This is a genomic window from uncultured Draconibacterium sp. (assembly GCF_913063105.1).
Taxonomy (GTDB): Bacteria; Bacteroidota; Bacteroidia; order Bacteroidales; family Prolixibacteraceae; genus Draconibacterium.
The window spans coordinates 1-57,671 of record NZ_CAJXYQ010000021.1; the positions used below are offsets into that span (position 1 = coordinate 1).

A 57,671-nucleotide genomic window follows, 5' to 3' on the forward strand; every position below is an offset into this window, starting at 1 on the left:
AATTGGAGCGCAGCGGAAATCAGCCTTAGCTAAATGAAGGCCTGCCCGGCGAGGGTTTAAGCTTATTAATTGATTCGACTTTCATATTATAGCAAGCTAATTAAATAAGTTGCTCCACCTGAAATTCTAACTGATCCAAAAACTGTTGATTACAAAATGGGATTTTTGAACAAGGACTCACCTAAGTGCATAAAAAAACAGAGATAACTTCCATCATCTCTGTTTCCTAACCTAACCAAATCTATTCTCTATGAAAAAACACTTAAACTATTCAAATTCTATAATTCAAAAATACGGTGGATTTTAGTTAACTCGTATCAATGGAAGTTAAAGAATGTTAACATCTACGCCAAACAACCATTACATTGAAATCTCAATATTGTTAAGTACACCTTCAGAAATTAAAATATACTAAAATTTAACAATTATTTTTTAATGCATTTCAGCCACCAGCCAACAAGCAAAATGCTACTAAACAATAGCATAAACATACAAATAGCGAAATAACTGAATACCAAATCGTACGAGCCTCAAAAACAGGCCGCAAACTACTTCAAAAACTTTCTAAATTGGAAAAATAAGCGTACTTTAGCGACCCGTTAAAAATTTGATTTATATTCTAATATTATAACTAAAATTTCAATTTTATGACAAAGCATGTATATACCTTCGGTGCCGGACAGGCAGAAGGTAAAGCAGACATGAAAAACCTCCTTGGAGGAAAAGGTGCAAACCTAGCAGAGATGAACCTGATCGGTGTTCCGGTTCCTGCCGGATTTACTATCACTACAGAAGTTTGTACAGCATATAACAAGCTAGGCAAAGATGCAGTTATTGATATGCTAAAAGCTGAAGTTGAAAAAGCTATTGCTGATACCGAAGTGGCAATGAATGCAAAGTTTGGCACAAAAGGCGAAGCTTTCCCATTGATGCTTTCAGTTCGTTCAGGTGCACGAGTTTCTATGCCAGGTATGATGAATACCGTATTGAACCTTGGTATGAACGATGATGCTGTTAAAATTTTGGCCGAGAAATCGGGTAACGAGCAATTTGCTTACGACTCGTACCGTCGTTTCATTCAAATGTATGGCGATGTTGTTATGGGCGTTGAAGCTGAAGAAGGCGAGCACGATCCGTTCGAAGAAGTGCTGGACAGAGTAAAAGACGAGAAAGGTTATAAAACTGATGCTGAAATTCCAGCTGAAGATTATAAAGCAATTGTTGAAGAATTTAAAGCCATTGTAAAAGAGAAAGCCGGAAAAGACTTCCCTACTAATCCTTGGGATCAGCTTTGGGGTGCTGTTTGTGCGGTATTCGATTCATGGAATACGCCTCGTGCTATTCTTTACCGCCAAAAAGAACAAATTCCTGAAGAATGGGGAACTGCTGTAAACGTTCAGGCCATGGTTTATGGTAACATGGGCGAAACTTCCGGCACAGGTGTTTGCTTCTCGCGTGATGCCGCTACCGGCGAAAACCTGTTTAATGGCGAATACCTGATTAATGCTCAGGGAGAAGATGTTGTTGCAGGTGTACGTACGCCACAGGAAATTACCTTGATTGGATCGCGTCGTTGGGCCGAGCGTAACGGGACTTCGGAAGAAGTTCGTAAAGCAACTTTCCCATCGTTGGAAGAAGCTATGCCGGAAGTTTATGCCGAATTGAACGATATTCAGCAAAAACTGGAAAACCACTACAAAGATATGCAGGACATGGAGTTCACTATCCAGGATGGTAAACTTTGGATGTTACAAACCCGTAACGGTAAGCGTACCGGTGCTGCCATGGTAAAAATGGCTGTTGACATGCTTGAAGAAGGTATGATTGACGAAAAAACTGCATTGCTGCGTCAGGAGCCTAACAAACTGGACGAATTACTTCATCCTGTTTTCGACAAAGAAGCAATTGCAAGTGCAACTGTTTTGAGTAAAGGTTTGCCTGCATCTCCGGGTGCTGCAACAGGTATTTGTGCTTTCTCGGCCGACAGAGCTGTTGAATTAGCAGAAAAAGGGAACAAAGTAATTTTAGTTCGTCGCGAAACCTCACCTGAAGACCTGGCAGGAATGTATGCTGCTGAAGGTATTCTTACTGAGCGAGGTGGTATGACCTCTCACGCTGCCGTTGTTGCACGTGGTATGGGTAAATGTTGTGTTTCGTCAGCTGCAGGTATCACTGTTACCATGACTTCAATGAAAATTGGCAGCAAAGAATACAAAGAAGGTGATTTTATTTCGTTGAACGGATCAACCGGAGAAGTTTACGATGGTGAAGTTGCTACAATTACTCCATCGTTAGATGGTGACTTTGGAAAAGTAATGCAATGGGCTGAAAACAATACAAGAATGTATGTTCGTACCAATGCAGACTCTCCTGCCGATGCAGAAACAGCACGCGAATTTGGCGCAAAAGGTATTGGTCTTTGCCGTACAGAGCACATGTTCTTTGAAGGCGACCGTATTTGGAAAATGCGTGAAATGATTCTTGCAAATGATGTGGAAGGACGCAAAGCTGCTTTGGCAAAATTGCTTCCAATCCAGCGCGAAGACTTCTACGGAATTTTGAAAGCGATGGACGGATTTGGTGTAACTATCCGCTTGTTGGATCCACCATTGCACGAATTTACTCCTAACGATGAAGCTTCTCAAAAAGAGATGGCTGAGAAACTAGGTGTTTCTTTTGAAGAAGTTAAAGAAAAAGTTGAAGGACTGCACGAATTTAACCCCATGTTGGGTCACCGTGGATGTCGTCTAGGAAATACTTATCCTGAAATTACAGAAACTCAGGCTCGCGCTATTATTGAAGCGGCTTGCGATTTGAAAAAAGAAGGATTAGATCCGAAACCTGAAATTATGGTTCCACTTATCGGAACTGTGAAAGAATTCAAAATTCAGGAAGAAATTATCCGTTCTGTTGCAACTGAGGTGATGGCAGAAAAAGGTGTTGAGGTAGACTACATGGTCGGAACAATGATTGAGATTCCTCGTGCTGCATTAACTGCCAACGAAGTTGCTGAAGCTGCTGAATTCTTCTCGTTTGGTACCAACGACCTTACACAGATGACCTTTGGTTACTCGCGCGATGATGCGGCTAAATTCTTACCTATTTACATTGAAAAAGGTATTCTGAAGCAAGATCCTTTTGAAGCACTTGACCAAACAGGTGTTGGCCAGTTGGTTGAGATAGCCGCAGAAAGAGGTCGTTCAGTTCGCAGCGATCTTAAATTAGGAATTTGTGGTGAGCACGGTGGTGAGCCATCATCAGTTGAGTTCTGTCACAGAACAGGTTTGGATTACGTTTCATGTTCTCCATTCCGTGTACCTATTGCACGTGTAGCTGCTGCACAAGCTAATTTGAAATAATTTTTTCAGATATAGATGCAAGAGCCGCTTTTTTCAAAGCGGCTCTTTTTTTATCAAAATCGAAGCAAACTCGTTTTTCTTGCTGCTTTTAAGCGCGGCGATTCATAAAACAAATCAAGTAATCCTACCTTCATGTTAGTGAACAGTGCATAAAACCATTGTAATTATGCAAAAAATGTAAAAATTTGAATCTATTGTTTAGGAATTATAAATACTCCGTTCGTCACAATACGGCGGACACAAACCGGCAGTATTAAATTCTTCTGTATCTTTATTTTCAGACGCTTTTAGGGATGCTGCACTAACAATTACATCCATTGTTTTCTGAATACCAAATTCAATTTTAATCTCTTCCCGGTTTTGGGCATTAAACAGTTCGTGCAACTCAAATTTGGTAAGCAAATAGGCATTCGGATAAATATACTGCCGGTATTCAGCCCCTTTTGCTTCAGCATCAATTTCTCCTGCGCGCCACTTGCGGTATAAACGAATACTTTCTATTACCTTACGGGTGTTATCTGAGAAATCAATATTCTGTGGCTCCAGTTTATACACCGGAGTTTCATAATCGGCATACACATCGCCGCTACCCAATAAAAAAGAAGAAACGGCAAAGGCACACAAAACATATTTGCCTTCTGATGTTGTTTCTTCTAATCCTAAGTAAACCCTTACTCGGTTTTCATTTTCGCCAATGAGCGATTTGTAGGTTGCCTTTTGTAAAATTATTGGAGCCAACTTTAAGTTAAAGGTATCTTCTGCTTCGTCTCTGAAGTTATTTTTCCAATTTTCAGCTTTCTCTTTGGGTAGTTGATCTCGTTTAAGTTTAGTACTCATAAACCTTGTATTTGGATTAATAAAAATAGGGAAAATGTTCGATTAAAAAACAGTTTCAATAACATATTCTCAAAATAAATCCGGCTGAACAACTATAGTTCTGCAATGAAACTGCCCGCTGCTAAATTCATAACAACGGGCAGTGCTGCAGAAACAGTATTAACTACAGGTTTAGTCTATCTAATACGGCTCGTAATAATAATCATCGTCAAAAATGTACCCCCGGTTATGATAGTCATCGTTGTATGCATAATACCGGTCAGGGTAATGAACCAGTCTAAACCCCAGGTTTGTAGATTCAAAAAACAAATTACCTACCCTGAAATACAAGTAACCATTAACATATACCCGTTCGTATTCGTGCGGCAGGTAGTTAAATGAAAATCCAAAAGGCATATTCACTAAAACGTATCCAATCCCTCTTCTGTACCTGAAAAAATGGCCATCGTAGCAATAGTAATTATGATGATTGTGGACAAATACCGAAGGACGGTAATCAAACCTGCGAATAACGTGTCCGTAATGGTTGTGGTAATAATAGTGCTTATGATAGCGGTAGGCGTATGGATGATACCCGTTGTAGTAATCGAGCCAGCTGTTGTGATTCCATCTGTATCGTTCCCAACCTCGGTCCCAATGCGCTTTTTTATGATAGTTATAATGCGAGTAATACTTTTTGTTTTTATAGTTGTAATTCATCTCGCGCGAGCGCTTATTTCCACTCCAATACTGTTTACTCCCCTTATAGTTTCTGTTTGGCGTGTATCGCTTATCATTCTTATCAACATGATAGTAACGCTGCGAATCGGAGGTGCGGGTTCCGGTTGTTCTACGCACGTTTGAACTACTCGTTGCAGGCTTCCTGGTAGTTGCGTATGTTTTTCGGGACTCACTATTGCCAGTGGCCGTTTTTTGCCGGTTGGCAGTAGCACTGTTTGTTCTTCCTCCGTTACTATAATTTCGGCTTTTTAAGTCAACACCCCTGTTTGTGCTGCGTTGTGGTGTGGTTTTTCGCTCGATGTTTCGAGACTTACCGTCTGACCTGCTTGCCGACTGCGAACGCGTTGCATAGCCTGATCGTTTTGATGCACCGGAAGACCGAACTTTGCTTTCTGATCTTGAAGGAGTTGAGTGCCGGTAGCTTTTTGTGGCACTTTTCGTTTTTAACTCTTTTTTATTGCTCCTGCTTGTCGTTTTATGATTTTCAGCACTTCTTGAAGTTGACCGTCGTTGTGCTTCAGCCGGAGTTGTTGTTATAATTGTAATTGCCGCCAGAGTAATCATCGTGGCAAACAATTTAAATGTTGTTGCTTTCATGACAATAGACTTTAAAATTCAACAATTTGTTTGCTTTGCTCTGTTGGCGCCAAATAAAAATCGATATCTACCCAGATAAATGCAAAGCGTGTGCCAAAAATGCAAGTACTTTAAAACCTGCAAATTACCACAACATTTAAACTATAGGGGTGTTGCTTTTTTTTCTGAGCAATTCTCTCTACTTTTGCACCGATTTTTAATAAAAACTATGGCCCGGATATTATCAATTGATTACGGAAAAAAAAGAACCGGACTGGCAGTTACCGATCCGGAACAAATAATTGCCAACCGCTTAACAACAATTGCCACACACACCATTTGGGATTTCCTTACGGAGTATTTTTCGAAAGAAAAGGTTGAGGCTGTGGTTGTTGGCTACCCTAAACAGATGAACAACCAGGCCTCGGAATCTGTTAGGTTTATCAATCCGTTTTTAAAAAGATTTCAACAGAAATATCCGGAAATTAAATTGGAGATTTACGACGAACGTTTTACATCGAAAATGGCATTTCAAACCATGATTGATGGCGGACTAAAGAAGCAAAAAAGACAAGATAAAGCATTAATTGATGCCATAAGTGCAACAATTATTCTTCAAAATTATTTAGAACAAAAAAGAAATTTATTGAGGTGAAACTGAAAGGAATTAATCTGATTACGACAGGCAAAAGTTTCGCAAAATAAAATAAACGATAAAGCATTTAACTACATGAAATATCCGATTACAGTATACGGCGACCCGGTTTTAAGAAAAAAAGCCACAGTGATTGAAAAAGAGCATCCAAAACTTGAAGAGATTATCGACAATATGTGGGAAACCATGTATTACTCTGACGGTGTTGGTTTAGCCGCGCCACAAGTTGGCATGCCAATCCGTATGTTTGTTATCGATGCATCGGCAGGCGCCGACCAAGAACCTGAATTGGAAAATTTCAAGAAAGTTTTTATAAATCCACAAATTATTGAAACGAAGGGCGATGAATGGACCATGAACGAAGGTTGCCTTAGCTTACCCGAAATTAGGGAAGATGTGAGCCGCCCAGATGAAGTAACCCTTAAGTACCAGGACGAAAACTTTACCGAACACCTTGAAACATTCAAAGGCTTCGCGGGCCGGGTAATACAACACGAATACGACCATTTAGAAGGTATTTTATTTGTTGACCATTTATCGCCGCTACGCAAGAGGCTCTTAAAGGGAAAATTACTTGCTATCTCGAAAGGGAAGGTGCAACCACACTATCGGATAAGAATTCCGAAATAAATGTAACCTTACTCCATTATTTTCGTTTGAAAGTTAATCCTTCAAGCGAAAGATTTGGAAAACACATTTAATAAAATACCCTTTTTACGAATCGCCGCGGCATTTGCCCTTGGTGTATTTTTGGCATCTGCAATCAGCATCAATACAACAATTGCTGTATTACTGGCATTGAGCATAATTGGTGTACTTAGCTTCTTAAATAAATGGTACCGGTTTTATGTTGTAACTTTATTTGGTGGACTTTCATTTATTATATTTATCCTACTTGGAGCGATAGCTTTCAATACGCACCTGGCAAAACAAACTGCACCGAAAGCCGAAGCCTATATTGCAACAATACAAGAAGCCCCGCAAGAAAAAAACAACTCTTTTAAAAGCCTGCTTACCATTAACAACATTTTGATTAATGATTCATTATTTACAGCTCGTGAAAAGTTATTGGTATACTTTGAGAAAACGAAGAAAGCAGAAAATCTGCAACCTGGAATGCAGATTATTTTCAGGCAACACCCCAATGCTATTGAGAACCGGGGCAATCCATATGAATTTGATTATAAAAAATACCTGGAAAGAAAACAGGTTTACAGGCAAGTTTATTTAAATCAGGACAGCTACACCATAAGTGGTTTCAAGCAACAATCACGAGCTATTTTAGCAGAAAAAGTGCGTAACAAACTGCTCAAAATCTACCATTCCCAGAACATCGGGAAACAGGAAACCGAAATCTTATCAGCACTAACCCTTGGGTACAAAAGAGATTTGGACCGGGAAACCAAACACATTTTCTCGTCTGCAGGTGCCATGCATGTGCTTGCAGTTTCGGGTTTGCACGTGGGAATCCTGTTTTTTGTATTCTCTTATTTGTTTGGTTTTTTACAAAAAAGACGTTTGGGAAAATATGTATATGTAGTTGCAAGCATTAGCTTTTTATGGGCTTATGCGTTTATAACAGGTTTATCGCCTTCGGTAATGCGTGCATGCACCATGTTCAGCCTTATAATTCTTGCATCCAATATAAATCGTCGTGCCAATATTTATAATTCGTTGGCCGCCTCGGCATTTTTACTTTTGCTTATCAACCCGAATAATCTTTTTGAAGTTGGTTTTCAACTGTCGTACTCAGCTGTTTTCGGAATCGTGTATTTGCAACCAAAAATTGCAGGTCTGTGGCAGGTAAAAAACAAAATCCTTCTCTTTTTCTGGAACCTTGCCACTGTTTCCATTGCTGCTCAAATAGCAACCTTCCCTTTATCGGCATACTATTTTAACCAGTTTCCCACCTATTTTTTAATCAGTAACCTGATCGTAATTCCGGCCGCCACAGTGCTTATCCCTTTGGGGTTATCGTTGCTTATTTTATCCTCTCTTCCGTGGGTCGGTGCTGCCATATCTTTTATAATTAAATGGATTATCAAAAGTGTATTCTTTGTACTTTCGACACTCGAAACTGCTCCATTTTCAACAGTTGAGCTGGTGCTTCATAAAACAGATTTAGTGCTGGTAATTTTCATTTTAGTATCGTTATTGTTTTTAATAGCGCAGGGCAAAGCAGTTTTTCTTAAATCGGCATTGGCCGGTAGTTTCCTGCTGGTTTTATCTGTTCTTTACACACAATACAACCAAATGCATACACGAGAAATAATTGTACTGAATGTAAAAGAAACAACCGCTTGTTTCATCACATCAAATCAGATGTATGTTGTTTCCTACGACTCAATATCTACCGACGATTACCGTTTTTTCGCTCTTCAAAACATTAAACGAAAAAAAAGACTGAAAAAAATTACATTTCTAACACCCAAAACCAACTACCTCGACAATCATTTATGCATTCAAAAAGAGCTATTGGTTTTTGAAGGAAAAAAAATATTGTTTATCCAGCAAAACACGACAACTCCAAAAAGGGATATGCCATCCCTAACATTTTACCAATCAGCGCTAACGCCTCATCAAGATAAAAAGAAAGTCCATCAAACGGCTATTTACTACTACCCGTCATCTTCGGTAAATACTCAACAAAACTACAAACATAGTTTATACAGCCAGGGAGCATTTACCATCCATTGGTAAAAAGCACGCAAATACCACCATTTTGCAAAATAAGAACAAAACCTGTTGGATTATTTTGCTAATTTCCCGAAAATTACATGCGACAATTCGTAATTTAGTATGTTAATTTAATGTTGGAAGCCACTAATTAAAGTCAATTTTAAATGGAGTTTAAAAACAGAATGCATTATTTTGCTCTATTAAATAATACAGACAGATGAAAGTTGTTATTGCGGGTGCAGGTGAAGTTGGTACGCATTTAGCACGAATGTTAACCAATGAAAATCACGACATAACCCTGTTAGACGATTCGCCAGAGAAATTATCGAAGATTAGTAACGAGGTAGATTTGATGGCAGTAACAGGGTCGGCTCACTCTTTTCAGGACTTAAAAAGTACTGATCTTGCAAAATCCGATTTATTTATTGCAGTTACCCCTTTCGAAGAACGGAACGTGTTGGCCTGCTCTATGGCTTCATATTTAGGAGTAAGTCGCACAATTGCACGAATTAACAACTCAGAATATCTTCAGGAAAGATACAGGGCCAAACTAAATAATCTTGGTATTAACGAGCTTATTTATCCCGAGAGCCTGGCCGCAAAAGAGATCGTTGCATCGGTAAAACAAACAGCAACACGACAGCTCATCGAGTTCTCAAACGGGAAACTGATTATGATGGGGATTAAAGTTCGCGAAAATGCCCCGGTACTTAATAAAACCTTTGAAGAACTCTCGCAGGAAAACCAACACCTGCTGGTTGTTGCCATAAACCGCGATAATGAAACGATTATTCCGAACGGTAATGATTTTATAAAAAATGGTGACATCGTATTTTTTGTTACCACACCGGCCGAACAAAATAACGTATACGAACTTACCGGCAAGAAACTGTTCGAAGTTAAAAACATAATGTTTTTGGGAGGAAGTCGAATTGCCCAAAAGGCGGTAGAGAAACTCGGCGAAAATTATCGAATAAAAATTATTGAAGGTGACCGCAAAAAATGCGAAAAAATCGCTGATAAATTTGAAAAAGTTCTGGTAATTAATGGCGACGGGCGTAATCTCAACCTACTTCGTGAAGAAGGCATTGAAAAAATGGATGCTTTTGTTGCCACCACCGGAAATTCGGAAACAAATATTTTAGGTTGTCACCTGGCAAAAACATTTGGTGTACGCCGAACTGTTGCTGAAGTTGAAAACCTCGCTTATATGAACCTGGCCGACAATATGGACATTGGTAGTATTTTCAATAAAAAGCTTATTGCTGCAGGCTATATTTATCGCTTTACTTTAAATGCCGAAATTTCAAAAGTAAAATGCCTGACGGCATCAGATGCTGAAGTTTTTGAATTTATTGCCAAACCCGGTGCCCGAATTACCCAGAAACCGATAAAGGATCTTGATTTTCCAACGGAAGCAAAAATAGGGGGCGTAATTCGCGGAAACATGGGATATATTGCCCATGGGTACACCCAGATTCAGGAAGGCGACAAAGTGGTGGTGTTCACTTTGCCATCAGGAATAAAAAAACTGGAACGATTCTTCAAATAGAAGTAAACAGCCAGAACATGAATTTAAAAATCATTTTCAGAGTACTCGGTTTTCTGCTAATTGTTGAAGGTATTGCCATGTGCATTGCCCTGCTGGTTGCTCTTATTTATGGTGAATCGGATATTCTTGCATTCCTGATCTCAGCCGGAATTAACCTTGCCATTGGAGGTGCTATCGCCGTTGGAACCACAAAAGCAAAAAAAGAAATAGGAAAACGCGAAGGATTCATAATCGTTTCCATGGTATGGATTGTTTTTTCGTTTTTTGGCAGTCTGCCCTACATTATAAGTGGTTCTATTCCGAGTTTTACCGACGCCTTTTTTGAAACAATTTCCGGATTTACAACAACCGGCTCATCCATTTTAAACGATATTGAAGCATTACCACATGGTATGCTTTTTTGGCGCAGCATTACCCAGTGGCTCGGAGGCATGGGAATCATTGTCTTGTCTCTTGCCATTCTACCGGTATTTGGAATTGGGGGTATGCAGCTTTTTATGGCCGAGGTGCCTGGGCCTACACCCGATAAAATAAGTCCAAGGATTAAGCAAACAGCCAAAACGCTCTGGGTAATTTACCTGGCTTTTACTATTGCCGAAACACTACTTTTGTGGATTGGAGGAATGTCGTTTTTTGATGCAATATGTCACTCGTTTACCACAATGGCCACCGGAGGTTTTTCTACAAAACAAGCCAGTATTGCGCATTGGCCATCGCCGTTTATACAATATGTTATAATCATTTTTATGTTCCTGGCCGGAACAAACTTCACTCTTTCCTACTTTGCCATAAAAGGTAAATTTTCAGTGGCTTATAAAGACGAAGAATTTAAATATTATAGTTTTTTTACGCTCGGCTTTACCGCTTTAATATTTATTGGCCTGCTAATAACTACCCAACTTGGGGTTGAAAAGGCCTTTCGCGATGCATTGTTTCAGGTAATAACAATTATTACAACAACGGGTTATGCAACTGCCGATTACCTCACATGGGCGCCGGTTCTTACCATGCTCATTTTTCTGTTGTTCTTTTTTGGGGGCTCTGCGGGTTCAACAGGTGGTGGCATAAAAATTATGCGAATAGTAGTGCTGCTAAAAAATGGTTATTACGAACTAAAACGCCTGGTTCATCCCAATGCAATTATTCCTGTTCGTTTTAACAAGCACTCGGTTGATGCCAAAATTGTAACCAATGTATTGGCTTTCTTCATGATTTACTTTGTAATTTTTGCCTTTAGCACGGTTATATTTACCTTAATTGAACCCGACATGGAATCATCGATGGGTGCTGTTGCAACCTGTTTGGGTAATATTGGTCCTGGACTTGGGAGTGTTGGCCCGGCAGAAAATTTTTACCACATTAAACCTGTTGGTAAATGGTTCTTATCTTTTCTGATGCTGTTGGGAAGGCTTGAATTATTTACCGTGCTCGTTCTTTTCTCGCCATCATTCTGGAAAGAATAAGCGCATTTAATACTCCAGTTCGCCTTTGCCCTGTCTTGTTATTGTTGGTTCGTCGGTAGTACAATCAATTATTGTTGAAGGCACCAGTTCTCCGTAGCCGCCATCAATAACCAGATCTGCCACATCGGCAAATTTCTCGTAAATCAACTCAGGATCGGTTGTATACTCTAATATTTCATCATCGTCGTGTACCGACGAAGATAAAATCGGGTTACCCAGCTCGCAAACAATCTCGCGAATAATATTATTATCCGGAATTCGAATGCCAACCGTCTTTTTCTTTCCTTTAAAATACTTCGGTACTTTATTGTTTGCCTCTAAAATAAAAGTAAAAGGTCCCGGCAGGTTCTTTCTTATCAGTTTAAAAATATGATTCGGTATGGGTTTGGTGTAATCCGACAAATGACTAAAATCGCTGCAAATAAACGAGAAATTACTTTTTTCTACCTGTATGCCTTTGTAACGAGCCACTTTTTCAACTGCTTTCTGGTTGGTAATATCGCATCCCAATCCATAAACGGTATCGGTTGGGTAAACAATAACCCCTCCTCCACGTAACACATCAACAACTTTTCTGATCTCTCGGGGATTAGGATTTTCGTTGAATAAACGTACCAACATAGTTTTTTCTAATTTTGGCCGGTAAAAATAGGTTTTTAAAAACGGAAAGTACATTTTATTGCCTGCTTTTTAGCATACTAAAGCCTTAAAGCAAAAAAAAATTACTAAAACATGCAAAGAAAAATAATAAACACCGGCGATGGTTCTAAAACGCTTTTTATTCCCGAAATGGACGAACAATATCATTCGGTTAACGGAGCACTAACAGAATCGCGCTACGTATACCTCGAACGGGGTTATCTGTATAGTAAAGCAATAAATCCGGTAGTTTTAGAAATTGGATTTGGTACCGGGTTAAACGCCCTTATTACCGCACTGCATTCCAATTCCTTGCAAAAACCAACTACCTACATAACACTGGAGAAATATCCAATAACCCCAAATGAAATGGAGAAATTAAATTATGGAGATTTAATTTCAGCGGATGCGCAACAGGTTTTTACAAAATTACATGAGGTCCCCTGGAATATTAAAACAAGCATTACTCCCTACTTCAATCTTTTAAAAATTAAAGTAGATGTAACCACCTTCTCCTTTACTGAGCTACCACCGGCAGATGTAATATATTTTGATGCATTTGGCCCCGACAAGCAACCGGAAATGTGGGATGAGTTGATTTTTAAAACACTTTTTGAACACAGTGCGGCTAACTCAATTTTGGTAACCTATAGTGCAAAAGGGGAAATCCGTAGACGCCTGGAACGATCAGGATATTTAACAGAACGGCTGCCAGGGCCTCCCGGAAAACGCCAGATGCTGCGTGCAGCAAAGCCTTTAGGCTAGAAACACCAAAGATTTCGACAAGCTGAACAACGAACACGATTGTTCGATTTTTCCTGACTTAAAATTTTTTAACATTTTTTAATTGCTCAACATTTGTCTTTTTAATCGCTTAAAAAAATCGTGCAAAAATCGCTTGAAATAGTTTAAAAACCAACCGTTTGACATTTTGTTAAGCAATTACCTAAAGTCAGAAAAAGTGATTTTTGATAGATATTTTCAATTTTTCCAGCTGAATTATTCTTGGAATTTGCAAAAATTCCTTTAAAATTTGAACTTCATTCAACGTGAAGTTATGATATACCAATTTCAAATTATTTCACAAGAAACCCAAAACTTCCGTCTGGAAGTTGCTCTGGATGAGAAACATTCATTTTTCGATTTTCATAGCATTATACAGAAAAGTGTTGGTTTTGAGTCACACCAACTGGCCTCATTTTTTGTTTCGAACAATAGATGGCGAAAGCTGGTTGAGATTTCGATGTTAGACTTAGGTATAAACGGTGCAGCCTACTATATTATGCAAAAAACAAAGCTGCACGATTTGTTGCAAAATGTTGGGCAACATCTTATTTATACATTCGATTTTTTGAACGACAGGTCTTTTTTTATAGAACTAACTGGAATAATTATGGGAAAAAATCTTAATGAACCATTAGTCGCTTTAAAACAAGGCGATTCCCCCGTTCAGGTTTTAGGAGAAGAAGAAGTTGAACTTGAAACTGGTTCACTCCAGGAGGAAGAAGTTTATATGGATTTTGGAGAACTTGATGATTACACTGAAATCTTTGGCGAAATGGACGATTTCTGATCAATGAGGAAAAACGTTTAATCCATGTTTTAAGAAATTCCAAGACTGTTTGATATTTTGAACAGTCTTTTTTTTGTCATTAATTTGCGGTAAAACGTGAATACATGCCAAAAACTCTTGTTGTAATAACCGGCCCAACCGGAATTGGAAAAACCGATTTAAGCATAAAACTTGCCCAGCATTTTAATACAGAAATAGTATCAGCCGATTCGCGACAAATTTTTAAAGAATTGAGTATTGGCACGGCCGTACCCTCAGCAAGCGAACTTGCCACCGTAAAACATCATTTTATTCACAGCCACTCGGTTGAAGAAAACTACAACGCAAGCCGCTACGAATCGGAAGCACTTGAACGGATTGAGCAATTATTTCAAAAAAAAGATATTCTTTTGTTGGTGGGTGGTTCAATGCTTTATATTGATGCCATTTGCAAAGGAATAGACATAATGCCTGATGCCGATCCGGAAATTCGGGCAGCACTTAAAAAGCAACTTGCCGATGAAGGTCTGGAAAGTTTACGGCTTCAACTAAAAAAACTTGACCCGGAGTACTATAAAACGGTTGATTTAAAAAATCCAAATCGCATTATTCATGCGCTTGAAATTAGTATTCAAACGGGTAAACCTTATTCGTCGTTTCGTTTAAATACCAAAAAAAAGCGGCATTTCAACATTATAAAAATTGCCTTAAACTGCGAGCGCGACGTGCTTCACAACAGAATAAACCTGCGGGTAGATAAAATGATGGAGGCTGGCCTGGAAAAAGAAGCCCGGCGAGTATATCCTAAAAAAGAATGGAACTCTTTAAATACGGTTGGTTACCGCGAATTATTTGCTTTTTTTGATGGTAAAATTACACGCGACAATGCAGTTGAATTAATTAAACGTAACTCGCGAAGATACGCCCGCAAACAAATTACATGGTTTCGGCGCGACGAAACAGTTAACTGGTTTGAGCCAACAGACACACGAGAAATCATCAACTTTATTACATCACAATTAGGCTAATATGGGACAATTTATTATACGGGTTTACGGATTAATTGTAAACAACAAAAACGAAATCCTGTTATCTGACGAGTTTGTACTGAACACCAAAATGACCAAATTCCCGGGTGGTGGCTTAGAGTTTGGCGAAGGATTAATTGATGGACTTAAACGCGAATTTGAAGAGGAATGTAATGGCCAGCAACTAAAAAACATTCGGCATTTTTACACCACCGACTTTTATCAGAAAGCACTCTATTTCGAAAATGCCCAGCTAATTAGCATCTACTTTTTGGCTGATTTGCATGCCCCTCTGAAGTTTCGAATTACAAACAAAGCTTTTGATTTTGAGATAGAAGGTGCAGAACAACAAAGCTTCCGGTGGGAAAAAATAAAAGACCTGAAAGAGAGCGATATTACTTTTCCAATTGATAAATTTGTACTCAACAAGCTTAAAGAAACTTTTGATGTGTAAAACAGCTGAACAGATTAAAGAATTGTCGGTACTTTGCGAACGTGTGCTTGCCGACAAGCAAATTACAGCCACCTTAGACCAGGTAACTACCACTATTATAAATGCCTATAAAACAGGAAACAAAACCATTTTTTGCGGCAACGGAGGCAGTGCTGCCGAAGCACAACATTTGGCTGCCGAACTATCAGGCAAATTTAATTTCGAGCGCCGGCCAATTCCGGCAGAAGCCTGCCATGTTAACTCCTCGTTTGTTACCGCAGTATCAAACGATTATGATTTTACGCAAGTGTATAGCCGCCACATTGATGGCTTTGGTTGTAAAGGCGATATTTTAATTGGCTTATCTACCTCCGGAACTTCAGAAAATATTGTAAACGCATTTAAAACTGCCCAAACAAAAGGATTAACAACTGTAGCCTTAACCGGCAAAACCGGAGGAGCTTTAGATGCACTCAGCGATTTTATAATCAAGGTGCCTTCAGAAAATGTACCGCGCATTCAAGAAATTCACCTGCTATTGGGCCATATTATTTGCGAGAAAGTTGAAAAAGCTCTTTTTGGAGATGAACACTAAAAATGAAAATAAGGCTCTTTTTCTCGATCGCGATGGAACCATAAACATTGAAAAGAATTATGTGTACAAAATTGAAGATTTTGAATTCATTCCCGGAATTTTTGAACTACTCAAACGCTATCAGGATAAAGGTTTTCTGTTATTTATTGTTACCAATCAATCGGGTATTGCCCGAAAATACTACACCGAAACAGATTTTAAACACTTAACCGAATGGATGCTTCAACAGCTTGAAAAACAAGGAATTCACATAACAAAAGTCTATCATTGCCCGCATCACCCGTCAATTACAGGCGAATGTAATTGTCGCAAACCAAATCCGGGCATGCTTAACCTGGCCATAGAACAATTTAATATTAGTCCTGTTAAATCTGTGTTGATCGGAGATAAAAAAAGAGATATTTTGGCCGGACAAAGAGCAGGGATTGGAAAGAATTTATATATTCAAAATTTATTACAGACAGGTTTCGAATAAAGTTCAGACAAGCAAAAGGTGCAACATTTTACAAAAGCAGAAATAAGGCAGATTGAAGACCGTTATCAGGATTTCCTTAAAGTGATTAAGGATAAGTTTGATGAAGGACGGCTTGCCCGAATCGAAAAGGCATTCCGGTTTTCGAATGCGGCACACCATGGTATTAAACGAAAATCGGGCGAACCGTTTATTATCCATCCGATCTCTGTGGCACGAATTGTTGCGGTTGATTTAGGGCTTGGAGCCACATCAATTGTTGCAGCTTTGTTGCACGATGTTGTTGAAGATACCGATTATCGTTTATCGGATATTGAAAACATGTTTGGAACGCGGGTGTCGCGCATTGTTGACGGGCTAACCAAACTGTCGGGCGACTTTGATGCAAAACATGCCCTCACCCTGAAAAAGATGTTAATGACCTTGTCGGACGATGTGCGGGTAATTCTGATTAAAATTGCTGACCGTTTGCATAATATGCGTACACTCGACTCCATGCCGGCGCACAAAAAAATTAAGATTGCCGGAGAAACCTTGTTTTTGTACGTACCACTGGCACACCGCCTGGGTTTGCATGCCATTAAAAGCGACCTTGAAGACCTGAGTTTCAAACACAAACATCCGGAAGAATATAAACAAATCCAGTATATGCTGCATAACCAGGAAGAAAAACGAAACTACCTGGTCCATGAATTTACACAACCCATTATCCAGAAACTTAAAGATGAAGGCGTTGATTGTAATGTTACCCACCGGCTGAAAACCTGCTACTCCATCTGGCAAAAAATGCAAAAAAAATCGGTGGCCTTCAACGAAGTATACGACATTTTGGCGATCCGAATTATCGTTAATTCAAAAAAAGGAATATCAGAAAAACGACAATGTTTTGATGTACTATCGATTGTTACCGACATATACAAGCCCAAGCCCGACCGTATTCGCGACTGGATTACAATGCCAAAGGCCAACGGCTACGAATCGTTGCATGTTACTGTTATGGGGCCACAAGGCCATTGGGTGGAAATTCAGATACGAACCGACCGAATGGATGATGTAGCCGAACATGGTTTTGCAGCACATTACCGCTACAAAGACATTCGGAACTTTGAAAATGAGCTGGATCCCTGGATTGAACAAATACGCGAATTATTACAAAGTACCGACTCCGATGCCTTTGAATTTCTGGACGACTTTAAACTGAACTTATTTTCATCAGAAATTAATGTGTTTACACCCAAAGGCGACTTGTTTTCGCTGCCTTTGGGGTCAACAGTTATTGACTTTGCCTACGAAATCCACACCGAACTGGGCAATAAATGCATTGGAGCGAAAATTAACACCAAACTTGTGCCCATCAGCCATGTACTTGAAAATGGCGACCAAATTGAAATTCTGACTTCGGAAAACCAAACGCCAAAATTAGAATGGTTAAAATTTTCAGCTTCGGCTAAGGCCAGGGGTAAAATAAAGAATGTATTCCGTCTCGAAAAAAGCAAACACACCGAAAAGGGTAAAGAGATAATTGAACAGGTTTTTAAAGAAATAAATGCCCCACTCACCTCGAATAACCTGAAAAAATTAACGGCCCATTTTAACCTCAACAACAAGGAACAGCTCTACTCTGAGGTTGGCATGGGATTCCTCGAACTCAATGATGTAAAAAATATCATTGGAAAAAAATCGGAGAATAAACTGGTAAAATACTGGAACATCACCTTTGGTACAGGAAACAAAAAAAGGCAGAACGAGGAAGAAGAAGAAGAGCACCAAAAAATTGATAAGAAAAAGCCTTTTTTGTTAAAAGAAAACCAGGACAATATTAATTTCTCGCTGGCAAAGTGTTGCAATCCCATTCCCGGAGAACCTGTAGTTGGCTACTTAAGCACCGACAACCATTTAATTATACATAAGGTTAAATGCAGCGAACTCGGTAAATTTATTGCTAACCAGGGCGAAAAAATCATTCAGGTTGAATGGACCAAATTCAAGCGCCAGTCGTACCTTACCCGTTTAAACCTGCAAGGATTCGACAGGATGGGAATTGTGAACGAGGTAACCACCGTTATTTCTAAAGGCCATAACATTAATATGCGTTCGGTAAAATTCGAAACTCATGATGGAATATTTATGGGCGATCTATTCCTTTACATCCACAATACCAACGACTTAAATAACCTTATATCGAAACTTAAAACAATCAAAGGAATTGACAACGTAAGCAGGGTTGAAAACCTTGATGAATAATTTAAATTCATTCTAAAAAAATAAAAAAAATTTCTATTTTTGGCCTATTTAAAATTGGTTTAATTATGAATAACCACAAAACCAGGGAAACGGTAAGGAATATGTTTACCGAGTATCTTGAGAAAAACGGGCACCGGAAAACACCGGAAAGATTTGCAATTCTTGATGAAATATATTGTCGCGAAGGCCATTTTGATATCGAATCGTTGTACATCTCGATGAAGAACAACAACTACCGGGTTAGCAGAGCCACACTTTACAACACCATTGATTTGTTGCTGGATTGCAAGCTGGTGGTGAAACACCAATTTGGCAAAAATATTGCCCAGTTCGAGAAAGCTTTTGCCACGCTTCAACATGATCATTTAATCGATACCAGCAATGGAACCGTAGTGGAGTTTTATGATCCGCGTATAAGGGAAATTATTGAAGATGCCTGTAATAAAAATAACTTTAAACTTTCGCACCACACCTTATACATTTATGGCGAAAGCACCAACAAAGAATAAAGATTTCATTCTTAACAGATTATAAAATAAGGGCAGAGTACCGAGATTTTACTTCCATGAATTAAAATATTTAGTACTTTTAACTGCTTAATTTGAAAGCCGTGAAAGGTTAATCTAAAATGATTAAGTTTTCGCGGTTTTGCATGAATAATAAAAATCAAAACTCAAAATGAAGGTAGATGTATTGTTGGGCCTGCAATGGGGCGACGAGGGAAAAGGTAAAATTGTTGACGTATTTACTCCGGAGTACGATGTAATAGCTCGTTTTCAGGGAGGGCCAAACGCCGGTCACACCCTTGAATTCAACAATATAAAACACGTTTTGCACACCATTCCTTCCGGCATTTTCCGTGGCGATAAAATAAACATTATTGGCAACGGTGTGGTTATCGACCCAATGGTTTTTAAAAAAGAAATCGAGTCGTTGAGCAAAATAGGTGTCGACATATCAAAAAACCTGTTTATCTCGAAAAAAGCACACATGATTCTGCCCACACACAAAATTCTGGATGCAGCTTCCGAGCAAAAGAAAGGTGATACAAAAATTGGTTCAACTCTTAAAGGAATTGGGCCAACTTATAAAGATAAAATTGGCCGCGATGGCCTGCGCGTTGGCGATTTAGTGCACGGTTTTGAGGAAAAATATACCACCCGCATCAACAACCACAAAGTAATGTTAAGCGAATTTTTCAAATACGATTACGAGGAAATGCTTAACGAATGTGAAAAAGAGTGGTTTGAAGGCGTTGAAGTGCTGAAATCGTTCCAGCTGGTTGACAGCGAGCACATGATTAACGATGCCCTAAAAGAAGGCAAAACAGTATTGGCAGAAGGTGCCCAGGGAACCCTGCTTGATATTGATTTTGGTTCGTACCCTTTTGTAACCAGCTCGAATACCATTTGTGCCGGAGCATGTACCGGACTGGGGCTTGCACCTCAAGCTATTGGCAAGGTATTTGGCATTTTTAAAGCCTACTGCACCCGAGTTGGTATGGGGCCATTCCCAACCGAATTGTTCGACGAAACAGGCGACAAGCTAAGAAAAGCAGGAAATGAATTTGGATCAACTACCGGACGCCCACGCCGCTGTGGCTGGCTCGACCTGGTAGCACTGAAATATACGTCCATGCTTAACGGTGTTAGCGAACTGATTATGATGAAAGCTGATGTGCTTGACGACTTCGATACCATAAAAGTTTGCGTGGGTTACGAAATTGATGGCGAAGTTGTGGAACATTTTCCATTTGAACTTAACGACAGTGTAAAACCCGTTTATGTGGAATTACCGGGATGGAAAACAGACCTGACAAAAATTAAAAATCAGAATGAGTTTCCGGAAGAGTTAAACAACTACATCAACTTTATTGAAGACGAAATGGGTATTCCAATTTCGGTGGCATCGGTTGGGCCAAATCGTGCCCAAACCATCCTTCTAGAAAAAGAATAACAGGTTTAAAAATAAATACAAAAACGCCGTTCACGAAAATTGAACGGCGTTTTTTTGTATTAAATCATATCAGTATCCTTTAACGCTATTGACAATAATTTAATTTTTATAGTATAAACATAAGAATTTGCTTAAAAAAGTGTGCAGGTATCAAATTAATGGTATTTCTTAATTATCTTTAAGCATCTCAGTGGGGGCAAAAATGGGATCAATTTTTAAGGAAAAACTAGGGCTATACACCGACCTCTATGAGCTTACTATGGCTCAAGGGTACTTTTTATGTGGAAAAAAAGACCAACAAACTTCCTTCGACTATTACTTCAGAACCAATCCTTACCAGGGTGGATTTACGGTTTTTGCCGGACTGCAAGACTTTCTCGATGCACTTCAGGAATTTACTTATACCGAATCGGATCTCGAATTTTTACAAGCCAATGGTTTTAAATCCGAATTTCTGAACTATCTGCGTAAGTTTAAATTTTCAGGCAATATAACCAGTGTTCGCGAGGGTGAGATTGTTTTCCCGAATGAACCCCTGCTTTCGATTGAAGGCAATATAATAGAATGCCAGTTACTCGAAAGCATGCTCCTGAATATTTTAAATTTCGAATCGCTGATTGCTACAAAAGCTTTTCGTATAAAGTTAATTTCGGGGAAAAAACTTTTTGCCGATTTCGGACTTCGCCGTGCACAAGGACTAAGCTCTTTATTTGCCAGTCGTGCAGCATGTATCGGAGGCGCCTCCTCCACCTCGAATGCATTGGCCGGAAAGATATACGACATACCGGTTAGCGGTACCATGGCGCACAGCTGGGTACAAAGTTTCAGTTCGGAGCTGGAGGCATTCAGAGCTTTTGCGGCAACCAATCCCAACAACGCCATTTTATTGGTTGACACCTACGACACGCTAAAGTCGGGTATCCCCAATGCCATTACTGTTGGGCACGAAATGGCAGCCCGGGGAGAACAGCTAAAAGCCATCCGATTGGATAGCGGCGACCTGGCCTACCTGAGTAAAAAAGCGCGAAAACTACTTGATGATGCCGGACTAAACCATGTTAAAATTCTAGCATCAAATCAACTAAACGAGTATGTAATAAAAACCTTATTAAACGATCAGCAGGCCGCCATTGACGGTTTTGGCATTGGCACTGAACTGATTACCGGTAAAAACGATGCTGCCCTTGATGGGGTTTATAAACTAACCGAAATTGATGGCGAACCGAAAATGAAATTCTCGGAAAATGTTGAAAAAATAACCTTGCCTGGCAAAAAACAACTACTTCGGTATTTCGACAACGAAGGAAAATTTTACCGCGATGGCATAATGTTAGCCGATGAGTCGCCACTTGACGCAAACACTTTACACCATAGAATACACCCAGAGAAACAAACCAATACCGAAGGATTAAAATGCGAACGATTACGTGAAAAAGTTGTGCATAATGGCCGGATACTATTAAAAAGTCAAAACCCCATATTACTGCATGCCTACCTCCGAAGTCGCGCTGCGCTATTGCCCGAAGAACACCAACGCTTTATCAGTCCACACTTGTACAAAGTGGGAATTTCGAATAAATTAATGACCACCCGAAATGCTTTAACACAAAAGTTAAGAACGTTACATTAATTTTTTATGATTGAAATTACACGACCGACACTTATTGTTGACAAAGAGGTTTGCCTTCAAAACATTGAACGAATGGTGCTTAAAGCTAAAAAGCATAAACTTCGTTTGAGGCCCCATTTTAAAACACATCAAGCCGCAAAAATAGGTGAATGGTTCAGAATATTCGGGATTAGTCAGATTACTGTATCTTCCGTTCAAATGGCCGAGTATTTTGCCTCAAACGGCTGGACCGATATTACGCTCGCATTTCCTTTAAACATGCTGGAACTGGAACGCATCAACCGGCTGGCAGCAAATATTAAGCTTAATGTTTTACTTGAAAACAAAGAAGCAGCAGAAGCACTTGCCAATAAAGCCAACGAAAAAATGGGTGTGTTTATAAAAATTGACACCGGTTACAACCGAACTGGGATTCCGGCCGGACGAACTGGACTAATCGATTCAATTCTTGATATTCTGAAAAGCAACAGCAAACTTCGTTTTAAAGGCTTTTTAACCCATACCGGGCATACATATACAGCCAGGTCGACCAACGAAATATTCAGCAGCCATTTTGATGCGCTTCTAAAATTGAAGAAACTAAAAAACAATTATCAAAATCAATATCCTGGTCTCGAACTTAGTATGGGCGATACGCCCTCGGCCAGTATTTGTGGCAATTTTAACGGTATTGATGAGCTTCGCCCGGGTAATTTTATTTTTTACGACCTAATGCAACTAAGCCTCGGAGTTTGCGAAATGGAAAATATTGCTGTAAGAATGGTATGTCCTGTTGTAGCCAAACACGTTTCGCGAAACGAAATTGTTATTTACGGTGGTGCTGTGCATTTCTCGAAAGACACCTTGCAGAATACTGATGGAAAGGAGCTTTACGGACGTGTAATTGTAAATGTAGACGGAGAAAAACGGCTCCTCGACACCAAAAACTACCTATCAAAACTTTCACAAGAACATGGCATACTTAAAGTAACGCCAAGCAATTTTAAGCATATTGCTATTGGCGATCTGGTTGAAATAATTCCTGTTCATTCCTGTTTAACAGCCAACCTGATGGGACACATGCTTACAACTGAAGGAGAATTAATTACAATGATGCCCAAATATTAAAACACCTGTTACTTTACCCGCAAAAATCAAATACAAATGAAACCACGTTTAAATATTGTTACTCTGGGTGTGAAAGAACTGAACATATCGAGAAGGTTTTACGAACAAGCGTTGGGCTGGGAAGCCACCAAAGACAGCGACGACAAGATTGTATTTTTTAACCATGGAGGTATTGTTTTAGGCCTATACCCCCTTGATAAGCTTGCAGAGGATGCGCTTATCTCGCCCAAAAGAAGTGGCTTTTCGGGGGTAACTTTGGCCATTAATTTAGACTCGAAGGAACAAGTTGATGAACTATACCAGAAGGTTATTGCAAAAGGTGGGGAATCGCTTGTGCCACCTCGCAATACATTTTGGGGAGGCTACGATGCTTATTTCGCTGATCCCGATGGCCATGCCTGGGAAATTGCATGGGCACCGTTTTGGGAATTTGATGAACAAGGTAGTTTGAAAATATAAACTTACAACAGACTCAGGCAAAAAAAAGCCGGTAAAATTACCGGCTCATTATCTTCATACTTTCTACTAAAAGTCGCTGTACTATTTATTTCTCAGGAATACTCTCGAGGGTAAGTACCAGAAATTCCCAGAATTTAGCAACTGTTTCCACATTTACTTTTTCATCGGGCGAGTGAGGAAAACGAATGGTTGGTCCAAACGAAATCATATCCCAATGCGGGTAGTTTTGTGCCAGAATACCGCACTCCAGGCCCGCATGTATTGCCATTATTTTTGGCACCTTACCCCATTTGTTATTGTAAACGCCTTGCATGGTTTTTAAAATAGGTGACTCCATATTGGGTTTCCATCCCGGATAAGCACCGCTAAATGTTACCGTTCCGCCGGCCAGTTCGAAAACAGCTTTTAAACGGCTTGCCAACTCCGTTTTTGCCGTATCAACCGAGCTACGCATTAAACATGCACCTTCAATGGTTTTGGCACCTGCATCCGATTTAAATATAGCCAGGTTGGTTGATGTTTCCACCAAACCGGGCATACTGTCGCTCATGCGAATTACTCCATTGGGGCAAGCAACTACAGCAGCAGTTATATTCTTTTGTGTTTTAGCATCAATAAGTGTTTCGGGCATTTCTGCTTCTTCAACTGCAATAGCCATATCGGGTTCAGTGGCTGCCAGTTCCGCTTTTATCTGGTCGGCAACCTCATCCACCATCGCTACAAAGTCGGCAGCTTTCGCCTCTTCAACAAGTACAACACCAAATGCTTCACGTGGGATGGCGTTACGTAAACTACCACCATCGATACTGGCCAGGCGCACGCCCAAACCTTCAGCGGCATTTAGAATGCGGAAAAAGGCTTTTATTGAATTTCCGCGACCTAGAATGATATCCATTCCGGAGTGACCGCCTTTTAGGCCGGTAACACTAAGTTTTAAAGCAGTAAAGCCTACAGGCACTTCTTCTTCCGTATAGGTAAAAGTAATATTGGCATCTTCGCCTCCTGCGCATCCTACATACAATTCTCCCTCATCTTCCGAGTCGGTATTTATTAAAATATCAGCATCAAGCAAGCCGGCTTTTAGCCCGTTTGCTCCGTCCATTCCGGTTTCTTCGGTTGCGGTAAGCAATACTTCCACCGGACCGTGTTTTATGGTTTTTGAAGCTAAAACCGCCATTGCTGCCGACGAGCCAATTCCATTGTCAGCTCCAAGCGTGGTTCCTTTGGCAGTTACCCAGTCACCATCAATAAAAGCTTCGATGGGATCTTTGGTAAAATCGTGTTCCTTATCGCTGTTTTTTTGCGGAACCATGTCCAGGTGACCTTGCAGCACAACGGTTTTACGGTTTTCCATTCCGGGAGTTGCCGGCTTTTTAATAATAACATTTCCGGCTTCATCATGAATGGTTTCAAGTCCCAAATCCTTACCAAACTTAACGGCCCAGGCCTGAATGGCATCTTCGTGATTTGATGGACGTGGTATTTGAAGCATCTGATCGAAAATGCCCCAAACCTCTGTTGGTTGAATATTTTTAATTTCTGACATGTTTTATGTTTTTAGTCGGCAGACGAGAGTGCGAAGTTAAATGCCAAAAACCTCCAACTTCGCACTTTATCTTCCAACAGTTTATTACTGAATATTTGGCTTTTCCAATCCGTAACCTTTTCGTTTATCTTCAATTTTAAGCAAGAATGAAGTTATTAAGGCCAAAATGGTAAGTGCAACAAAAATAGTCCAGGTGGTTTGATAATCGTAGTTAATAGCTTCACCAGCTGCTTTCGCTTCAGCCACTCCAGGATTGGTTTTGTCGAGTACAATACCTACGGCCAGTGGAATACCCCAAAGTCCAAAGTTTTGCACCCAGAAAATTACTGCATAGGCACTACCCAGCTGTTTTTCAGGAATAATTTTTGGCACCGATGGCCACATGGCTGAAGGTACCAGCGAAAAGGCAATTCCGAGCAAAATTACGTTGAAAAATGCTGCAACTACGCTGGTAATAAAAGGAAGGTAGAAAATTACATGAACGATGATAAGCAAAACTGCGCCCAACATCATAATCGATGCACCTTTTCCTTTTTTATCGTAAATACTACCAAAAACAGGAGTAAGCAACATGGTTCCAAAAGGAACTAAACTAGGCAATAAACCGGCCCAGTTTTCGCTCACACCAAATTTGTTTACCATTAAATCGGGGCCGTATTTGTAGAACGGAAATACCGTAGAGTAAAAGAACACACACAACAAGGCAATCAGCCAAAAACCCCAGTTACCAATAATTACCAGTAGATCAGAGAATTTAAACTCATCATCACCCGAGGCAGATTCTTCCTCTACAATCTGAGCATCAAGCTTTTTGTCCTGAATATTGTAATAAAAGAATCCGATTAAGCCTAAAATAAGAAAGACAATTACGATAAGAATTGTGGTTGGCACATCGTAGGTGTTGGCAATTTTTGCCCCAAATGCAAGTGGAGCAAACGATCCCAAACGGGCAATAGCCACCTGCATACCCATGGCCAGTGCAATTTCTTTTCCTTTAAACCATTTGGCAACCGATTTTGAAACCGTGATACCGGCATATTCAACCCCTACTCCAAAAATGGCAAAACCTACACCGGCCAACAACACCTGGGTGGTAATATCGATGTTCAACAGGGGAACATGCACAATATTATCAGGGCTGCCCACCAAACCTTTAAAGGCTGCATACTTTAAAGCACCACCAATAATCATTATCAGTGCAGAAGATATGGTGCTGAACCGAATTCCAAATTTGTCGAGTAAAACTCCAACAATCACCAACATCATCAAAAACACATTAAAAATACCATAGGCACTGGTAATAAAGCCGAAATCGGCACTATTCATGGCCAGGGTACGTTCCATAATTGGTTTTAAAGGAGAAATTACCTCTGTAAACATGTAACCTGCAAACATGGTGAACGACAAGATTACCAGAGCTGTCCATCTTGCCTTTTTCGAATCGCGCAACGTTTGCTTAATCGCATTTGTCATACTATAAAATTTTATAAGTTTTTTCTAAGCCGTTAAAAATAAGAAAATTTAAACGCCATAAAAATGACGACAGAAAAAAAGGACAGCTCTTTATGGTTGTCCTTCTTTCTAATAGTTTTTATTTGAGTTGAATAGCTTTTATTGCCCCGGTTTCGGCATGCAGTTCAACGGCATAATCGCCGCCCAGAAAATCTTCGGGGAAGGGCGCCACCACACCAAACTGTGCCATTGGTAGGCGAACCGAAGCCAGCTCATTCATCTCGTAAATTAAACGAATGGTGGCTATCCCCGGCAACCGGTAGAAAATACCCGAAGCTCCGGCATCCGGATTTTCAGAAACAGCTTCTTTCGAATACTTCTGATTTAGCTCCTGCACCCGGTCAAACTCAATCATAACGGGTTTTCCCGAAAGGTCGGTAGCCGAAACAATGCCTTTATCTTCGGCAATTCGAAATACCACCTGGCCGCTTTTTACTGCCGATCCGGGTACATAATCCACACTATAGCTTTGTTTTTTATAGGTCGTTCGCCCCACAAATAACTGAATGTATTCTTTTTCAATCTTTTTCAATTCTTTCATGCTCACCTCGTAGGCTTTACCATCAGGATGCTCGCCATCCATCATTAATGCAGCCATATCGTACTGGTTCATTCGGCAATCGAGTATACGCTGCGCGGCCTCTGCAGCTTTTTGCTCTACACTTACTTTTGTTGGTCTGAAGTTGTTGGTTGAGTCGCCCGGATAATAGCTGGGGTGGTCAGTCAGGTAGTCGAACGAAAAGCCATCGTCGAAACCGGGTTTTTGCACGCTGCTGTTTGATGTAGGCTGTGGAAGTGCCTGCGGCACCACATTCGCATTATTAATACCAAGCAGGCAACCATCGGCACTTAAATTAAGTAAAGCTGCCACCTCTCCCATGGCCTGGTGCACCTGCTCCGGATCGGGTTCGCTGAAAGTTTTTATGGCTACTTCGGTAATTTCCCACTTACTAACAGCCTGGGTTTTTGCATTTTTTATACCCAATAGTTGCTCGGCATAAGCTGCGTAAGGCCCCGGTACAAATTTTTCGTTAAGCGCTTTTACATGTATTTTTAATCCGGTACGTGGCAAGGCATACGGAATACCTTCGGTATAAGTTGGAACCAGCCCCGGCTCTTCTTCCTTTTTTTTGCGTTGCCCAAATGTTGGAATTACCAACAACACTGCAATTATAAAAGCTAAATACTTCATTATTTCAATTGTTTTTATTTGAGAAACCCAAAAGTATTAAAATTATTTTATGCTTTTTACAACACTACTACACAAAGTCATAAAGTACGGTCTTGAGACAGTTTAGTCTATCGTTTTTCTGCTCATAAAAACCTTTGTGTCTTAGTGCCTTTGTGTTCAACCCAATAGTTTATCTTTGCCCACATGATAGAATTTCCCGATCCAAACCAGGCCGACGACGATGGATTACTTGCACAGGGCGGCGAGCTCACTCCTGAGTTTTTATTGTCGGCTTATTCCCAGGGCATTTTTCCGTGGTTTTGCGAGGGCGAACCAATTTTATGGTACTCGCCCAATCCGCGCATGGTTTTAAAACCCGAAAATTTTAAACTGCGAAAAAGCCTGCAGCAGACCATCAAGCGCGGTATTTTTGAATTGCGTATTGACACTGCTTTTCGGGAAGTGATTAGCAACTGCAGCACCGTAAAACGCCGGCACGAAGAATTAACCTGGATTACCAACGATATGATAGAAGCCTATGTAAAATTGCATGAACTGGGCTTTGCCCACTCGTTTGAGACCTGGTTTGAAGGTGAGCTGGTTGGCGGTTTATACGGATTATCGTTGGGAAATTGTTTTTTTGGGGAATCGATGTTTTTTACCAAAACCGACGCCAGCAAATTTGCCTTTTTCCACCTGGTGCAGTTTGCATTAAAAAACAACTTTGCTTTTATCGATGCACAGCAACCAACCGATCACCTGGCAAGTTTAGGCGCCAAACCAATTCCTCGAAAAGATTTTCTGGAAATGATTGATAAAGCTCTGCTGCACAAGACTTTGCAAGGCAAATGGACCGACTTTGATAACAAGGCATTTTATCCGGGCATTGATTAAGAAACGACCAGTGCAAACGCTTGGTAGCTTTTCAGCTTTTTAGGAACCGATTCTTTAACCCGCTTTTTATTCAAGGCCAAATAACCATTTTTATCAATTAAAAACCAGTCGGGCATTTCCACATGTAATTGATTATCGGGATAAACCAGTGGCAAGCCATTCTTTTTTCGGTGGTTGTACCAAACGCAATACAAATCAAATATTTTGGGCATTACTCCGCTATGCCTTAATTGATAGTGCTGCACATCCGGATTATTTACAAATAAAAAAAAGCGCCCCACAAAAAGCTCGTCAATCATTTTTATTCCCACAATATTTTCTTCAATCAGGTAGCTCATTATTTCAAAATACATCACGTAATCGCCCATCAGGCGTCCTTCTTCCGCAGTAAAAGGATCACCATTTGAATCTCTGTTAGCCTTTAGCTTTTTATAAATTCTATCAATATCAGCGTTTTCAGCAAACGAACTGTTCATATTAAAAACAAACTCAGCTCGCGAAATATCATGCTCTTTTCTTAACTGAAAAATGATGACAACCACTCCAACAATAGCTGTAAATGTTGTTGTAATATCAGAAACCGGCTCATTAAAAAAGAAGCGATACACGGCACCTGCCAATAACATTACCAACACAATTAAAACCGTTTTCCAAATACTTTTTCTTTTTGTTTTCATATCCATCAATGTTTTGTTTGAACTTATACTTCCTGTTTCTTAAAGCTACTTTTTATGATTTATGGCGGGCTAACGGTTACTTGAATGTTGTGGTTGCGGATTTCGAAGAGCGTTCTTGTCCGCCAGCTAATGCACACGAAGCTGCAATGCGAGAATTAAAGCGAGGCGAAATTGACCAAAGTAATCAGCAAAATGTGGTCATTCACCTCAAAATTATTGGCACGACAGCTACCAGAGACTTACTTTAGCCGGGGGCGCCACATTGCCACTACCAGCGAGGCTATAACCAGGCAAATACCCCCAAGCATACACCGGTAACAGGTAGAGTCGGCCCAATGCTCGATACGGGCATACGAGCCCAGCCCAACACAACTAAAAGCAAGTAATAGAAAAATAAGAATCAGAGTTTTTCGGGTTTTTGTCATCATGGTGGATTATAACATTTTGCACTGTAAAACTATAAATACAGGCGAGATTCGCAAAATTCTTTTCGAGATATCGTTCAAAAAACCTTCCTCTTAACTACCGGCACCGCAAAAAATCCCCAGGTACAAATTAAGCCCTTTCAAAAAAAAATACGCCAACACCTGCGTTTGATTTTCTATATTTGAGCCATCAAAAAAAACATTGGGTTTCAGCATGAAAACAGCCACATACAAAGGATACCTGCTGGCACTGGTTGCCACCATTGCTTTTTCAAACGTATATATTTTTAGTAAAGCCGCTTTAAACCAAATTCATTTAACACAATTTGGTATTTACTGGTGTGGTTTTGGCATGCTTTTTAGTTTGTTGTTTGCCTTCAAAGGAAAAAAAATTGCCCAGTTAAACCGGCTCAGCAAAAAACAGGCACGCATATTACTTTTACTGGGTTTTTTGGAAATACTCACCACCTCAACCTTTTTTATTTCCATAAACATTATTCCCGACCCCGCCATTACCTCGTTTATTGGCAACCTCTTCCCCGTTATGGTAACCCTGGGGGGAATTATAATACTAAAAGAAAAATTTGGCTGGGTTGAAATTGTTGGCGCTTCACTGGCCCTTATAGGTACCTTTGTTATAAGCTACACGGGGGGTACCAGTTTAAAAACGCTGTTTATTGCCGGAACAGGCGTGGTACTTATTAACGCACTTTTTGCCACCACTGCAACCCTTATTGTGAAAGTGCACGTAAAAAATATAAGTCCCGAACTGTTTAACCTTAACCGCTACACCTGGCTGTTCCTGTTTTCGCTTATCATGTTTTTTGTTTACCAACCCGAGGCAAATATTCCTGCAAAGGCCTTTGCCAATATATCGGTTGGTGCTTTTCTCGAGTTTATTGCCATACTAACCGTCTATTATTCGTACCATTTTATTGAGGCATCGCGCTCGGCTATTGTACAAACCTTGAAAGGTATTTTTGTGCTAATTGGCGCCTTTGTGGTGTTTAATACGTTCCCGGTTTTGCACCAGTTTATTGGCGGAATGATTACCGTTGTTGGCGTTTTGGTTATGGCACTGGCCCAGGCAGGCATCATCAGAACCAGGCACTAAGCCACCAAACTGTTTTTTCAGTTAAAAAACTACACATTTAGTTTATTTGAAGTTTATTTAACAAAATTTCATAATTATTTTTTGTTTCTTTCGTTAAAAATTAAGCAAGGCATAGTTTTTGTTTAACAGAAAAACGATTACTCAACCAAAAAACGAAAGCGAAAACCATGAAACAACAACCTCAAAATTCAACGTAGAAACACGTACCCGCCAACACACGCCAAGCCGCTACCATTGAAAACTTAAAACATACCAAAATGAAGAAAAAAAACTGGCTGTTTGCCGCCATTGCTGTAGTTCTGCTGGCAGTGGTTTTATTTGTTTTTGCAGGTTCGAAAACCGAAACAACCCAAATTACAACGCAGGTACAAAAAGGCCCATTTGAAGTATTAGTGTACTCCAGCGGGCAGCTCGAGTCGGAAAACTCTGACCACGTATATATTCCGGAGAAAATGAAAGACCGCCAAACACGAATCTCCAACCTTACCATTACCGATATTGTTGAGGAGGGCACCTATGTTGATTCGGGCGATTATGTAGCCACACTCGACCACCAGGCCGTGCAGGAGCAACTAAAAAATGCCATGGATGAACTGGAGAAAACGCTCTCGGAATACAACGACAGTAAAATAGACTCGAACCTTACCCTTAGCAACGAACGCGATTTAATTATTAACGCCGAAATGGATGTTGAAGAGCGTAAAATTGCAGTGGATGAGTCGATTTATGAATCGCCATCGGAACAGAAAAAGGTAAAAATGGATTACGACAAAGCCTTACGAAAGCTTGAACAATCAAAACAAGCCTACGAATTAAAAACACAACAGGAAGTAAATAAGGTAAACCGTAAATTCATCAATTACAAACAAATTCGCGAACGTGTTGATGCCCTGGAGGAATTAATGGATCAACTGATTGTGTATTCGCCCAAAGCGGGTATCATCTCGTACCACCAGTACGAATGGGGAGGAACGGTAAAAACGGGCTCACGTGTTTCGCAATGGAGCCCCATAATTGCCACTTTCCCGAATATGGATAACCTGGTTACCAAAACCTTTATAAACGAAATTGACATTGCCCTGATAAAACCGGGCCAGAAAGTAAATATTGGTATCGATGCTTTTCCGGATAAAACCCTTAGCGGCGAAGTAGCCACGGTGGCCAACATGGGACAGCTAATGCCTAAAAGCGATGCCAAGGTGTTTGAGGTAAAAATAAAAGTTAACGGCTCCGACCCCGATTTAAAACCGGCGATGACAACCAGTAACACCATTCAGGCCAATTTTATGGAAGAGGCCATTTTTGTTCCTATCGAGGCTGTATTTCATAACGACAGTTTATCGTTTGTGTACCTGCCCAAATCGGAAACCCGACAGATTATTGAACCCGGGCCAACCAACGAAAATTACATGATTGTTAGCCAGGGACTGGAAGAAGGCCAGGAGCTGTTGCTGCTGGAACCCGATAATACCGATGACTACAAACTTGTAGGTTTTGAAATTTATGCCGACATGCAACAAAAAGCAGCAGAGCAAAAAGAAAAAGAAGAAGCCGAAAGACTAAAAAGAGAACAGGAGAAACCAAAAACTCCTGAACTGCCTGCCGGAATAAAACTTCCTCCGGGCGTTACCATTACCAAATCAGCCAGTTAGCCACCAAAATAAATTACAATGTTTATTAAAAGATATTTACACGACGTATTAATTGCGGTTGAGGCTATTATCGCCAACCGCCTGAAATCAATTCTTACGGCACTGGGGATTATTTTTGGTGTGGCTGCAGTAATTAGCATGATGGCTATTGGAAACGGTGCAGAACAAGAGATTCTGGAACAAATAAAACTGGTGGGGGTAAACAACATTGTTATTACGCCCAGTTCCTACTCGCTTTCAGATGGCGCCGGATCCGGAACCGAAGGCAATGGGCAGCCTACAGCAAAAAAGTTTTCGAAAGGGCTTACCTTGCTTGACGTACAGGCCATAAAAACTATTTTGCCTACCGTTGAACGAATAACACCCGTAATTTCGTTTAACTACTCGGCCCTGCTAAATGGCATTAGCAAACCAGTGGTACTCGAAGGCATTGAAAACCATTACTTCGATTTGTTTAATATGCAACTTGCCGAGGGAAACCGGTTTAATCCCGTTCAAATTGAAAAAGGCTTACCCGTTTGTGTTATTGGCAACAACATTAAAGAGCAGTTTTTTCGTCAACAAAACCCTATTGGGCAGTACATTAAGTGTGGCCAGAATTGGTTAAAGATTGTAGGCGTTGTTGAACGTCGCGATTTTACAGCATCGGCTTCCGACGAACTGGGTATCAGCAGCTCCGACAATAAAATTTTTATTCCCGTACAAACCATGCTGCTTCGGTTTAAAAACCGTTCGCTTATTCGTGCCGACGAGGTACTTAAAGCCAACAAAAACGGAGGCGGCGAAGGCATGGTGGTTATTTTTGGTGGCCCCGAGCAAACCGACGAGCCCGTGGATACCGACGATAACCTGAACCAGTTGGATAAAATAATTGTGCAGGTAAAAGAAACCGAACAGCTGGGGGCATCGGCAACACTGATAAAGCGAATGTTGCTGCGTAGGCACTCCGAGTTGTACGATTTTGAAGTAACCATTCCTGAACTGCTTTTAAAACAACAGCAGAAAACCAAAAAGATTTTCAACATTGTATTAGGGGTTATTGCCGGCATTTCGCTGGTGGTTGGCGGAATTGGCATTATGAATATTATGCTGGCGTCGGTGCTCGAACGTATTCGCGAAATTGGCGTGCGACAAGCACTGGGGGCCAAGCAAAAAGATATTATTGCCCAGTTTCTTTCTGAATCGACATTGATTAGCTTAACCGGTGGTATTATCGGAATTATTCTGGGTGTTGTGCTGTCGAAAATAATTACAGCAATGTTCGATATAAAAACCATTATTTCGGCATTCAGCATTTTTATAGCCTTTGGAGTTTCGGTTGGCGTTGGAATTATTTTTGGTTACCTGCCGGCCAAACGAGCTGCTGAAAACGACCCTGTTGTTTCGCTGCGTTCATAAATTATTTACCCGGGAATAAAACTTTAAAACAACCATGAGAAAACAAATACTCATAAAAACTGCACATCGTATTCATGGATGTTCCGTCTTGTTCCTTCAAAAACAAACAATTTCAATAAGATGAAACGAGCATGAATTTTAGCATTCGAAGCTACACAATCAAGAATGATGAAAATTCATCGGGAGTTCCATCTTATACCTTATAAAACAAACAATTTCAATAAGATGAAAAATATATATCTATCACTACTGCTATTCATGGGGCTAAGCCTAAACACACTGGCCCAGGAAGAAATGGTACTTACGCTTCCCGATGTTATCGATCTGGCCTCGAAACAATCGATTGATGCATTCAGAAATAAAAACATGTACCTGGCCAGCTATTGGGAATACCGCTTTTACAAAGCCGAGCGCTTACCCAGCATTTCGTTAAGCGCCAACCCGCTCGATTTTAACCGCTACCGCAATAAAGAATATAATTTTGAAACCAACGAAGATGAATTTCGACTGCGCGAATACTTTAACTCCGAGCTAGCTGTTTCGGCCGTACAAAACGTAACGCTAACCGGTGGGCAGGTATTTTTACGCTCGGAACTGGGTATGGTAAAAAACCTGGGTGGCGACAAAAAAACATCGTACAATGCAACGCCTATCAGTATCGGTTTTCAACAAGAACTTAACGGCTACAATCGCCTGAAATGGGAATCGAAAATTGAACCGCTAAAATTTGAGAAAGCAAAAAAAGAATTCATACAGGACATGGAAGACCTGCGCGTAACTTCTACCATTCGTTTTTTCGGATTGATAAATGCACAAATTCAGAAAAACATTGCAGAAATGAATTACGCCAATGCCGATACGCTTTATAAAATTGGTAAAGGCCGCTTTCAGGTGGGAACAGTAACACAAGATGAACTGCTTGAACTTGAACTGCGACTGTTAAACAACGAACAAGCATTAAACATTGCCCAACTCGATGAAAAAAGGGCACAGGCCAGGCTCAACTCTTTTTTGGGGCTGCCAAAAGAAACGCTCGTTAAATGTATTGTCCCTAGCGAAATTCCTGCGTTACAAATTAACCCCGACGAGGCCATTAGCGAAGCCATTAAAAACAATCCGGAGATTCTGGGACATCAGCAACAAAAACTGCAACAAGATGAAAATGTAGCAGAAGCAAAATCGGAGCGGGGTTTAAATACTACGCTGTTTGCCATGTATGGTCTAAACCAAAGTGCCGAAGACTTCGATCAGGTTTATGTTGAACCAGATAAAAGTCAACGCTTTAGCCTGGGACTAAATATTCCGATTGTTGACTGGGGCCGAGGTAAAGGGCGCTACTCAATGGCTAAATCGAACCGCGAAGTTGCTCTGGCTACCATCAAACAGGAACGTATTGATTTTGAACAGGATATTTACCAAAGTGTTTTGGAGTTTAACCTGCAGGCCGGCCAGGTTTACACTGCAGCCAAAGCCGATACAGTGGCCAAAATGGGCTACGATGTAACCTTTCAGCGTTTTCTGATTGGTAAAATTGATGTGATTAAACTAAACATTGCCAGCAACGACCAGGAAACGGCCCGAATGTCGTACCTCTCGCAATTACGCGACTACTGGGCAGCTTACTACAGATTAAGAAGTTTAACACTTTTTGATTTTGAACAAAGAAAACCTTTGGTGGCAGATTACAACAAACTACTTGAAAATTAAGCGATGGCGGTAAAAAGAAAACATATAATAATTGTTATAGCAGGACTGCTGCTGATAGTAGCAGCGGTGTTTGCCTCCACATTAACCAGCGGCGAATCGGAAAAATATTATGTGGTTGAAAAAGGCCCTTTTGAAGCTACGCTGAGTTGTAACGGAGAAATTAACGGTTTGGTTGCAACCCCAATCCCTATGCCCAAAATACTGGGCGACAGAGACCTGAGGATATGGAACTTGAAAATTCTGAACCTCGCACAAGATGGAAAATACGTCAAAAAGGGCGACTTTATCATGCAGCTTGATGCCAGCCAGATTATTTCCGGTATGCGCGAAGAACAGCAAAAACTGGAAACAGAAGAGGCCGATTTAAAAAATGCCAGGATTGACAGCACTGTACAACTCACGGAACTTCGCGAGGACATAAAAAATGCACACCTTGATCTGGAATACAATAAAATTGATTTGGAACAATCAGTTTACGAATCGGCAGCCTACCAGCGCAAAGCCCAAATGACCTATAAAAAAGCAGAAAACGCGATTGCAAAAAAACAACGCGACTACCTGCTGCGCCAAAACAGATTAAAAATGAAGGTAGGCCGCTCAGAAGAACATGTGGAACGCAGCCGCAAAAGAATAGAAAAATTTCAGGAGGCCATGCGCGCGGCACGTATTACCGCTCCCGAGGATGGTATTGTAATTTTTGGCGAAAACTGGGATGGCACTAAATACAGTAAAGACGGCAATATTTCAACCTGGGCGTTTGGCCCTCCCATTGCTACCTTACCCGATATGTCGAAAGTAATTTCAGAAACATACGTTAAAGAAATTGATATTGCCAAAGTTGAGGTGGGCGATAAGGTAAGGGTATCTTTTGATGCACTTGAAGACGTAGTTATTAATGGTGAAATAAAGACGATTGCCCTTGTTGGCGAAGACCATAAAGATTTTGATATGAAAGTTTTTAAGGTTGTTATTCACTTGGATGAAACCAACCAGGGGCTTAAACCGGCCATGTCGAGCAATAACGAAATAATTCTGGCGAATGAAGCAGAGGCTTTATTTGTTCCGCTAAATGCAGTTCTCAACGAGAACGGGGAAAGCTTCGTTTACCTTGCAACACGCGAAGGCAAACAAAAAACACCGGTTACCACAGGCCTCGAAAACGACAAATTTATTCGCATTAAAAGTGGAATAAAAGCAGGCGACAAAGTAGTTCTTAATCCAACTCCTGAGGCGATTTAAAAAGAAAGTATACCAAAAACAGAAACGGGCTGATAACACAGCCCGTTTTTTCGTTAATTTCGCGCCATGCAAGACAAGCACTATCCCAATATTTTTCTTTTTAATCCTACCTGCGAATATGCTGTGGCAAACGGCAATGCATCGTGGCAAGCCAACAGGCTTTTACAAAAAATGGAAGCCGACATGGCTACACTGCCCTTGTATTTCGCCAATAAAAAAGATATTGTTTTGGTTCCTGAGTTGCCTGATTCAGCGTTTCATTTGCAACTTGAACAGCTGGAAATTGAACCACCCGAATTTGTTGCCGAAAAACATTTACAGGCGAGCCCCATTGCAAACAGTAACGAACTAAGGCCCTGGGGTTGGAGCCCCGCCGTGCATAAACGCCTGGAGCACCTAAAACCAACGTGCGCTGCTGCATTTAAAGCATCTCCGGTTTTTAACTGGAAAACAGACTACCGCGAATTGTACTCGAAAAAATTTGCTCGAAGCATCCTTCATAATCTCGTAAAAACTTACCCCTCGGAACATTTTATTGCCGAAAGCCAGCTAACTGAAGTTTGCACCAGCAGAGAGACCTACCTGGAACTGCTTCAAAAATGGGACAAACTAATGGTAAAAGCTCCCTGGAGCAGCTCCGGACGCGGATTGCAACCCGTTAGGTACACCCCCATACACCCAAAAGTTTGGGACAAGCTGTTAGGCATTATTAAAGATCAGGGATATGCCATTGTAGAGCCATACCTCGATAAAGTTATTGACCTTGCTTTTCAGTTTAAACTAAAAAACAAAAAAGTAAGTTTTATCGGCATCAGTAATTTTTCTACCGATTACAAAGGGCAATACAATGGCAACAGTTTAAACGGGCTTCCTGACTCGCTGCACACCGAGGTAAAACAATTTATTAAATGCTTACCCGAAATTATTCTACCTGGCCTTACCTTCCTGCTAGAACAAAGCAACCTCGCCGAAAGTTATGAAGGCTATTTTGGCGTTGACACGCTTATTTTCAGAGACCAAAACAAGCAATTAAAGGTTAATCCATGTCTCGAAATTAATGTCAGGCACAATATGGGGCTGCTTTCGCTTTACCTTGAAAAATTTATTCATCCCACACAAAAGGGGCGTTTTCTCACCTATTATGATCCGAAAAAGGATTTTGCAAGCTTTTGCAACGAAATGAAAAAAACCTATCCCTTACAACTTACTAATCACAAAATTGTCTCCGGATTTTGCCCCTTAACAGCTTATTCTGCCCACACAAAATTTGGTGCTTACTTATTGGTTTAAAGCGTGACACTTGATTTTAGCTCCTTTTTTTATAACTTTAGGTAAACGAATCAACCAATCAAATATGGAGCAGAAAAACGAAAAATACATCAAAAAAGGAAAGTTATCGAAGAAGTTTTACGAAGCTGAACTAAACCGGCTTCAAATTGAACTGGTACGCTTACAAGAGTGGATAAAATTTAAAGGATTAAAAGTTGTGGTAATTTTTGAAGGCCGCGATGCTGCCGGAAAAGGCGGCACCATAAAGCGGATCATCCAAACCCTGAATCCGCGAATTTGCAGAGTTGTTGCATTGGGTACGCCTACCGAGAGAGAAAAAACACAATGGTATTTTCAACGTTATGCACCACACTTGCCCGCCGCAGGCGAAATGGTGCTCTTCGACCGCAGCTGGTACAACCGCGCCGGCGTAGAAAAAGTTATGGGCTTTTGCAGTAACGACGAATACTGGGAGTTTCTGCGGTCGTGCCCCAATTTTGAACGCATGCTTATCCGCTCGGGTATTATCCTTATAAAATACTGGTTTTCGGTAAGCCAGGACGAACAGGAGAAACGTTTCAGAGCCAGGCTCAACGAACCTACAAAACGTTGGAAACTGAGTCCTATGGATATAAAATCGATGGAAAAATTTGAAGATTATTCAAAAGCAAAAGATGAAATGTTTGCGTACACCGATACAAAAATTAGCCCCTGGTATATGGTTGACGCCGATGATAAAAAACGTGCCCGCCTGAATTGCATCCACCATTTGCTGAAATCAATTCCATACAAAGAACTGGAACAAGAGCCCATTGAGCTTCCGGAGCGCCAGGAGAAAAAAGGATATGTGCGTCCTCCATTGGAAGAAATGACTTATGTTCCTGAGGTATATTAATACCTTCTCAATTAACAAAAACAAAAAAGGGGAGTATTTCTACTCCCCTTTCATTTTCTCCTCCCATCTTTAGTTCTCTCTTGTCCTCGTCATGTCAAACAGGTGTCGTGCCTGTTCGCCAAGAAATCCTGAAAACAATTTCTCCTTCCCATTTTCAATCACTTTGCCACGCTCTGCCAGTTCGTAATAGGCGTAGGTCCAGTTTATTTTTTCAATACCATCGTCGCCTTTAACCTCCACTTCTTCTTTTACAGCCTGGGTGGCCGATTGCCGCAATTTACTTCCCTTCTCTCCTTCCAGCACCTCTTTCATAGGCACTCCGGCGGCGGCTAAACTGTTACATGTACTTTCCAAATCGGGCAATTCATCAACCTGCTGATAATTGATAAAAGCGGTAAAATGATTGACAGAATTACCATGTAACATTACCCAGGCGGCATATTGCGAGATATCGTTAAGTTTTAATACATCATCCTTTTTGGGAATATCCCAGGGGCGACAAAAATACTGTACCAGGTTATGCACCAGGGCTTCACCGGCCAAACGCGGCAGTTCTCCTTTTTCTTTTAAGGTTGCCAAAAGCTCAATACTGCTGTCAGACAATAAATAAGGTGTTTCTTTTACGGTTTGTTTTATGGCTTGTTGCGCCCAGTCCGGAAGTTCTTCTACCTCTAACTGGCTTACAAATATTTTTGGTAGCATCGGGTCGGGATGTTCAAAATGAATGGCTTTTAATTTTTTCTTTTTGAAATCGTATTTCTGCACCGAAACATATTGCAGGCAGCTTAAAATATGCCGGATGGCATTGATGCCCTCGGGCTGTTCGCCAGTGTGGGTATTAAGCGTCCGGAAGGCAATATGATCATTCACCACCTGGCCGCCTTTTTCGGTAATCAATAGCTGATAAACCCGGGCATACGAAACGCGTTGAAGGTAGTTTGCCCATAGCCGTTCGAGCAATGCTTCTGTTATTTCTTTTGCAGTAACTTTCATAATGCAGCTTTTTTATTTTAAACATAAAAAACAGCACTTTGGTTACCTGAAAACAGATGTTTAAAAATATAGGATAATTGAGAAAAAACTATATTGGCAGCTCCAGCTGACTGGCGTTTTTCATAAATGCAAGCACATCTTCTTTGGCAAACAAACTTGTAGCTCCCCGCTTAGTGGTGTTTAATGCCCCTACAGCGTTTCCAAATTTTAGCGCCTCGGCAACCGGCTTACCATTTAGGTAACAATGTAAAAATCCGGCGGCAAATGCCATTCCCGATCCTACATTATCTTTTGCCTCTAAAATATAACCCGGTTCTAAAAACAAACCCTCTTTTGCGTGCAGCGCCAACACCCCGGCACGTCCACGCGTAATTAAAACCACATCTATTTTATACTGGGCTGAAAGAATTCTGGCAAAATCTTCAATATTTTTATAATCGATATCGAGTTTCCCGGCCAAAAAATCAATTTCTTTCTCTTTTATGCGAACAACATGAGCTGCTTTTAACAAACGCTTCACTACTTTTTTACTAAAGAAATGTTCAAACAACTTAAGATCGAAAAAGTGAATGGAATCGGGTGATTCTTTTATTAACTCGCGAAGTGTATTTTTTGAAAGGCCAAAACGTTGTGGTAATAAACCAAATACCAAACAATCGGCCTGCCGAACCAGCTTTAACGCTTCTGCCGAAAACTCAATATGATCAAAAGCAACATCGGGGGCCACATTATAAATGGCTTCGTTGTTTTCAGCAAAACTTACATCTACAGTACCGGTTTTAAATACCTGGTCTATTTGAATGTTTTTATCTGAAATATCCAATTGTTTGAGCATTTCAAGTGCTTCCATCCCCAAATCATCGTCGCCAACACGCGAAAGCAGATAGCCTTCTTCGCCAAGCGAATTGCACCTGAAAACAAAATTAGACGGAGTTCCTCCCAGCACTTTACCATTTGGTAAAATATCCCAAACAAGTTCTCCGAATGCAACAATCTTTTTGGCCATAATTCTACTTTCGGGTGCAAATGTAAACATTAAAAAAAAGCGAACAAACATCTCTTTGCCATGGTTTTATAATACAGAAATTACATTTATCTAATTCTTTGATAACTAACGAATTGTTTGATTAAAAAAATTACTTCAAAAAACAAATTTTCCATCCCTGCGTTTGATTGGTAACCATGAACTATTTGGCACATTTATACTTGTCGGGAGAATCAGAAAAAATTCTGGTTGGAAATTTTATTGGCGATTATGTAAAAGGGAATAAATTTCAGAATTACACTACCAGCATTGCCAAAGGTATTTTACTACATCGGAAAATTGATTCATATACCGACTCGCATGAACTCCAAAAAGAAGCACGCAGCTTTTTTCGAGCCGACTTTGGCCTTTATTCAGGGATTGTGGTTGATTTAATTTACGATCATTTTCTGGCTAAAAACTGGAATCAATATTCGGCTATTCACCTCCAGGTTTTTGCCAGGTATGTGCACGCTGTTTTACTGAGTAATTTTAGAATTCTTCCTCGCCGGGTACAGGGATTTTTACCCTTTCTCATCCAAAATAAACGCTTGCTTTCTTATGCTTCGGTTGAAGGAATAATACAATCGATTGACCTTATGGGCAGGCACTCGAGTCTTCCTGCCAAAGCCGAACAGGTTAAAGCTGTTTTACTAAGAAATTACGCCGAACTTGAAACTAATTTTGCTGCCTTTTTTAATGAGCTGATTGTTTTTGTTATGGAGCAGGAAGAAGCTGTTCAAATAAAAAAACCCGATCTAACGACCGGGCTCTGATATATTTTGTATGGTTTTTATGCAAGCATTTCAAGGAAAGCTTGTTCAAAAAAGAACTTCGACTCTCCAAAGGCAGGTTCCAAATCATCGAGCCAAATGGCATCAGGGTCGTATTTTGCAAAAAACGGACGGCCAACCCAACTCGGGTCTCTCCCCTGAAGGAAGTTTAATACAAACACCTTTTTACCGGCTACCTCGCTAACACCTACAATTTGCACCTTACCCGGGTTGCACGACATGCTTGGCCCCTTTACGGTACGACAAATTCCGCTAACCTGGTTATAGGCACCTTTAAATATTTGCCAGGCCCGATTCAGGCTAACGGCAAAATAATCCTGCGCCCCGGTATTGCGGGCTATAAACATGTAATACGGAATTATTCCTTGCTTTACCTGCTCTCTCCAGTTCTCGGCCCAAATATCACTTCGGTCATTAATATTTTTGAGTAATGGCGACTGCGAACGTATTTGAACGCCGGCTGCAATTAAACGTTTTACAGCTTTTTGTACCGCCTCGGTTTTTAGTTCGCCCGGATGATTAAAATGTGCCATTAAAGCAACATTAATTCCTCTCTTTTTTACTTTCTCGAATAAACGAAGTAAATCATCAGCATCATCATCGGTGGTATATCGGTATGGCCAATAAGCCAATGATTTGGTTCCAATACGAATATTTTTAAGATTGGGCAAATCAGCATCGAGCAAGGCATTAAAGTACGATTCAAAGAATCGCGTTTTCATCACAGCCGGATCGCCTCCTGTAAAAAGAACGTCAGTCACATGCGGATTTGCTTTAAGGTATTCAACCATTGTGTCCGCTTCTTTCATGGCAAACTTAAAATCGTTTAAGGCAAATTGTGGCCAGCGAAAACAAAATGTACAATAGGCATGACACGTTTGTCCCTGCGTGGGGAAAAACAACATGGTTTCTCTGTATTTATGCTGAATACCACTTAATTTCCTGCCATTAAATTCGGGGACATTGCTCTCTTGTCCGGCAGGATTTGGATTTAATTTTAATCGGATTTTTGTTACTTCTTCCTGAATGGTTTTTCGGGGTGCATTTTTCGAAATTAACGAAGCAATTTTATTAAAACTGGCTTCGTCAAGCATTTCTTTTTGAGGAAAATTTAAAATAAAAAACGGATCGCGTTCAAAGTTACTCCAGTCGATCAACTCATCAACCACATAATTATCAGTTTTAAATGGCAATACCGTTCCAACTACCTCAATTTCCAGTTTCTGTTCTTCCGAAAGAAACTCCATTTGCGGAATTTGCCTAAAGTTATGAAGAGAATAAGGTTTATAATTCATCTCATTAAAATTTTTAATGGGATTTTATGCAAGTCGATCTGCAAATTTGAACGCACAATCTTAAAGTATTCGCTGCTCGAATAAATCTGTGGTTCTTCCTCCCATAGGATATTAAAGAACTGTGTTATTTTTTCTGTCTGTTTTCCCTTTTTTTCGTAGAATTCCGTGTACGAAATTCTACCAATTTTTTAAAGCCCCACAAAGGTAAAAAAATGAGGCTAGTAAAAAAATGTTTTAAAAAAGCTTAACATTGACGCGGGTTTTAGCCCGAAAGTTTCTCTAAACGACTTGCATCGAGACGAATAAAAATAAAGAGCAAAATAGTAAACGACCATAAAGAAGAACCGCCGTAGCTAAAAAATGGCAGGGGTATACCAATTACAGGCATCATACCGATTGTCATTCCGATGTTAACCATAAAATGGAAAAATAAGATTACTGCAACCGAGTAGCCATAAATGCGTGAAAAGACCGAGCGTTGCCGCTCGGCAAGCCAAATCAGGCGCATAAATAAAACCAAAAACAGCAAAATAATCGTTACCGATCCGGCAAAGCCCCACTCTTCGCCCACAGTACAAAAAATAAAATCGGTGCTCTGCTCCGGCACAAAATCAAATTTGGTTTGTGTACCTTTTAGGTAACCTTTACCCAACACCCCACCTGATCCGATGGCAATTTTACTTTGGTTAACATGGTAGCCGGCTCCGTGTGGATTGGACTCAATTCCCAGCAACTCGTTAATACGCACCTGGTGGTGAGGTTCCAAAATATTTTCAAATCCATAATCTACCGAAATGGTAAACAAGACAGACCCCAGAAATACAATAGCAATTTTAGTGTAATTGGGAATTTTATTTTTAATACTGGTATAAATTACAAACAACGACCCCACTACAGCTCCGGCAAGAATAAAATGGGCCAGTTCGAATTTTGTTGAGATAAAAAAGCTTAATAGAGTCAAAAGGCCTATTGCCACAGCATAGGTGACAAAAATGTTTAAGAACGGCTTAAACTTAGGATTAAAAATCAGAAACAGAAGCAAAGCAATACCAATCATTACCATTGCCAGTGTAAGGTTTGGCAAGATTAAAGCCAAAACAAAAAGAATAGCTACCAGTGTTCCGAAAAACAGAACAACACCCGAAAGGCCTTCGCGGTACAGCACCAAAACAAACGAGAAGTAAACCAATGCCGAACCGGTATCATTTTGTAATAAAATAAAAACAACCGGTGCTAAAATAATTGCAGCCACCGTTAACAACGACTTGGGAGTTTGCAGTTTAAACCCATGCGTGCTCATGTAACGCGCAAGCGCCAATGCAGTTGCCGATTTTGTAAATTCCGCAGGCTGAAACAATACAGGTCCTATTTCAAACCACGACCGGGCACCGTTTATTTCTTTCCCGACAAAAGGCACAAGAAGTAACAGAAGCATAAAACCCCCATAAATAATGTAGGAGAAAAAAACAAAGAAATTTACTTCCAACAACATTATTACCAAGGCCAAAACCGATGCAGCACCAATCCACATCAATTGTTTTCCGTATTGCTGCGTAATATCGAAAATACTTTGATGCTCGTCGCTGTATAAGGCTGCATAAATATTAAACCACCCCATGAAAATCATGACCAGATAGAGCCCTACTGTCAACCAGTCGATATTTGCTAATATGTTATTTCTTCTTGGCATTAATCTGCTAATTCAGGGTTGTGCGGATCTGTTAATACAGCCTCCATCATTTGTTTTTCGTATACCAGGCGGTTACTGGCAATGGTGTCGTTCAGGTATTTTTCTATAAGTAAACTCGCCATTGGCGCAGCGTAACTTGCACCCCATTTACTGTGCTCAACATAAACGCAGATTGCAATTTTCGGATCTTCTTCCGGCGCAAAAGCAATGTAAGCGCCATGATCGATTCCCTGAGGGTTTTGAATGGTTCCGGTTTTTCCACAATAGCTAATTCCCGGCACAAAACGGTTCAAACGAGCAATCGTAACCTGCCGCATTCCTTCGTAAACCGGTTCAAAATGCCGGGCGTCAATTCCCGTTTCGTGTTTAAACAAAATACTTTGCCGTGTAGTATCATTTTCAACTTGTTTAATTATGTGTGGTTGATAATAATAACCTTTATTGGCAAGTATTGCTGCACAATTTGCCATCTGTATCGGAGTTGTACCCATCTCACCCTGGCCAATAGCAAGCGAACGCACGGTTAGTGCCCGCCACCAGGTGCCGTCAAATTTTTGGTTATAGTATTCAACAGTTGGCCTTAATCCTGGATTTTCGTTATAAAACTCCGTACTAACCCTTTCTCCCAAACCAAACCGTTGCACATATTCGCTCCATGTAGCAAAACCTTCGGTTGTTGAGGGAAATTTATTTATCGTATTCCGAAATGTATTCCATAAAAACGGATTACATGATTCGCGCACCGCATCAACAACACTGGCCGGCGACACATGATCATGTGTACACCTGATGGGCTGCGAAGATTTTCCGTGGCACACTACACGTGTAGAGGTAGTTATAGCCCCTTCCTGTAAACCAATTAAAATATTAAAGGGCTTAAAGGTTGACCCAGGCGGGTAGCGCGCCTGCAACGAACGATCGAACAATGGCATTAAAGTATCGTTTTGCAAACGACTAAAATTGCTGCCCCTTACCCGTCCTACCAAAAGTGCCGGATCGTAGGTTGGTGCACTCAGCATTGCCAGTATTTCGCCACTTGCCGGTTCAATGGCGACAACTGCACCTTTTTTATTCTGAAAAAGTTTTTCAGCATAAACCTGCAAGTCAATATCAATTGTCGATACCAGATTCTTGCCGATTTCTGCCGGTTTATCTTCACGGCCATTTAGGTATGCTCCCTGAATGCGGTTGTGCACATCAACCATATATTTTTTTACGCCTTTTACTCCCCTAAGCTGTTTTTCGTAGGTCTTTTCAATGCCGCTTTGCCCAATGTAATCACCCGATTTATAATAACCATCGCGTTTTATATCGTTTGATGAAACTTCGCCAACATAGCCTAACACATGCGCCGCCACCGGATGTGTGTACTCGCGCAAGGTTCTGGTTTGCGAGTGAAAGCCCTTAAACTTGTACAACTGTTCTTGCAGCACTGCAAAATTTTCGGGCGAAATTTGTTTTACAAGTACCGAAGGTTTATAACGCGAATATTTCTTTGCTTTCGCAATGCCCTCTTCCAATTCGGTGGGCGAAATATCCAATAAATTACAAAGCAGGAGGGTATCAAATTTTTCTACTTCGCGCGGAATAATCAGTAAATCGTAAGCTGTTTTGTTAAAAACCATGAGTTCCCCGTTTCGGTCGTAAACCAATCCGCGAGCCGGGTATTGAACAACCTCGCGCAGCACATTGTTGGTGGCATATTTTTTATAGTCTGAATCCAATACCTGCAGGCGAAACAGGTTTATGGCATAAATCAGCCCCACCACAGCAAATACTGCTGCAACAACATAACTTCTTTTTGATAAATTGTTCATGTACTATTCTCTCTGAACACAAAAAGGTACAGTAATTAATAGGTTCCTGATGGCTAAAGCATCAGTCCGCTGCTCCCTTTTCTCACTTCTGTTAATCGCGAAAAACTATAAACTGGCTTAAAACTATAACAAAAATTGAAAACAGCGAACTTAAAACTATACGATATAAAGTTCCGAATACATTTGCAAGGGTAAATACTTCAATAAAGAAAAGTGCTGTATGATGTAAAACAACCATTATGACCGTATAGTAAAAAAACCAGGCCAATCCATTTTGTTGTAGGCCCGGGTAATCAAGCATGTCTTCCTCGCGGTTAGTAATTGCGCCAATTACCAGGGGCCGCAGAAAAGCAATAAACACCGTTGCAAATGCATGAATTCCCAGTGTATTTGAGAAGATATCGATACAAATGCCAAGCAGGAAACCACCAAATAACAATACATAACGTGGAGCATTTACAGGCAATAACATGATAAACAAGATGTAAATATAAGGGTTAACAAAGCCACTAATTTGCACCTGGTTTAAAAACAGTACTTGCGTAAGCACAAGCACCACAAACATTATTAAATATTTAATTACTTCCCGTCCCATTTTTCACTTCGTCCTCTACCGCTTTTAACTCCTGCTTTTTAACGTTTTCAATTACGTGAACATAACGTATTGATTTAAAATCGACAGCCAGTTGTACGGTTATGTTGTAATAGTTTTCTCCCTGCGGCTTATCAAATTCACTAATCGTTCCAATCAATAAGCCTTCAGGAAAAATTGAAGAATAACCGCTGGTCACAATCGTATCTCCCTGGATTAAGTTTACATGTATTGGAATTTCCTGAAGTTCTGCCTGTCGGTAATTTTCTCCGTTCCAATGTAACGAGCCATAATAACCGGTTTTTTTATGCTTTGCAGAAATACTCCATCTTGGATTAAGCAAAGACAGTCCGGCCGCATACGATTTGGAAACACTGGTAACAACCCCAACAACTCCTTCAGGTGCCAGAATCCCCTGATCGGGTTTAATTCCATCCCTCAGCCCCTTGTCAATAGTAATATAGTTTTGCTGCTTATTAATTGAGTTGTTTATAATCCGTGCTTCTTTATAAATAAAGGAGGAATCTGCTAACTCTTCCGACAAAAACTCTGCTGTTTCGGGCACATTCAGCTCCTGATTTCCTCTACTCAGAAGCGTGCGCAGATGTGCATTTTCTGATGCCAACTGCTGATTAACACGCGAAAGTTCGAAATATTGAAAAACAGAACTGGTAGCATTGTACAAGCCCGCCGAAGCAGCGTTTGCCGAATTAAGAAACCGAGAGCGCTGAAAACTGTTATAACTAAACACCAACACCAACGACACCGCTTCTAAAAACAGAAACAGTAGAAACGCATAATTTCGTACCAGGAATCGAAGGAGACTGCGCATTTATATTTTTAAGAATTTCAGTTATCGGATAAGGAACGAGAAATTTTCAACATTCTTCAATGCAATTCCTGTTCCACGAACAACCGCACGTAACGGATCTTCAGCAATATGAAACGGAATACCAATTTTATCAGTCAATCGTTTGTCAAGGCCTTTTAACAATGCACCGCCACCGGCCAGCCATATTCCTTTGACAACAATATCGGCATAAAGCTCCGGAGGTGTTTGCTCCAGGGCACTTAACACAGCTGTTTCAATTTTTGATATTGATTTTTCAAGGCAGTGTGCAATTTCCTGGTACGAAACCGGAACTTCGATGGGCAAAGCCGTCATTTGGTTTGGTCCTTGTACCACATAATCAGGTGGAGGATCTTTTAATTGCGACAGTGCCGAACCAACATGAATTTTAATTTCTTCGGCAGTACGTTCGCCAATTTTTATATTATGCTGATGACGCATATATTCCATAATATCTGCGGTAAGGTCGTCGCCGGCAATACGGATTGATTTGTTGGTAACAATACCACCAAGCGAAATTACGGCAATCTCGGTTGTTCCTCCACCAATATCTACTACCATATTTCCTTCGGGTGCTTCCACATCAAGTCCGATTCCAATGGCAGCAGCCAATGGTTCGTAAACCATATAAACTTCTCGTCCACCGGCATGTTCCGACGAGTCGCGTACCGCACGAATTTCAACTTCGGTACTACCTGAGGGGATGCAAATTACCATTTTTAAAGCCGGAGAAAACATTCTCGACTTCGGGTTAATCATTTTAATCATCCCCCTAATCATTTGCTCCGCAGCATTAAAATCGGCAATCACGCCATCTCGTAACGGCCTGATTGTTTTTAAATTTGCGTGCGTCTTCCCTTGCATTTGCCTTGCTTTCTCTCCAATGGCCACCATTTTTTCTGTTTTAAGATCAATGGCTACAATTGAGGGTTCGTCCACCACAATTTTATCATTATGAATGATAATAGTATTGGCCGTTCCAAGGTCAATTGCTATTTCCTGCGTTAAAAATGAAAATAAACCCATAAATTAATTTGCTATATATCTGGTGTTATAAAGATAATTTTATTTATTAATGTCTGAAATGGCGGCGGCCGGTAAATGCCATAGCAATGCCAAATTCGTTACAGGCCTCAATCACTTCCTCATCACGAATACTTCCTCCCGGCTCGATAATGTATTTTACACCATACTCGTTGGCCGCTTCAATGCTATCGCGGAATGGGAAAAATGCATCCGAAATAAGAACTGAATTTTCAATATCCAATCCTCCTTTCAAATCAAAACGTGGCATGGTAAGGTAACGCAAACTATCCAAACGGTTCGGCTGCCCCATTCCTGCTCCGGTTAACCAAAATGCTCCGTTTTCATTTTCAGTTACAACTGCAATAGCATTACTTTTCAAGTGTTTACAAGCAATTGAACCAAATTTGGCAAGATTCATTTTTGAAGCCTCAAACTCTTTTTTGGTTACCGTTTTAAATTCGGTGTCTAAACCTTCATCTTCATCCTGTACCAACATACCACCACTAATTGAACGGTATAGTTTTTCGCCGGCAATCATCGGACGCACAGCTGCTACCAATACCCGAAGATTTTTCTTCTTTCCTAAAACCTCCAGGGCTTCCTCGGTATACTCCGGTGCAATTATAATTTCGATGAATTTTTTACCAAACCACTCAGCGACCTCTTTTGTAACGGTATCGGTAAAACAAATAATTCCGCCAAATGCACTAATTGGGTCTCCGGCCCATGCCAGTTCCAACGATTCCATAATATTGTTGGTTACTGCCAACCCACACGGATTTAAATGCTTAATAACCGAAACAACCACCTTGTTATCAAGGTGTGAAACGGAGTGATAAGCATCGCTGGCCGATTTCCATGCGGCATCGGCATCAAGCATGTTATTGTATGATAATGCTTTTCCCTGAAGCACTTTTGCATTTGCTAAACTTTCGCCTTCTGCAACATTGTTGAATTTGAAGAATGTTGCGGCCTGGTGAGGATTTTCTCCGTAACGAAGCACGTCTCCGTTATTCAGACTAATGCGTTCAGTTCCGGCATCAACTCCGGCATTAAAGTAGCTAAAAATAGCAGCATCATAATGCGACGATACACCAAAAGCCCTTCCGGCAAACCACTTGCGTTCTGCCATCGAAAATTCGCCATTATTTTCTTCCAGGTGTTTTAATAGTGGTTCATATTCGTTCTGTGAAGGAACAATCACCACATCTTTGAAATTTTTGGCAGCAGCACGAATCAATGAAATTCCACCGATATCAATTTTCTCAATAATGTCCTGCTCTTCTGCTCCTGAAGCCACGGTGTCTTCAAACGGATACAAATCAACAATTACCAAATCAATCTCCGGAATTTCGTACTCCGTTAACTGGCTAACATCGCCCTGATTATCGCGACGCGATAAAATACCTCCAAAAACTTTAGGGTGTAAAGTTTTTACACGTCCTCCCAAAATCGATGGGTAACCTGTTAAACTCTCAACAGAGGTAACCTCTACGCCTAACGACTCGATAAAACTTTTTGTACCACCTGTACTTAATATCTTAACACCCAAGTCGTTTAGTTTTGTAACAATCTTATCTAAATTTTCTTTGTGAAAGACTGAAACCAGAGCAGTCTTAATTTTTTTATTATCAGCCATTTATTGGATTTTTCAAATTCGCTTGCAAAGATAAAAAAAACAGATAATTTACTGTAATAAACAAAGCGCTATTTAAAATATTATTCACAGCTTAAACATTTTTAAGAATATTGTAATAATTTCGGCTTAACGACACTAATAAAACAGCTTGACTGAAATAGGATGTTTTAGGTTTGAAAAAGAAGTAAAACCGGGTTTAAAAGTTTTTAAAACAGAATAAAAGACGATCATTTTTGCACTAAAAAATTACCATTAATGCTACTGCTTCGATTAATATACGAGTCTTTTTCGTTTGCTTACAATTCGCTAACGGCCAATAAGCTTCGCACATTTTTATCGTTGCTTGGCATTACTATTGGAATTTTTGCTATAATTTCTGTTTTCACAGTTATCGATTCATTGGAGAAACGCATTCGCGATTCGCTGGATGCTTTGGGCAACAATATGATTTATGTGGCCAAATGGCCCTGGACACCGCCAGAGGGCGAAACAGAATACCCCTGGTGGCGTTACCTCAACCGGCCATCGCCTAACTACGATGAGACGGAAGAAATCATTCGCCGTGCAAATACGGTTGATAATGCCGCGTTTCTTTTTGGCTTTTCCCGCACTGTTCAATCCGGAAGCGATAATATGGACAATGTATCGGTTATGGCGACATCGTATGGTTTGTATGATGTTTGGGACCTTGACGTAGAACTGGGACGTTACTTTACCGAAAGCGAAATGCGCACAGGAGCGCCGGTTGCCGTTATTGGCGCTGAGATTGCTGAAGGTTTATTTGCAGGAATGAATCCGCTGGACAGAACAATCAAAATACAGGGACAAAAATTAAGGATTATTGGCGTTTACGAGAAGAAAGGTAGCGATGCCTTTGGAAATACAATGGATAAAAACGTTCATATTTCAGCGGTTAAATCAATGTACATGGTTGATGTGCGCAACCGGGATATTGGGCAAACCATTTGCATTAAAGCCAAACCCAATGTTGACGCCGACCGGTTTAAGTCGGAGATAGAAAGCATTATGCGCATTTTACGCGGATTAAAACCCATGGAAGACAACGACTTTGCGCTTAACGAAGTAAGCCTGGTTGCCAGCCAGTTCGACCAGTTTTTTGCCGTTTTTAATTTGGCAGGTGCCATTATTGGCGGCTTTTCAATTATTGTTGGTGGTTTTGGCATTGCCAACATTATGTTTGTTTCGGTAAAAGAGCGTACAAAAATTATCGGCATTCAGAAATCGCTGGGAGCCAAACGTTATTTTATCCTGCTACAGTTTATTTTTGAAGCCATCGTATTGTCGATTATTGGTGGAGTTATTGGATTAATTCTCATCTGGGGAGGAACAATAATTGTAAACCAATCAACCGATTTTACCATTTTACTTACCACGGGCAACATCATCAACGGTTTACTAATTTCAACAATCATCGGTTTTTTGGCCGGCTTTATGCCAGCCCGGGCAGCAGCCAAACTCGATCCCGTTATTGCAATTAGCTCGGTTTAAACCAAATTAAAAAACAGTCCGGAAATAGTCAGGTAAATCATCATCCCCAGAATATCGTTCATGGTAGTAATAAAGGGACCTGTAGCGAGTGCAGGATCAATCTTAAACCTGTTCAGAATTAAGGGAATAGTGGTGCCAAACAAGGAGGCAAACAGAATAACTATGAAAAGAGAAATAGAAACCGAATAAGTAAGATTCATGTTTCCGGAGACAAAGAAATTATAAGCAAAAATAAGAACGGCGAAAATACTTGCTGTTAGCACGGCCACAGCTACCTCCTTTGCAATTTTTCGGGCCGGCGTTTCAAGGTCTTTAACCCCGCTGGCTATACTTTGCACCACAATCGACGACGATTGCACTCCAACATTACCTGCCATTGCCGCAATTAAGGGAATAAAAAAGGCCAGCTCGGTAACTTTTGCCAACGACTCTTCGTGTGTTCCCAGCACAACCGCCCCTAAAATACCACCAAGCAAGCCAATAAGCAACCAGGGAAAACGCGCACGCAATACTTCCCAAACTTTATCGCCAGGCTCCACATCACCGGTAATACCCGAAACCATCTGGTAGTCTTTCTCTGCCTCATCACGCACAAAGTCAATCACATCATCAAAGGTAATTCGTCCTTGCAGTCGGCCAATCTCGTCAACAACAGGCATGGCCACCAGGTCGTATTTGTCCATCATTTCGGCAACCTCCTCCTGTCGTGCATTGGTGGAAACCATACGGATATCCGAATCGTAAATTTTTGAGATTTTTGTATTGGTATGGTTTAATATAAGTTTTTTTAGCGAAAGGATGCCTTTTAGTCTTTCATCATCATCAATTACATAAATGTAGAAGATTTCATCCACCTCCTCTGCCTGGCGGCTTATTTCTTTTAAACAGGTAGCTACATTCCAGTTTTCGTTTACTGTTACCAGCTCTTTCGCCATAATACCGCCTGCCGAATCTTCGTCGTATTCAAGCAAATCGATAATATCGCCGGCTTGTTCAACATCTTCTATCTCGTTAAGTACTTCTTTTTGTACGTCCTCATCCAACTCGGCCACCACATCGGCAGCATCATCAGAGTCCATATGCTCGATAAACTTGCTGGCAATAAGTTCGGGTGGCAATACTTTCAAAAACCGACGACGATCGTCTTCGTCGATTTCAATTAAAACATCCGATGCTTTTTCGCCATCTAAAAGCAGGTAAATAAATTTGGCTTCTTCAATACTCAGGTCATCCATTATTTCGGCAATATCTGCCGGGTGGAGATCCGCCATTAAAGCAGCAACTTCTTCCTTCTTTTGCTCTTCAATTAAAAACCTTAACTGCTCAATGTTTTCCTTTGTAATTTCAAAACTCATAACTTACTTCCCCCGATTTCTTCAATTTTACAAGTCAGATCGATAAAGGCATCAACCGAAAGTTGTTCCGGACGTTTCGTAGCATACTCCTCGGGCAACTGGGTACAAATGTCCTTTAATGAATTACGCAACATTTTTCGTCGAAGATTAAATGCTGCTTTCACTACTTTAACAAATAGCTGTTCATCACAGGGCAAATGTTCAACCTTGTTTCGCTTTAAGCGAACCACGGCCGATTTTACTTTTGGCGGTGGATTAAACACACCCTCCGATACCGTAAACAGGTATTCGATATCAAAAAAAGCCTGTAGCAAAACACTTAAAATACCATATATTTTTGAACCATGTGGTGCAGCAATACGCTCTGCAACTTCTTTCTGAACCATTCCTACGGTTTCTGGTATACGGTTGCGGTACTGCAGTACCCGAAAGAAAATTTGCGATGAAATGTTGTACGGGAAATTACCTATAACTGTAAACTTCCCAGGGAATCGCCCGGCTATATCTGCTTTCAGGAAATCTTCACCCCAGATATGTTTTAGTGTTGGATAATTCTGTTTAAGGTATTCAACCGATTCGGTATCAATCTCAACCACATGGACATTTAGCTCAGGGCGTTGCAAAAGATATTGAGTAAGGACTCCCATTCCCGGTCCAATTTCCAACACATCTGGAACACCGGCACCAAGACTGTCAACAATTTTCCGGGCAATATTCTGATCGGTTAAAAAATGCTGACCAAGATTTTTTTTGGGTCGAACGTAACTCATTACACTCAATTTCGTCCATTGTCAATTTTACTTAATTCTCTTTTTCGTTCGATTAATAAAACAAATTTATATTTTTGCCTTCAAAGAATAGCTCAATACCCGCGGGTATTTTTGCGTTGGTGAAAGTAGTAATTTTTGAGGGAAATAAAACCCGACGCGAAAAAGAAAGCTTTAAAAATCTAAATTTTGAAAAAAACAGTCGTTAAGATTCTACAGTTTCTTGGCTTCTTCGCCCTGGGAGCCTTTATTTTTTGGCTAATTTATAAAGATCAGGATATTGAACGGATAAAGACCGTTTTAAAAAACAATGTTAACTACTGGTGGGTTGTGCTTTCGCTTTTTCTGGGCTTATTAAGCCACGTAAGCCGCACATTACGCTGGGGCTTAATGATTGAACCTATTGGACATAAACCCCGCTTTATCAACACCTTCCTGGCAGTAATGGTAGGATATTTAATGAATATGGCCTTCCCACGGATGGGCGAAGTATCGCGATGTGGCGTGCTGGCCCGTTACGAGAAAATATCGTTTACCAAACTGGTAGGAACGGTAGTGGCCGAACGACTTGTCGACCTTATTTCATTGCTTATTTTACTGGTAGTTGTAATTTTCTCGCAATTCGGGAAGATGCTTCACTTTATGAAAGAAAATCCGGAAATTGCGGAAAAACTTCAGGCAGTTGGTACCTCGCCTTACCTTATAATCGGTATTGTGGTGTTTGCCATTTTTGTATTTATATTCAGAAATGCATTTAAACACACGGCATTTTTTAAGAAAATTATGGAGGTTGTCCGGAACTTCAAAGAAGGATTTATTTCTATCCGCAACATTGAGAAAAAGGGCTGGTTCTTTTTTCACTCGGCATTTATCTGGGGTATGTATTATGTAATGCTTTATGTGGTTTTCTTCGCGTTTGATTTTACAAGTAACCTTAATCCAATTGCCGGGTTAACCACTTTTGTACTTGCCAGTTTTGGCATGGTGGCCCCGGTGCAGGGTGGAATTGGAGCCTGGCATTTTATGGCTAAAGAAGCCCTCTCGCTGTATGGTGTTGCCAACGAGAACGGGATTATTTTTGCCTTTGTGGCCCATTCCTCAATGACCGGAATGATTATTATTATTGGTATAATATCAATACTGGTATTGCCGTTTATTAACCGACGAAGCGATGTTACCGATGCAGAGCTGCAGGTGGAAACAGTTAAATAGCTTAAGCAAAGAGATTTTTATAAACAAGCTTTAAATAATTGCCAAAAGTTAGTTTTGCTTATAAATTTTGAATACCGAACTCTTTATATCGCGCCGGCTTTTTTTTGACAAAGCAAATAAGAAGCTACTATCGCAGCGCATAATACGCATTGCGCTGGCGGGTATAGCTTTGGGCTTAACGGTTATGATTATTGCAGTAGCTGTAGTTACCGGCTTTAAAAAAGAAATTCGCAATAAGGTAATTGGCTTTGGTTCGCATATTCAAATCATCAATTACGACTCGAACAACTCGTACGAAACCAGCCCGATTTCGGTAAACCAACCTTTTCTGGATGATATTAAAATGCTTCCGGGCGTAGAAAGCATACAGCCTTATGCCACAAAACCGGGCATGATAAAAACGGAGGAATACATACAGGGTATTGTTTTTAAAGGTGTAAACCACAGCTACAACTGGCATTTTTTTGCCAAACACCTGGTTGAAGGAAGGCTCCCCAACCTTAACGACAGTAGCCGAACAAATGAAGTGCTGTTGTCGGAGCAAGTTGCAAAGCTTTTGCATCTACAGCATAACGACCGCGTTGTTCTGTATTTTATTACCGGAGATGAAACCATACCGCGAATGCTACAATTGCAGGTTTGCGGATTGTATCGTACTGGGTTTGAAGAGTTCGACCAGCTGTTCATTGTTGGCGACTTAAAACATATTCAGCGACTTAACGACTGGCAACCCAACCAAATTACAGGTTTTGAAGTAAGCACCACCAATTTTTTTGACATTGACAACATTGAGCAAGACATACGCAACACCATAATCAGCTACCGCGCTGAAAATGCAGAAATTGTAAGAACCCAAAGTATTACGCGAGTGTACCCGCAAATTTTTGATTGGCTCTCCATTCTCGATATGAATGTATGGGTAATTCTTGCTCTAATGGTTATGGTGGCTGCTTTTAACATGGTGTCGGGTTTGTTGGTTTTAATACTGGAACGAGCCACCATGATTGGTGTGCTTAAAGCAATGGGAAGCCCAAACTGGAGTATTAGAAAAGTGTTCGTTTACCTCTCTGTTTTTTTAACCGGCCGCGGATTGCTATGGGGCAATGCTATCGGTATTTCGGTTGTTTTACTGCAAATGGCGTTTCATGTTATTCGTTTAAATCCCGAATCGTATTATGTGGATTTTGTGCCCATGAACTTTTCGTTAATGCACCTACTGTTGCTTAACCTCGGAACCATTGTAATTACCTCGCTGATACTGATTATTCCAAGCTGGTTTATTTCAAAAATTTCGCCTGACAAGGTAATTCGTTTTGATTAATAGCAACAAAGCTATTGTTAGTGCTTTTGTTGCTTGCTGATTATCCTTACAATTTTACGATACATTATTTCCGATAAGTTCCAGGTATAGCCCTGAAAATTTGTAGTATTTACAAACTGTATGACAACCGTATCAATATCTTTATGGTATTTGGCAATACTTTGGTAACCCGGCATTAAACCGGTATGTTCGTATACATAAATTCCGGAATATATTTCCTGTTCGCCGGGGGTAAAAACCGAACCATCGTTTAGTGCCCGCAAAAATATACCAACATCTTCAGCAGTTGCCAGCATCGAGGTAAGTTTGGTTCCATAGTCCCCGGCTTTAAT

Annotated in this window: 50 protein-coding genes (1 of these 50 running past the window's edge); 30 read left to right on the top strand and 20 right to left on the bottom strand. The window is 40.5% G+C overall.

The window, feature by feature from the left end; genetic code table 11:
* Positions 1-647 precede the first annotated feature (647 nt).
* On the top strand, positions 648-3,359 hold the full coding sequence (gene ppdK, locus QZ574_RS16770) for a pyruvate, phosphate dikinase (protein ID WP_297091654.1): 2,712 nt from the start codon (positions 648-650) through the stop codon (positions 3,357-3,359).
* A gap of 198 nt (positions 3,360-3,557) precedes the next feature.
* On the opposite strand, the gene QZ574_RS16775 is transcribed toward ppdK, so the two are convergent.
* Positions 3,558-4,196: a hypothetical protein gene (locus QZ574_RS16775; protein WP_297091655.1), complete on the bottom strand. Its 639-nt coding sequence runs from the start codon at positions 4,194-4,196 to the stop codon at positions 3,558-3,560.
* Between the two features lie 180 nt (positions 4,197-4,376).
* Positions 4,377-5,513: a hypothetical protein gene (locus QZ574_RS16780; protein ID WP_297091657.1), complete on the bottom strand. Its 1,137-nt coding sequence runs from the start codon at positions 5,511-5,513 to the stop codon at positions 4,377-4,379.
* A gap of 208 nt (positions 5,514-5,721) precedes the next feature.
* Here QZ574_RS16780 and ruvX point away from each other — a divergent pair, with 208 nt between their 5' ends.
* From ruvX to QZ574_RS16805, 5 genes are all read left to right on the top strand, one after another.
* Positions 5,722-6,147 (top strand): Holliday junction resolvase RuvX, encoded by a 426-nt coding sequence (ruvX, locus tag QZ574_RS16785; RefSeq protein ID WP_297091660.1) that lies wholly within the window; start codon positions 5,722-5,724, stop codon positions 6,145-6,147.
* A 75-nt stretch (positions 6,148-6,222) separates the two neighbouring features.
* A complete protein-coding gene (gene def, locus QZ574_RS16790) occupies positions 6,223-6,777 on the top strand; it encodes a peptide deformylase (protein WP_297091661.1) in 555 nt (184 codons plus the stop codon).
* Positions 6,778-6,831: 54 nt separating this feature from the next.
* Positions 6,832-8,847 (top strand): ComEC/Rec2 family competence protein, encoded by a 2,016-nt coding sequence (locus QZ574_RS16795; protein WP_297091663.1) that lies wholly within the window; start codon positions 6,832-6,834, stop codon positions 8,845-8,847.
* 196 nt (positions 8,848-9,043) lie between these two features.
* The gene (trkA, locus tag QZ574_RS16800) at positions 9,044-10,378 is read left to right on the top strand and encodes a Trk system potassium transporter TrkA (protein WP_297091665.1); all 1,335 of its coding nucleotides are present in this window, start codon (positions 9,044-9,046) and stop codon (positions 10,376-10,378) included.
* Positions 10,379-10,395: 17 nt separating this feature from the next.
* Positions 10,396-11,841, top strand: a complete 1,446-nt coding sequence (locus tag QZ574_RS16805) for a potassium transporter TrkG (RefSeq protein WP_297091667.1) — start codon at positions 10,396-10,398, stop codon at positions 11,839-11,841.
* A gap of 6 nt (positions 11,842-11,847) precedes the next feature.
* Here QZ574_RS16805 and QZ574_RS16810 read toward each other — a convergent pair whose 3' ends face one another.
* Positions 11,848-12,462, bottom strand: a complete 615-nt coding sequence (locus QZ574_RS16810; protein WP_297091669.1) for an L-threonylcarbamoyladenylate synthase — start codon at positions 12,460-12,462, stop codon at positions 11,848-11,850.
* A 111-nt stretch (positions 12,463-12,573) separates the two neighbouring features.
* On the opposite strand from QZ574_RS16810, the gene mnmD reads away from it, so the two are divergent.
* The 12 genes from mnmD to QZ574_RS16870 all read left to right on the top strand — a co-directional run bounded on the left by mnmD (position 12,574) and on the right by QZ574_RS16870 (position 23,956).
* A complete protein-coding gene (mnmD, locus tag QZ574_RS16815) occupies positions 12,574-13,245 on the top strand; it encodes a tRNA (5-methylaminomethyl-2-thiouridine)(34)-methyltransferase MnmD (RefSeq protein ID WP_297091672.1) in 672 nt (223 codons plus the stop codon).
* A gap of 292 nt (positions 13,246-13,537) precedes the next feature.
* Positions 13,538-14,053, top strand: a complete 516-nt coding sequence (locus QZ574_RS16820; RefSeq protein ID WP_297091673.1) for a hypothetical protein — start codon at positions 13,538-13,540, stop codon at positions 14,051-14,053.
* Positions 14,054-14,157: 104 nt separating this feature from the next.
* Positions 14,158-15,060: a tRNA (adenosine(37)-N6)-dimethylallyltransferase MiaA gene (gene miaA, locus QZ574_RS16825; RefSeq protein ID WP_297091675.1), complete on the top strand. Its 903-nt coding sequence runs from the start codon at positions 14,158-14,160 to the stop codon at positions 15,058-15,060.
* A gap of 1 nt (position 15,061) precedes the next feature.
* A complete protein-coding gene (locus tag QZ574_RS16830) occupies positions 15,062-15,514 on the top strand; it encodes an NUDIX domain-containing protein (RefSeq protein WP_297091677.1) in 453 nt (150 codons plus the stop codon).
* On the top strand, positions 15,507-16,088 hold the full coding sequence (locus tag QZ574_RS16835; protein WP_297091679.1) for an SIS domain-containing protein: 582 nt from the start codon (positions 15,507-15,509) through the stop codon (positions 16,086-16,088). Before QZ574_RS16830 ends, QZ574_RS16835 begins: the two co-directional genes overlap by 8 nt.
* Positions 16,078-16,563 carry an HAD family hydrolase gene (locus QZ574_RS16840; protein WP_297091680.1) on the top strand — a complete coding sequence of 162 codons (486 nt, stop codon included), beginning with the start codon at positions 16,078-16,080 and terminating at the stop codon, positions 16,561-16,563. The genes QZ574_RS16835 and QZ574_RS16840 overlap by 11 nt, the downstream gene beginning before the upstream one ends.
* An 18-nt stretch (positions 16,564-16,581) precedes the next feature.
* Positions 16,582-18,804: a RelA/SpoT family protein gene (locus QZ574_RS16845; RefSeq protein WP_297091682.1), complete on the top strand. Its 2,223-nt coding sequence runs from the start codon at positions 16,582-16,584 to the stop codon at positions 18,802-18,804.
* Between the two features lie 65 nt (positions 18,805-18,869).
* Complete coding sequence (locus QZ574_RS16850) at positions 18,870-19,313, top strand: transcriptional repressor (protein ID WP_297091685.1); 444 nt, start codon at positions 18,870-18,872, stop codon at positions 19,311-19,313.
* A 169-nt stretch (positions 19,314-19,482) separates the two neighbouring features.
* Positions 19,483-20,760: an adenylosuccinate synthase gene (locus QZ574_RS16855; RefSeq protein ID WP_297091686.1), complete on the top strand. Its 1,278-nt coding sequence runs from the start codon at positions 19,483-19,485 to the stop codon at positions 20,758-20,760.
* Positions 20,761-20,962: 202 nt separating this feature from the next.
* On the top strand, positions 20,963-22,390 hold the full coding sequence (locus QZ574_RS16860; RefSeq protein WP_297091689.1) for a nicotinate phosphoribosyltransferase: 1,428 nt from the start codon (positions 20,963-20,965) through the stop codon (positions 22,388-22,390).
* A 6-nt stretch (positions 22,391-22,396) separates the two neighbouring features.
* The gene (locus QZ574_RS16865) at positions 22,397-23,497 is read left to right on the top strand and encodes an alanine racemase (protein ID WP_297091691.1); all 1,101 of its coding nucleotides are present in this window, start codon (positions 22,397-22,399) and stop codon (positions 23,495-23,497) included.
* A gap of 36 nt (positions 23,498-23,533) precedes the next feature.
* Positions 23,534-23,956, top strand: coding sequence for a VOC family protein (locus QZ574_RS16870; RefSeq protein WP_297091693.1), 423 nt, complete (start codon positions 23,534-23,536; stop codon positions 23,954-23,956).
* 85 nt (positions 23,957-24,041) lie between these two features.
* Here the strand turns inward: QZ574_RS16870 and QZ574_RS16875 are convergent, their stop codons facing one another.
* The 3 genes from QZ574_RS16875 to QZ574_RS16885 form a co-directional block, all read right to left on the bottom strand.
* On the bottom strand, positions 24,042-25,502 hold the full coding sequence (locus tag QZ574_RS16875) for an aminoacyl-histidine dipeptidase (RefSeq protein WP_297091694.1): 1,461 nt from the start codon (positions 25,500-25,502) through the stop codon (positions 24,042-24,044).
* 84 nt (positions 25,503-25,586) lie between these two features.
* A complete protein-coding gene (locus QZ574_RS16880) occupies positions 25,587-26,975 on the bottom strand; it encodes an MFS transporter (protein ID WP_297091696.1) in 1,389 nt (462 codons plus the stop codon).
* Positions 26,976-27,093: 118 nt separating this feature from the next.
* Entirely contained in the window at positions 27,094-28,206 is a 1,113-nt protein-coding gene (locus QZ574_RS16885; RefSeq protein ID WP_297091698.1) for a DUF4831 family protein, read from the bottom strand.
* Positions 28,207-28,389: 183 nt separating this feature from the next.
* On the opposite strand from QZ574_RS16885, the gene aat reads away from it, so the two are divergent.
* Positions 28,390-29,079, top strand: coding sequence for a leucyl/phenylalanyl-tRNA--protein transferase (gene aat / locus QZ574_RS16890; RefSeq protein WP_297091701.1), 690 nt, complete (start codon positions 28,390-28,392; stop codon positions 29,077-29,079).
* On the opposite strand, the gene QZ574_RS16895 is transcribed toward aat, so the two are convergent.
* Both QZ574_RS16895 and QZ574_RS16900 read right to left on the bottom strand, forming a co-directional pair.
* Positions 29,076-29,756, bottom strand: coding sequence for a hypothetical protein (locus QZ574_RS16895; protein ID WP_297091702.1), 681 nt, complete (start codon positions 29,754-29,756; stop codon positions 29,076-29,078). The genes aat and QZ574_RS16895 overlap by 4 nt on opposite strands.
* Before the next feature lie 239 nt (positions 29,757-29,995).
* Entirely contained in the window at positions 29,996-30,184 is a 189-nt protein-coding gene (locus tag QZ574_RS16900) for a hypothetical protein (RefSeq protein WP_297091703.1), read from the bottom strand.
* Positions 30,185-30,395: 211 nt separating this feature from the next.
* On the opposite strand from QZ574_RS16900, the gene QZ574_RS16905 reads away from it, so the two are divergent.
* The 7 genes from QZ574_RS16905 (at position 30,396) to ppk2 (ending at position 39,455) form a co-directional block, all read left to right on the top strand.
* Positions 30,396-31,295, top strand: coding sequence for a DMT family transporter (locus QZ574_RS16905; RefSeq protein ID WP_297091705.1), 900 nt, complete (start codon positions 30,396-30,398; stop codon positions 31,293-31,295).
* A 257-nt stretch (positions 31,296-31,552) separates the two neighbouring features.
* Positions 31,553-32,947: an efflux RND transporter periplasmic adaptor subunit gene (locus QZ574_RS16910; RefSeq protein WP_297091706.1), complete on the top strand. Its 1,395-nt coding sequence runs from the start codon at positions 31,553-31,555 to the stop codon at positions 32,945-32,947.
* Positions 32,948-32,965: 18 nt separating this feature from the next.
* Positions 32,966-34,345, top strand: coding sequence for an ABC transporter permease (locus QZ574_RS16915; RefSeq protein WP_297091708.1), 1,380 nt, complete (start codon positions 32,966-32,968; stop codon positions 34,343-34,345).
* A gap of 225 nt (positions 34,346-34,570) precedes the next feature.
* On the top strand, positions 34,571-36,052 hold the full coding sequence (locus tag QZ574_RS16920; protein ID WP_297091710.1) for a TolC family protein: 1,482 nt from the start codon (positions 34,571-34,573) through the stop codon (positions 36,050-36,052).
* Between the two features lie 3 nt (positions 36,053-36,055).
* The gene (locus tag QZ574_RS16925; RefSeq protein WP_297091711.1) at positions 36,056-37,291 is read left to right on the top strand and encodes an efflux RND transporter periplasmic adaptor subunit; all 1,236 of its coding nucleotides are present in this window, start codon (positions 36,056-36,058) and stop codon (positions 37,289-37,291) included.
* A 66-nt stretch (positions 37,292-37,357) separates the two neighbouring features.
* Positions 37,358-38,581, top strand: a complete 1,224-nt coding sequence (locus tag QZ574_RS16930) for a hypothetical protein (RefSeq protein ID WP_297091713.1) — start codon at positions 37,358-37,360, stop codon at positions 38,579-38,581.
* A gap of 64 nt (positions 38,582-38,645) precedes the next feature.
* Positions 38,646-39,455, top strand: a complete 810-nt coding sequence (gene ppk2, locus QZ574_RS16935) for a polyphosphate kinase 2 (RefSeq protein WP_297091715.1) — start codon at positions 38,646-38,648, stop codon at positions 39,453-39,455.
* 69 nt (positions 39,456-39,524) lie between these two features.
* On the opposite strand, the gene QZ574_RS16940 is transcribed toward ppk2, so the two are convergent.
* The gene (locus QZ574_RS16940; protein WP_297091717.1) at positions 39,525-40,448 is read right to left on the bottom strand and encodes a DUF1338 domain-containing protein; all 924 of its coding nucleotides are present in this window, start codon (positions 40,446-40,448) and stop codon (positions 39,525-39,527) included.
* Positions 40,449-40,536: 88 nt separating this feature from the next.
* Positions 40,537-41,454 carry a PfkB family carbohydrate kinase gene (locus QZ574_RS16945; RefSeq protein ID WP_297091719.1) on the bottom strand — a complete coding sequence of 306 codons (918 nt, stop codon included), beginning with the start codon at positions 41,452-41,454 and terminating at the stop codon, positions 40,537-40,539.
* 176 nt (positions 41,455-41,630) lie between these two features.
* Between QZ574_RS16945 and QZ574_RS16950 the strand changes: the two genes are divergently transcribed.
* Positions 41,631-42,248 carry an ACP phosphodiesterase gene (locus tag QZ574_RS16950; protein WP_297091721.1) on the top strand — a complete coding sequence of 206 codons (618 nt, stop codon included), beginning with the start codon at positions 41,631-41,633 and terminating at the stop codon, positions 42,246-42,248.
* 17 nt (positions 42,249-42,265) lie between these two features.
* On the opposite strand, the gene QZ574_RS16955 is transcribed toward QZ574_RS16950, so the two are convergent.
* From QZ574_RS16955 to purH, 7 genes are all read right to left on the bottom strand, one after another.
* On the bottom strand, positions 42,266-43,561 hold the full coding sequence (locus QZ574_RS16955; protein WP_297091723.1) for a lysine 2,3-aminomutase: 1,296 nt from the start codon (positions 43,559-43,561) through the stop codon (positions 42,266-42,268).
* Positions 43,562-43,823: 262 nt separating this feature from the next.
* On the bottom strand, positions 43,824-45,251 hold the full coding sequence (gene rodA, locus QZ574_RS16960; RefSeq protein ID WP_297091725.1) for a rod shape-determining protein RodA: 1,428 nt from the start codon (positions 45,249-45,251) through the stop codon (positions 43,824-43,826).
* Entirely contained in the window at positions 45,251-47,068 is a 1,818-nt protein-coding gene (gene mrdA / locus QZ574_RS16965) for a penicillin-binding protein 2 (RefSeq protein ID WP_297091727.1), read from the bottom strand. Before mrdA ends, rodA begins: the two co-directional genes overlap by 1 nt.
* 91 nt (positions 47,069-47,159) lie before the next feature.
* On the bottom strand, positions 47,160-47,663 hold the full coding sequence (locus QZ574_RS16970; protein WP_297091729.1) for a rod shape-determining protein MreD: 504 nt from the start codon (positions 47,661-47,663) through the stop codon (positions 47,160-47,162).
* Complete coding sequence (mreC, locus tag QZ574_RS16975) at positions 47,644-48,492, bottom strand: rod shape-determining protein MreC (protein ID WP_297091730.1); 849 nt, start codon at positions 48,490-48,492, stop codon at positions 47,644-47,646. Before mreC ends, QZ574_RS16970 begins: the two co-directional genes overlap by 20 nt.
* A 21-nt stretch (positions 48,493-48,513) precedes the next feature.
* Positions 48,514-49,536, bottom strand: a complete 1,023-nt coding sequence (locus tag QZ574_RS16980; protein ID WP_297091732.1) for a rod shape-determining protein — start codon at positions 49,534-49,536, stop codon at positions 48,514-48,516.
* A 46-nt stretch (positions 49,537-49,582) separates the two neighbouring features.
* The gene (gene purH, locus QZ574_RS16985) at positions 49,583-51,175 is read right to left on the bottom strand and encodes a bifunctional phosphoribosylaminoimidazolecarboxamide formyltransferase/IMP cyclohydrolase (protein ID WP_297091734.1); all 1,593 of its coding nucleotides are present in this window, start codon (positions 51,173-51,175) and stop codon (positions 49,583-49,585) included.
* A 255-nt stretch (positions 51,176-51,430) separates the two neighbouring features.
* Here purH and QZ574_RS16990 point away from each other — a divergent pair, with 255 nt between their 5' ends.
* Positions 51,431-52,684, top strand: a complete 1,254-nt coding sequence (locus QZ574_RS16990) for an ABC transporter permease (protein ID WP_297091736.1) — start codon at positions 51,431-51,433, stop codon at positions 52,682-52,684.
* On the opposite strand, the gene mgtE is transcribed toward QZ574_RS16990, so the two are convergent.
* Positions 52,681-54,039 carry a magnesium transporter gene (mgtE, locus tag QZ574_RS16995; protein WP_297091738.1) on the bottom strand — a complete coding sequence of 453 codons (1,359 nt, stop codon included), beginning with the start codon at positions 54,037-54,039 and terminating at the stop codon, positions 52,681-52,683. The two genes, QZ574_RS16990 and mgtE, sit on opposite strands and share 4 nt — an antisense overlap.
* Entirely contained in the window at positions 54,036-54,809 is a 774-nt protein-coding gene (gene rsmA, locus QZ574_RS17000) for a 16S rRNA (adenine(1518)-N(6)/adenine(1519)-N(6))-dimethyltransferase RsmA (protein ID WP_297091740.1), read from the bottom strand. Before rsmA ends, mgtE begins: the two co-directional genes overlap by 4 nt.
* A 186-nt stretch (positions 54,810-54,995) precedes the next feature.
* Here rsmA and QZ574_RS17005 point away from each other — a divergent pair, with 186 nt between their 5' ends.
* Positions 54,996-56,018 carry a lysylphosphatidylglycerol synthase transmembrane domain-containing protein gene (locus QZ574_RS17005; protein WP_297091742.1) on the top strand — a complete coding sequence of 341 codons (1,023 nt, stop codon included), beginning with the start codon at positions 54,996-54,998 and terminating at the stop codon, positions 56,016-56,018.
* Between the two features lie 67 nt (positions 56,019-56,085).
* A complete protein-coding gene (locus QZ574_RS17010; RefSeq protein ID WP_297091744.1) occupies positions 56,086-57,339 on the top strand; it encodes an FtsX-like permease family protein in 1,254 nt (417 codons plus the stop codon).
* 17 nt (positions 57,340-57,356) lie between these two features.
* Here QZ574_RS17010 and QZ574_RS17015 read toward each other — a convergent pair whose 3' ends face one another.
* Positions 57,357-57,671, bottom strand: partial view of a serine hydrolase domain-containing protein gene (locus QZ574_RS17015; protein ID WP_297091746.1) — the 3' portion only. 738 nt of this gene lie beyond the right edge of the window; the window shows 315 of its 1,053 coding nt (coding positions 739-1,053); its start codon lies off the right edge, out of view; the stop codon is at positions 57,357-57,359.

Coding starts and splice junctions, on each gene's coding strand:
- trkA (WP_297091665.1), top strand. CDS start 9,044: ATGAAAGTTGTTATTGCGGGTGCAGGTGAAGTTGGTACGCATTTAGCA.
- mreC (WP_297091730.1), bottom strand. CDS start 48,492: ATGCGCAGTCTCCTTCGATTCCTGGTACGAAATTATGCGTTTCTACTG.
- QZ574_RS16885 (WP_297091698.1), bottom strand. CDS start 28,206: ATGAAGTATTTAGCTTTTATAATTGCAGTGTTGTTGGTAATTCCAACA.
- QZ574_RS16990 (WP_297091736.1), top strand. CDS start 51,431: ATGCTACTGCTTCGATTAATATACGAGTCTTTTTCGTTTGCTTACAAT.
- ruvX (WP_297091660.1), top strand. CDS start 5,722: ATGGCCCGGATATTATCAATTGATTACGGAAAAAAAAGAACCGGACTG.
- QZ574_RS16830 (WP_297091677.1), top strand. CDS start 15,062: ATGGGACAATTTATTATACGGGTTTACGGATTAATTGTAAACAACAAA.
- ppdK (WP_297091654.1), top strand. CDS start 648: ATGACAAAGCATGTATATACCTTCGGTGCCGGACAGGCAGAAGGTAAA.
- QZ574_RS16920 (WP_297091710.1), top strand. CDS start 34,571: ATGAAAAATATATATCTATCACTACTGCTATTCATGGGGCTAAGCCTA.
- QZ574_RS16820 (WP_297091673.1), top strand. CDS start 13,538: ATGATATACCAATTTCAAATTATTTCACAAGAAACCCAAAACTTCCGT.
- mgtE (WP_297091738.1), bottom strand. CDS start 54,039: ATGAGTTTTGAAATTACAAAGGAAAACATTGAGCAGTTAAGGTTTTTA.
- QZ574_RS16780 (WP_297091657.1), bottom strand. CDS start 5,513: ATGAAAGCAACAACATTTAAATTGTTTGCCACGATGATTACTCTGGCG.
- QZ574_RS16955 (WP_297091723.1), bottom strand. CDS start 43,561: ATGAATTATAAACCTTATTCTCTTCATAACTTTAGGCAAATTCCGCAA.
- QZ574_RS16895 (WP_297091702.1), bottom strand. CDS start 29,756: ATGAAAACAAAAAGAAAAAGTATTTGGAAAACGGTTTTAATTGTGTTG.
- QZ574_RS16940 (WP_297091717.1), bottom strand. CDS start 40,448: ATGAAAGTTACTGCAAAAGAAATAACAGAAGCATTGCTCGAACGGCTA.
- QZ574_RS16860 (WP_297091689.1), top strand. CDS start 20,963: ATGGGATCAATTTTTAAGGAAAAACTAGGGCTATACACCGACCTCTAT.
- QZ574_RS16805 (WP_297091667.1), top strand. CDS start 10,396: ATGAATTTAAAAATCATTTTCAGAGTACTCGGTTTTCTGCTAATTGTT.
- QZ574_RS16835 (WP_297091679.1), top strand. CDS start 15,507: ATGTGTAAAACAGCTGAACAGATTAAAGAATTGTCGGTACTTTGCGAA.
- mnmD (WP_297091672.1), top strand. CDS start 12,574: ATGCAAAGAAAAATAATAAACACCGGCGATGGTTCTAAAACGCTTTTT.
- QZ574_RS16850 (WP_297091685.1), top strand. CDS start 18,870: ATGAATAACCACAAAACCAGGGAAACGGTAAGGAATATGTTTACCGAG.
- ppk2 (WP_297091715.1), top strand. CDS start 38,646: ATGGAGCAGAAAAACGAAAAATACATCAAAAAAGGAAAGTTATCGAAG.
- QZ574_RS16900 (WP_297091703.1), bottom strand. CDS start 30,184: ATGATGACAAAAACCCGAAAAACTCTGATTCTTATTTTTCTATTACTT.
- mrdA (WP_297091727.1), bottom strand. CDS start 47,068: ATGAACAATTTATCAAAAAGAAGTTATGTTGTTGCAGCAGTATTTGCT.
- QZ574_RS16970 (WP_297091729.1), bottom strand. CDS start 47,663: ATGGGACGGGAAGTAATTAAATATTTAATAATGTTTGTGGTGCTTGTG.
- QZ574_RS16875 (WP_297091694.1), bottom strand. CDS start 25,502: ATGTCAGAAATTAAAAATATTCAACCAACAGAGGTTTGGGGCATTTTC.
- rsmA (WP_297091740.1), bottom strand. CDS start 54,809: ATGAGTTACGTTCGACCCAAAAAAAATCTTGGTCAGCATTTTTTAACC.
- QZ574_RS16950 (WP_297091721.1), top strand. CDS start 41,631: ATGAACTATTTGGCACATTTATACTTGTCGGGAGAATCAGAAAAAATT.
- QZ574_RS16930 (WP_297091713.1), top strand. CDS start 37,358: ATGCAAGACAAGCACTATCCCAATATTTTTCTTTTTAATCCTACCTGC.
- miaA (WP_297091675.1), top strand. CDS start 14,158: ATGCCAAAAACTCTTGTTGTAATAACCGGCCCAACCGGAATTGGAAAA.
- aat (WP_297091701.1), top strand. CDS start 28,390: ATGATAGAATTTCCCGATCCAAACCAGGCCGACGACGATGGATTACTT.
- QZ574_RS16775 (WP_297091655.1), bottom strand. CDS start 4,196: ATGAGTACTAAACTTAAACGAGATCAACTACCCAAAGAGAAAGCTGAA.
- def (WP_297091661.1), top strand. CDS start 6,223: ATGAAATATCCGATTACAGTATACGGCGACCCGGTTTTAAGAAAAAAA.
- QZ574_RS16810 (WP_297091669.1), bottom strand. CDS start 12,462: ATGTTGGTACGTTTATTCAACGAAAATCCTAATCCCCGAGAGATCAGA.
- QZ574_RS16915 (WP_297091708.1), top strand. CDS start 32,966: ATGTTTATTAAAAGATATTTACACGACGTATTAATTGCGGTTGAGGCT.
- QZ574_RS16870 (WP_297091693.1), top strand. CDS start 23,534: ATGAAACCACGTTTAAATATTGTTACTCTGGGTGTGAAAGAACTGAAC.
- QZ574_RS16880 (WP_297091696.1), bottom strand. CDS start 26,975: ATGACAAATGCGATTAAGCAAACGTTGCGCGATTCGAAAAAGGCAAGA.
- QZ574_RS16905 (WP_297091705.1), top strand. CDS start 30,396: ATGAAAACAGCCACATACAAAGGATACCTGCTGGCACTGGTTGCCACC.
- QZ574_RS16865 (WP_297091691.1), top strand. CDS start 22,397: ATGATTGAAATTACACGACCGACACTTATTGTTGACAAAGAGGTTTGC.
- QZ574_RS16980 (WP_297091732.1), bottom strand. CDS start 49,536: ATGGGTTTATTTTCATTTTTAACGCAGGAAATAGCAATTGACCTTGGA.
- rodA (WP_297091725.1), bottom strand. CDS start 45,251: ATGCCAAGAAGAAATAACATATTAGCAAATATCGACTGGTTGACAGTA.
- QZ574_RS16910 (WP_297091706.1), top strand. CDS start 31,553: ATGAAGAAAAAAAACTGGCTGTTTGCCGCCATTGCTGTAGTTCTGCTG.
- QZ574_RS16840 (WP_297091680.1), top strand. CDS start 16,078: ATGAACACTAAAAATGAAAATAAGGCTCTTTTTCTCGATCGCGATGGA.
- QZ574_RS16945 (WP_297091719.1), bottom strand. CDS start 41,454: ATGGCCAAAAAGATTGTTGCATTCGGAGAACTTGTTTGGGATATTTTA.
- purH (WP_297091734.1), bottom strand. CDS start 51,175: ATGGCTGATAATAAAAAAATTAAGACTGCTCTGGTTTCAGTCTTTCAC.
- QZ574_RS16855 (WP_297091686.1), top strand. CDS start 19,483: ATGAAGGTAGATGTATTGTTGGGCCTGCAATGGGGCGACGAGGGAAAA.
- QZ574_RS16925 (WP_297091711.1), top strand. CDS start 36,056: ATGGCGGTAAAAAGAAAACATATAATAATTGTTATAGCAGGACTGCTG.